At 56.0% G+C, this 54,991-nt stretch carries 56 protein-coding genes, 2 tRNA genes and 1 pseudogene (2 of these 59 cut by a window edge); 27 read left to right on the top strand and 32 right to left on the bottom strand.

Annotation, left to right across the window (positions count from 1 at the left end; translation table 11 throughout):
• The 5 genes from ABOA88_RS05115 to ABOA88_RS05095 form a co-directional block, all read right to left on the bottom strand.
• Positions 1-681, bottom strand: the 5' portion of a protein-coding gene (locus tag ABOA88_RS05115; RefSeq protein WP_367851058.1) for a PAS domain S-box protein. It extends 393 nt beyond the left edge of the window; the window shows 681 of its 1,074 coding nt (coding positions 1-681); it begins with the start codon at positions 679-681; the stop codon falls past the left edge of the window.
• 135 nt (positions 682-816) lie between these two features.
• Positions 817-1,584, bottom strand: a complete 768-nt coding sequence (locus ABOA88_RS05110; protein ID WP_196168761.1) for an SDR family oxidoreductase — start codon at positions 1,582-1,584, stop codon at positions 817-819.
• Positions 1,585-1,602: 18 nt separating this feature from the next.
• On the bottom strand, positions 1,603-2,670 hold the full coding sequence (locus ABOA88_RS05105; RefSeq protein WP_367851057.1) for a phosphotransferase family protein: 1,068 nt from the start codon (positions 2,668-2,670) through the stop codon (positions 1,603-1,605).
• A 198-nt stretch (positions 2,671-2,868) separates the two neighbouring features.
• Positions 2,869-3,186, bottom strand: a complete 318-nt coding sequence (locus ABOA88_RS05100) for an SCP2 sterol-binding domain-containing protein (protein WP_196168759.1) — start codon at positions 3,184-3,186, stop codon at positions 2,869-2,871.
• Between the two features lie 55 nt (positions 3,187-3,241).
• Complete coding sequence (locus ABOA88_RS05095) at positions 3,242-3,952, bottom strand: histidine phosphatase family protein (RefSeq protein ID WP_196168758.1); 711 nt, start codon at positions 3,950-3,952, stop codon at positions 3,242-3,244.
• A gap of 196 nt (positions 3,953-4,148) precedes the next feature.
• On the opposite strand from ABOA88_RS05095, the gene sohB reads away from it, so the two are divergent.
• The 3 genes from sohB to ABOA88_RS05080 all read left to right on the top strand — a co-directional run bounded on the left by sohB (position 4,149) and on the right by ABOA88_RS05080 (position 6,340).
• On the top strand, positions 4,149-5,168 hold the full coding sequence (gene sohB / locus ABOA88_RS05090; protein WP_367851056.1) for a protease SohB: 1,020 nt from the start codon (positions 4,149-4,151) through the stop codon (positions 5,166-5,168).
• Positions 5,169-5,320: 152 nt separating this feature from the next.
• Positions 5,321-5,394 (top strand) — tRNA-Cys (locus ABOA88_RS05085).
• A gap of 616 nt (positions 5,395-6,010) precedes the next feature.
• Positions 6,011-6,340, top strand: coding sequence for a hypothetical protein (locus ABOA88_RS05080; RefSeq protein WP_196168714.1), 330 nt, complete (start codon positions 6,011-6,013; stop codon positions 6,338-6,340).
• A gap of 408 nt (positions 6,341-6,748) precedes the next feature.
• Here the strand turns inward: ABOA88_RS05080 and ABOA88_RS05075 are convergent, their stop codons facing one another.
• On the bottom strand, positions 6,749-7,423 hold the full coding sequence (locus ABOA88_RS05075; RefSeq protein ID WP_367851055.1) for a polysaccharide lyase family 7 protein: 675 nt from the start codon (positions 7,421-7,423) through the stop codon (positions 6,749-6,751).
• Positions 7,424-7,673: 250 nt separating this feature from the next.
• Here ABOA88_RS05075 and ABOA88_RS05070 point away from each other — a divergent pair, with 250 nt between their 5' ends.
• Positions 7,674-7,862 carry a hypothetical protein gene (locus ABOA88_RS05070; protein WP_196168712.1) on the top strand — a complete coding sequence of 63 codons (189 nt, stop codon included), beginning with the start codon at positions 7,674-7,676 and terminating at the stop codon, positions 7,860-7,862.
• A gap of 24 nt (positions 7,863-7,886) precedes the next feature.
• Here the strand turns inward: ABOA88_RS05070 and ABOA88_RS05065 are convergent, their stop codons facing one another.
• Both ABOA88_RS05065 and ABOA88_RS05060 read right to left on the bottom strand, forming a co-directional pair.
• A complete protein-coding gene (locus ABOA88_RS05065; RefSeq protein WP_196168711.1) occupies positions 7,887-8,300 on the bottom strand; it encodes a DoxX family protein in 414 nt (137 codons plus the stop codon).
• A 479-nt stretch (positions 8,301-8,779) separates the two neighbouring features.
• A tRNA-Leu gene (locus ABOA88_RS05060) sits at positions 8,780-8,865 on the bottom strand.
• Positions 8,866-8,937: 72 nt separating this feature from the next.
• Between ABOA88_RS05060 and ABOA88_RS05055 the strand changes: the two genes are divergently transcribed.
• A complete protein-coding gene (locus tag ABOA88_RS05055) occupies positions 8,938-9,606 on the top strand; it encodes a hypothetical protein (RefSeq protein WP_367851054.1) in 669 nt (222 codons plus the stop codon).
• Here the strand turns inward: ABOA88_RS05055 and ABOA88_RS05050 are convergent.
• The 4 genes from ABOA88_RS05050 to ABOA88_RS05035 all read right to left on the bottom strand — a co-directional run bounded on the left by ABOA88_RS05050 (position 9,545) and on the right by ABOA88_RS05035 (position 13,525).
• Positions 9,545-10,695, bottom strand: a protein-coding gene (locus tag ABOA88_RS05050) for an IS3 family transposase (protein WP_367851053.1) whose coding sequence is annotated in 2 segments (ribosomal slippage) — positions 9,545-10,461 and positions 10,461-10,695 — 1,152 coding nt in all. Because the reading frame shifts where the segments join, the coding sequence is not laid out codon by codon here. The two genes, ABOA88_RS05055 and ABOA88_RS05050, sit on opposite strands and share 62 nt — an antisense overlap.
• Positions 10,696-11,426: 731 nt before the next feature.
• Complete coding sequence (locus tag ABOA88_RS05045) at positions 11,427-12,200, bottom strand: hypothetical protein (RefSeq protein WP_367851052.1); 774 nt, start codon at positions 12,198-12,200, stop codon at positions 11,427-11,429.
• Positions 12,201-12,270: 70 nt separating this feature from the next.
• Positions 12,271-12,573: a hypothetical protein gene (locus tag ABOA88_RS05040; protein WP_367851051.1), complete on the bottom strand. Its 303-nt coding sequence runs from the start codon at positions 12,571-12,573 to the stop codon at positions 12,271-12,273.
• On the bottom strand, positions 12,542-13,525 hold the full coding sequence (locus tag ABOA88_RS05035; protein WP_367851050.1) for an NAD(P)H-dependent flavin oxidoreductase: 984 nt from the start codon (positions 13,523-13,525) through the stop codon (positions 12,542-12,544). Before ABOA88_RS05035 ends, ABOA88_RS05040 begins: the two co-directional genes overlap by 32 nt.
• Before the next feature lie 322 nt (positions 13,526-13,847).
• Here ABOA88_RS05035 and ABOA88_RS05030 point away from each other — a divergent pair, with 322 nt between their 5' ends.
• A complete protein-coding gene (locus ABOA88_RS05030) occupies positions 13,848-14,657 on the top strand; it encodes a hypothetical protein (RefSeq protein WP_367851049.1) in 810 nt (269 codons plus the stop codon).
• Positions 14,658-14,766: 109 nt separating this feature from the next.
• On the opposite strand, the gene ABOA88_RS05025 is transcribed toward ABOA88_RS05030, so the two are convergent.
• From ABOA88_RS05025 to ABOA88_RS05015, 3 genes are all read right to left on the bottom strand, one after another.
• Entirely contained in the window at positions 14,767-16,266 is a 1,500-nt protein-coding gene (locus ABOA88_RS05025) for a hypothetical protein (RefSeq protein WP_367851048.1), read from the bottom strand.
• 58 nt (positions 16,267-16,324) lie between these two features.
• Positions 16,325-16,708, bottom strand: a complete 384-nt coding sequence (locus ABOA88_RS05020; protein WP_367851047.1) for a hypothetical protein — start codon at positions 16,706-16,708, stop codon at positions 16,325-16,327.
• Positions 16,709-17,476: 768 nt separating this feature from the next.
• Positions 17,477-17,917 (bottom strand): hypothetical protein, encoded by a 441-nt coding sequence (locus tag ABOA88_RS05015; RefSeq protein WP_367851046.1) that lies wholly within the window; start codon positions 17,915-17,917, stop codon positions 17,477-17,479.
• An 809-nt stretch (positions 17,918-18,726) separates the two neighbouring features.
• Here ABOA88_RS05015 and ABOA88_RS05010 point away from each other — a divergent pair.
• A complete protein-coding gene (locus ABOA88_RS05010) occupies positions 18,727-20,160 on the top strand; it encodes an AAA family ATPase (protein WP_367851045.1) in 1,434 nt (477 codons plus the stop codon).
• Positions 20,161-20,162: 2 nt separating this feature from the next.
• A complete protein-coding gene (locus ABOA88_RS05005) occupies positions 20,163-21,092 on the top strand; it encodes a hypothetical protein (protein ID WP_367851044.1) in 930 nt (309 codons plus the stop codon).
• A 136-nt stretch (positions 21,093-21,228) separates the two neighbouring features.
• Here ABOA88_RS05005 and ABOA88_RS05000 read toward each other — a convergent pair whose 3' ends face one another.
• Positions 21,229-22,242: a Kiwa anti-phage protein KwaB-like domain-containing protein gene (locus ABOA88_RS05000; RefSeq protein ID WP_367851043.1), complete on the bottom strand. Its 1,014-nt coding sequence runs from the start codon at positions 22,240-22,242 to the stop codon at positions 21,229-21,231.
• Complete coding sequence (locus tag ABOA88_RS04995) at positions 22,235-22,864, bottom strand: hypothetical protein (RefSeq protein WP_367851042.1); 630 nt, start codon at positions 22,862-22,864, stop codon at positions 22,235-22,237. The genes ABOA88_RS05000 and ABOA88_RS04995 overlap by 8 nt, the downstream gene beginning before the upstream one ends.
• A gap of 199 nt (positions 22,865-23,063) precedes the next feature.
• On the opposite strand from ABOA88_RS04995, the pseudogene ABOA88_RS04990 reads away from it, so the two are divergent.
• From ABOA88_RS04990 to ABOA88_RS04980, 3 genes and pseudogenes are all read left to right on the top strand, one after another.
• Positions 23,064-23,412 (top strand): annotated as a pseudogene (locus tag ABOA88_RS04990) (LexA family protein); the annotation flags it as partial.
• On the top strand, positions 23,369-23,713 hold the full coding sequence (locus ABOA88_RS04985; RefSeq protein ID WP_367851041.1) for a DUF4326 domain-containing protein: 345 nt from the start codon (positions 23,369-23,371) through the stop codon (positions 23,711-23,713). The pseudogene ABOA88_RS04990 and the gene ABOA88_RS04985, both read left to right, overlap by 44 nt.
• A gap of 199 nt (positions 23,714-23,912) precedes the next feature.
• Positions 23,913-25,049: a hypothetical protein gene (locus tag ABOA88_RS04980; RefSeq protein ID WP_367851040.1), complete on the top strand. Its 1,137-nt coding sequence runs from the start codon at positions 23,913-23,915 to the stop codon at positions 25,047-25,049.
• Positions 25,050-25,290: 241 nt separating this feature from the next.
• On the opposite strand, the gene ABOA88_RS04975 is transcribed toward ABOA88_RS04980, so the two are convergent.
• The 3 genes from ABOA88_RS04975 to ABOA88_RS04965 form a co-directional block, all read right to left on the bottom strand.
• Complete coding sequence (locus tag ABOA88_RS04975) at positions 25,291-27,144, bottom strand: hypothetical protein (RefSeq protein ID WP_367851039.1); 1,854 nt, start codon at positions 27,142-27,144, stop codon at positions 25,291-25,293.
• Positions 27,145-27,522: 378 nt separating this feature from the next.
• The gene (locus ABOA88_RS04970; RefSeq protein WP_367851038.1) at positions 27,523-28,323 is read right to left on the bottom strand and encodes a hypothetical protein; all 801 of its coding nucleotides are present in this window, start codon (positions 28,321-28,323) and stop codon (positions 27,523-27,525) included.
• Positions 28,324-28,439: 116 nt separating this feature from the next.
• Positions 28,440-29,447, bottom strand: a complete 1,008-nt coding sequence (locus ABOA88_RS04965) for a metallophosphoesterase (protein ID WP_367851037.1) — start codon at positions 29,445-29,447, stop codon at positions 28,440-28,442.
• A gap of 441 nt (positions 29,448-29,888) precedes the next feature.
• Here ABOA88_RS04965 and ABOA88_RS04960 point away from each other — a divergent pair, with 441 nt between their 5' ends.
• On the top strand, positions 29,889-30,953 hold the full coding sequence (locus ABOA88_RS04960) for a hypothetical protein (protein WP_367851036.1): 1,065 nt from the start codon (positions 29,889-29,891) through the stop codon (positions 30,951-30,953).
• A gap of 16 nt (positions 30,954-30,969) precedes the next feature.
• Here the strand turns inward: ABOA88_RS04960 and ABOA88_RS04955 are convergent, their stop codons facing one another.
• The 3 genes from ABOA88_RS04955 to ABOA88_RS04945 form a co-directional block, all read right to left on the bottom strand.
• A complete protein-coding gene (locus ABOA88_RS04955; RefSeq protein ID WP_367851035.1) occupies positions 30,970-31,383 on the bottom strand; it encodes a helix-turn-helix domain-containing protein in 414 nt (137 codons plus the stop codon).
• A 51-nt stretch (positions 31,384-31,434) separates the two neighbouring features.
• The gene (locus ABOA88_RS04950; RefSeq protein WP_367851034.1) at positions 31,435-32,133 is read right to left on the bottom strand and encodes a hypothetical protein; all 699 of its coding nucleotides are present in this window, start codon (positions 32,131-32,133) and stop codon (positions 31,435-31,437) included.
• 381 nt (positions 32,134-32,514) lie between these two features.
• Positions 32,515-32,727 carry a hypothetical protein gene (locus ABOA88_RS04945; RefSeq protein WP_196168710.1) on the bottom strand — a complete coding sequence of 71 codons (213 nt, stop codon included), beginning with the start codon at positions 32,725-32,727 and terminating at the stop codon, positions 32,515-32,517.
• A gap of 217 nt (positions 32,728-32,944) precedes the next feature.
• On the opposite strand from ABOA88_RS04945, the gene ABOA88_RS04940 reads away from it, so the two are divergent.
• From ABOA88_RS04940 to ABOA88_RS04930, 3 genes are read left to right on the top strand one after another with little or no spacing between them, the layout of a single operon-like run.
• Positions 32,945-34,102 carry a two-component system sensor histidine kinase NtrB gene (locus ABOA88_RS04940; RefSeq protein WP_196168709.1) on the top strand — a complete coding sequence of 386 codons (1,158 nt, stop codon included), beginning with the start codon at positions 32,945-32,947 and terminating at the stop codon, positions 34,100-34,102.
• Between the two features lie 9 nt (positions 34,103-34,111).
• A complete protein-coding gene (locus tag ABOA88_RS04935) occupies positions 34,112-35,557 on the top strand; it encodes an ATPase domain-containing protein (RefSeq protein WP_196168708.1) in 1,446 nt (481 codons plus the stop codon).
• A gap of 12 nt (positions 35,558-35,569) precedes the next feature.
• On the top strand, positions 35,570-35,929 hold the full coding sequence (locus ABOA88_RS04930; RefSeq protein WP_196168707.1) for a response regulator: 360 nt from the start codon (positions 35,570-35,572) through the stop codon (positions 35,927-35,929).
• Between the two features lie 66 nt (positions 35,930-35,995).
• On the opposite strand, the gene csrA is transcribed toward ABOA88_RS04930, so the two are convergent.
• From csrA to ABOA88_RS04890, 8 genes are all read right to left on the bottom strand, one after another.
• Positions 35,996-36,193 carry a carbon storage regulator CsrA gene (gene csrA / locus ABOA88_RS04925; protein ID WP_043211735.1) on the bottom strand — a complete coding sequence of 66 codons (198 nt, stop codon included), beginning with the start codon at positions 36,191-36,193 and terminating at the stop codon, positions 35,996-35,998.
• 262 nt (positions 36,194-36,455) lie between these two features.
• Positions 36,456-37,466, bottom strand: coding sequence for a DNA topoisomerase IB (locus ABOA88_RS04920; RefSeq protein ID WP_367851033.1), 1,011 nt, complete (start codon positions 37,464-37,466; stop codon positions 36,456-36,458).
• A gap of 57 nt (positions 37,467-37,523) precedes the next feature.
• On the bottom strand, positions 37,524-38,615 hold the full coding sequence (gene modC, locus ABOA88_RS04915) for a molybdenum ABC transporter ATP-binding protein (RefSeq protein WP_367851032.1): 1,092 nt from the start codon (positions 38,613-38,615) through the stop codon (positions 37,524-37,526).
• 1 nt (position 38,616) lies between these two features.
• Positions 38,617-39,297 carry a molybdate ABC transporter permease subunit gene (gene modB, locus ABOA88_RS04910; RefSeq protein WP_196168704.1) on the bottom strand — a complete coding sequence of 227 codons (681 nt, stop codon included), beginning with the start codon at positions 39,295-39,297 and terminating at the stop codon, positions 38,617-38,619.
• Positions 39,297-40,055 carry a molybdate ABC transporter substrate-binding protein gene (modA, locus tag ABOA88_RS04905; protein WP_367851031.1) on the bottom strand — a complete coding sequence of 253 codons (759 nt, stop codon included), beginning with the start codon at positions 40,053-40,055 and terminating at the stop codon, positions 39,297-39,299. Before modA ends, modB begins: the two co-directional genes overlap by 1 nt.
• Before the next feature lie 119 nt (positions 40,056-40,174).
• Positions 40,175-41,248: an NAD(P)H-dependent flavin oxidoreductase gene (locus ABOA88_RS04900; protein ID WP_196168702.1), complete on the bottom strand. Its 1,074-nt coding sequence runs from the start codon at positions 41,246-41,248 to the stop codon at positions 40,175-40,177.
• 28 nt (positions 41,249-41,276) lie between these two features.
• Positions 41,277-41,447 carry a hypothetical protein gene (locus ABOA88_RS04895; protein ID WP_090344575.1) on the bottom strand — a complete coding sequence of 57 codons (171 nt, stop codon included), beginning with the start codon at positions 41,445-41,447 and terminating at the stop codon, positions 41,277-41,279.
• 8 nt (positions 41,448-41,455) lie between these two features.
• On the bottom strand, positions 41,456-41,758 hold the full coding sequence (locus ABOA88_RS04890; protein WP_043211751.1) for a DUF1883 domain-containing protein: 303 nt from the start codon (positions 41,756-41,758) through the stop codon (positions 41,456-41,458).
• Positions 41,759-41,921: 163 nt separating this feature from the next.
• Between ABOA88_RS04890 and ABOA88_RS04885 the strand changes: the two genes are divergently transcribed.
• The 12 genes from ABOA88_RS04885 (at position 41,922) to ABOA88_RS04830 (ending at position 54,512) form a co-directional block, all read left to right on the top strand.
• On the top strand, positions 41,922-42,281 hold the full coding sequence (locus ABOA88_RS04885; protein ID WP_196168701.1) for a hypothetical protein: 360 nt from the start codon (positions 41,922-41,924) through the stop codon (positions 42,279-42,281).
• Positions 42,282-42,422: 141 nt separating this feature from the next.
• On the top strand, positions 42,423-43,076 hold the full coding sequence (locus ABOA88_RS04880; protein WP_328326485.1) for a c-type cytochrome: 654 nt from the start codon (positions 42,423-42,425) through the stop codon (positions 43,074-43,076).
• Positions 43,073-43,987, top strand: a complete 915-nt coding sequence (locus ABOA88_RS04875) for a c-type cytochrome (RefSeq protein WP_196168699.1) — start codon at positions 43,073-43,075, stop codon at positions 43,985-43,987. Before ABOA88_RS04880 ends, ABOA88_RS04875 begins: the two co-directional genes overlap by 4 nt.
• A 95-nt stretch (positions 43,988-44,082) precedes the next feature.
• Positions 44,083-45,444, top strand: coding sequence for a UDP-glucose dehydrogenase family protein (locus ABOA88_RS04870; protein ID WP_367851030.1), 1,362 nt, complete (start codon positions 44,083-44,085; stop codon positions 45,442-45,444).
• A gap of 48 nt (positions 45,445-45,492) precedes the next feature.
• On the top strand, positions 45,493-46,332 hold the full coding sequence (gene galU / locus ABOA88_RS04865; protein ID WP_043211760.1) for a UTP--glucose-1-phosphate uridylyltransferase GalU: 840 nt from the start codon (positions 45,493-45,495) through the stop codon (positions 46,330-46,332).
• Between the two features lie 98 nt (positions 46,333-46,430).
• On the top strand, positions 46,431-47,786 hold the full coding sequence (gorA, locus tag ABOA88_RS04860; protein WP_367851029.1) for a glutathione-disulfide reductase: 1,356 nt from the start codon (positions 46,431-46,433) through the stop codon (positions 47,784-47,786).
• Positions 47,787-47,984: 198 nt separating this feature from the next.
• Positions 47,985-48,515 (top strand): fimbrial protein, encoded by a 531-nt coding sequence (locus tag ABOA88_RS04855; RefSeq protein ID WP_196168696.1) that lies wholly within the window; start codon positions 47,985-47,987, stop codon positions 48,513-48,515.
• Between the two features lie 56 nt (positions 48,516-48,571).
• Positions 48,572-49,306, top strand: coding sequence for a fimbrial biogenesis chaperone (locus ABOA88_RS04850; protein WP_367851028.1), 735 nt, complete (start codon positions 48,572-48,574; stop codon positions 49,304-49,306).
• A gap of 8 nt (positions 49,307-49,314) precedes the next feature.
• Positions 49,315-51,759, top strand: coding sequence for a fimbria/pilus outer membrane usher protein (locus ABOA88_RS04845; RefSeq protein WP_367851027.1), 2,445 nt, complete (start codon positions 49,315-49,317; stop codon positions 51,757-51,759).
• Between the two features lie 138 nt (positions 51,760-51,897).
• Complete coding sequence (gene ahpC / locus ABOA88_RS04840) at positions 51,898-52,461, top strand: alkyl hydroperoxide reductase subunit C (protein WP_070091596.1); 564 nt, start codon at positions 51,898-51,900, stop codon at positions 52,459-52,461.
• A gap of 125 nt (positions 52,462-52,586) precedes the next feature.
• Complete coding sequence (gene ahpF / locus ABOA88_RS04835) at positions 52,587-54,149, top strand: alkyl hydroperoxide reductase subunit F (protein ID WP_367851026.1); 1,563 nt, start codon at positions 52,587-52,589, stop codon at positions 54,147-54,149.
• Positions 54,150-54,320: 171 nt separating this feature from the next.
• Positions 54,321-54,512, top strand: coding sequence for a hypothetical protein (locus ABOA88_RS04830; RefSeq protein WP_043211771.1), 192 nt, complete (start codon positions 54,321-54,323; stop codon positions 54,510-54,512).
• 2 nt (positions 54,513-54,514) lie between these two features.
• Here ABOA88_RS04830 and ABOA88_RS04825 read toward each other — a convergent pair whose 3' ends face one another.
• On the bottom strand, positions 54,515-54,991 hold the 3' portion of the coding sequence (locus tag ABOA88_RS04825; protein ID WP_196168692.1) for a YceH family protein. It continues 168 nt past the right edge of the window; only the last 477 of its 645 coding nucleotides appear in the window; its start codon lies beyond the right edge, outside the window; it ends in the stop codon at positions 54,515-54,517.

Here is a 54,991-nt window from a genome sequence, read left to right as displayed (position 1 = left end):
GGTGCGAAAGCGCTCCTCGCTCTGGCGCAGCTCCGCCTCGGCGACTTTGCGCTCGGTGTCGTCCATGCTGATGCCGACCATCTTCACCGAGCGACCGGCGCTGTCCTGCAGCACGGTGGCGCGCGACGCGATCCAGCGTTGGCTGCCATCCGGGCGGGTAATGCGAAAATCGCACTCGCATGGAGCGCCGGTGGCGACCGCGCGGGTGTACATGGCGTGCATCTGTTGGGCGTCTTCGGGAGCCACATGGGCCCAGAAGTCCTCGTTGCGTCGCACCGGCCAGCCATACACGGCCTCGACGTTGGGTGAATAGGTCACCTCGTCGCTGACCAGGTTCCACTCCCAGGTGACAATTCGCGCGCCTTCCTGGGCCAGCTTCATGCGTGTCTCGCTCTCCATGATCTCGGCAGTGTAGCGCCGCCGCAGATCGGTCATCGGCAGCTCCACCACCTCGGCGTGCTGAACGCTTTGCATGGCCTCTTCGCCATAGCGCAGCCAGATCCAATTGACGTTCAGGAAGTCCGCCAGTTTGCGCAGGTTGTCATAGTCGATCTCGCCGCCCCGGGTCCACTTGTGCACGGCGGTGCGAGAGATGCCCAACGCAGTGCCTACCGCCTGCAGCGTCAATTTGTGGTGTTCGAGCAGTTCCTTGAGGCGAAAGGCGAAGCTGTTTTCCGTCATGTTCAGGGTCCTGGCAGAGGCGCGAGCTGCGAGTATACCTGAGCTGTCAACTTGAGGTTGACGAGGTGCAAGGGTGCGATCGAGCGTAAAGGGCGCCTGCCGCAGAGCTGCACGTGGCAGGCGCCCAATCTCTAGTCAGGAGAGAAAACCGCCGTCCACGTTGAGCGCGGTGCCGGTGGTGTAACTAGAAGCGTCGCTGGCCAGATACAGCACCGCACCGGCCATTTCGCCGGGATCGGCCACGCGTTTGAGGGGGATTTGCTGCAAGGCGGCATTGCGGATGGCGTCGTTCTTGACCAGTGCCGAGGCGAACTTGGTATCGGTCAGACCTGGCAGCAATGCGTTGCAACGAATACCGAACTGCGCGCACTCCTTGGCGAACACCTTGGTCATGTTGATTACCGCGGCCTTGGTCACCGAATAGATGCCTTGGAACAATCCGGGCGACACGCCATTGATCGAGGCGACGTTGATGATGCTGCCGCCGCCGTGTTCACGCATCAGCTTGCCGGCCTCCACCGACATGAAGAAGTAGCCGCGAATGTTGACATCCACGGTTTTCTGGAAGGCGCCGAGGTCGGTGTCCAGCACATTGCAAAACTGCGGATTGGTGGCCGCATTGTTGACCAGGATGTCCAGGCGTCCGAACTGTTCACGGATGCTGGCGAACACCTGCTGGATCTGCTCCATTTCACCGATGTGGCAGGCCATGGCAGTGGCTCTGCCGCCAGCGGCAGTGATGGCGTCGGCGACCGCTTGGCAGCCTTCGTGCTTGCGGCTCGAGACGATCACATGGGCGCCTTGCTGGGCCAGCAGATGGGCGATGGCCTCACCGATGCCGCGGCTGGCGCCGGAAACGAAGGCGATCTTGCCGTCGAGGTCGAACAGCGTGGTCTTGGACATGCCGGATTTTCCTTGTTATCAGAGTGAGGACTTATCGATCACTTGCAGGGCCATGTGCTCCAGCAGCCGGTTCATGTGGATGAACTGGGCAAAGCGCTTGTCCTGGGTCTGGCCATGGTGGAAGCGGTAGTAGATCTGCTGGACGATGCCGGCCAGACGGAACAGGCCGTAGCAATAGTAGTAATCGAAATTGTCTAGGTGGATGCCAGCGCGTTCGGCGTAGTAGTCGACGAACTGGCGGCGGGTCAGCATCCCAGGGGCATTGCTCGGCTGACGCCGCATCAGTTGAACCGGCGGCGGGTCGTTGGCCTCGATCCAGTAGGCCAGGCTGTTGCCCAGGTCCATCAACGGATCGCCCAGGGTGGTCATCTCCCAGTCCAGTACACCAATGATGCGCATGGGGTTCTCGGCATCGAGGATGACGTTGTCGAAGCGGTAGTCGTTGTGCACGATGCCTGGGCGCGGGTGGTCGGCGGGCATCTTGTCGTGCAGCCAGGCGATCACCTGTTTCCACAGCGGTGCATCCGGGGTCAGGGCTTTTTCGTAGCGGCTGGTCCAGCCTTCGATCTGACGCTGCACATACCCTTCTGGCTTGCCCAGGTCGGCCAGGCCGCAGGCGGAGTAGTCGACTTGGTGCAGTTCGACCAGGCGATCGATGAAACTCTTGCACAGCGCCTCTGTGCGGCCGGCATCCAGGCCCAGCGAAGGCGGAATGTCCGAGCGCAGGATGACGCCCTTGACCCGCTCCATGACGTAGAACTCAGCGCCTATCAGCGACTCGTCTGTGCAGTGCACATAAGCCTTGGGGCAGTACGGGAAGCCACTGTTGAGCTGGTTGAGGATACGGAATTCCCGCCCCATGTCATGGGCGGACTTGGCTTTTTGGCCGAAGGGTGGACGACGCAGGACAAACTCTCGATCCGGGTAGGCGAGCAGATAGGTGAGATTCGACGCGCCGCCAGGGAACTGGCTGATCGAGGGCGTACCCTGCAGGCCTGGGATATGAGCCTTCAGATAGGGATCGATGACGGCCGTGTCGAGCTCTTCGCCGGGGCGTACCTGGGTGGATTGATCGTTGAGCGTCATGCGTTTTCCTTATTTTCTAGCGCAATAACTATTGGCTAATCTAATTTCGCTAGGTCGCTGGCACAAGCGTACCAAGGTGCTTATAGGCGAGGGTGTTGCCGATCGATCACTCATCTTGATGGGCCTTGCGCGGCTGCTGGCAAAAAAAAACCGAAGCCGGTTGGCCTCGGTTTTTTCATCGGCAAGCGCTCGAGCCACTCAGGCGGGGAACAGCTCGCTGAGTTTCATCGACAGCATCATGTCGCCTTCGACACGCAGCTTGCCGCTCATGAAGGCCTGCATGCCATCAGTGTCACCGCTGACGATACCTTGGAGGGTTTCGCTGTCCATGACCAGGGTGCAGTTGGCGTCTGGGTTCTCGCCTTCCTGCAGGTTGCAGGTACCGTCCTTGACGATCAGTGCGTAGTGCTTGTTTTCGTCGGTGATGTTGAAACCGAACACCAGGTCCAGGCCGGCGGCAGCGGATGGGTTGAACTTCTCTTGCATCTTCTTGACGGCATCAGCTACGGAGGTCATGGCGCATTCCTTATAGAGTGATATTCACGTCCCCGGTGGGGACAACAGGCCGGGCTCATCGATAGGTGACAAGCTCCGGCGTCCTCAACAGCTGCACATGGGCTTGGCTGTTGAAGGAAGCCAGTGTCACGTCGTTGCCCCGAAATTTCAGGTGGCTGAGCGACGTGTTGATGATCTGCCAGTTCAGCGCGAAGGCTTGGCTGGGGGTGATCCGAGTAACCAGGTGGAGCAGGGCGGCGATGGTGCCACCGGAAGTAAAGATGGCAATGTTGTCCCCTCGGCTTGCGCTTTGGAGCACTCGAGCGAGGCCGCCCTGGACTCGGGCGATGAATGCCTGCCACGTCTCCAGGCCATCGCTTTGGTGTTCGCCGTCGTGCCAGCGTTGCACCATCAGCGCGAACAGGCGCTGGAACTCGCTGCGATGAGTCGTGCCGTTGCGCAGGATATGCAGCGCGTCGGGCTCTTGCGGTAGCAGGTCGGGAAGCACTGCACGGATAACGCCATCGGCATCGAACTCGTTGAATGCCGCGTCGGTCTCAATAGCCGGCGTCGAGCAGCCTTGGGCCTGCATGGCTTGCAGCGTCAGGCGCGCGGTGTCTTGCTGGCGGCGCAGGTCGCCGGCCAGGCACCGATCCAGACGCAGACCGAGCTGGGCCAGATGCTCTCCCAGCGCGTGGCTCTGGCGTGCGCCGACGGGTGAGAGGACGTCGTAGTCATCGGCACCGAAGGAGGCTTGGCCATGTCGGATCAGGTAGATATTGCCCACGGAGAGGTCCGGCCCAAGGGAGTTGCTGCGAGGTTAGGATGCGGCAGACAGGCTGTCAACGAAAAAACATACAAGCGTTTGAAAAGGTTGTTTGAACTATGTTGCCAGCGTTTTCCCTGGCTGGCAGCGCTTGTGACGCAACGGTATGCTTGATGCAGTTTCGCGCCTTCAGGCGCTGGTCTATCAAGGAGTCAATGTGGAGTTTCTTGCCGAATACGCAAGCTTTCTCGCCAAAACCGCCACCCTGGTGATCGCCATTCTAGTGGTCCTGTCGGCCATTGCCGGCTTGCGGGGCAAGGGGCGGCGCAAATCGGGCGGGCATTTGCAGGTCACCCGTCTCAATGAGTTCTACAAGGAGCTGCGCGAACGCCTCGAAGCAGGCATATTCGACAAGGCCCAGCTCAAGGCGCTACGCAAGCAGCAGGCCAAGACGGAAAAACAGCAGAAGAAGGGTAAGGCTGAAGAGAAAAGCCGTGTTTACGTCCTCGATTTCGACGGCGACATCAAAGCGTCCGCCACCGAAAGCCTGCGCAACGAGATCACCGCGCTGCTGAGCCTCGCCACGCCCCGTGACGAAGTCGTGTTGCGTCTCGAGAGCGGTGGTGGCCTGGTGCACAGCTATGGTCTGGCCGCCTCGCAGCTGGCGCGCATCCGTCAGGCTGGCATTCCGCTCACCGTGTGCATCGACAAGGTTGCCGCCAGCGGCGGTTACATGATGGCCTGCATCGGCGAAAAAATCGTCAGCGCCCCCTTTGCCGTGCTCGGTTCGATCGGCGTGGTGGCTCAGTTGCCCAACGTCAATCGCCTGTTGAAGAAGCACGATATCGATTTTGAAGTGCTCACCGCCGGTGAGTACAAACGTACGTTGACGGTGTTCGGCGAGAACACTGAAAAGGGCAGGGAGAAGTTCCAGGAAGACCTGGATATCACGCATCAGCTGTTCAAGGATTTCGTCTCCCGGTACCGCCCTCAGTTGCACATCGATGAAGTCGCCACAGGCGAAGTCTGGCTGGGTGTTGCCGCGCTGAATCGAAAACTGGTCGATGAGTTGCGGACCAGCGATGAATACCTGAGCGAGCGCGCCCGTGAAGCGAATCTGTTCCACTTGCGCTTTGCCGAGCGCAAGAGCTTGCAGGAGCGAATCGGCGTGGCGGCCAGCAGCACTGTGGAGAACACGTTGGTCGGTCTCTGGAGTAAGCTGGGTCGCCTGCGCTAACACCTTGAGCCCCTTGAATATTTTTTCTAATCAGGGGGTTGCAAGGATCAACGAATGTAGACATAATGGCGTCCATCGAAACGCAGCAAGCTTAAAAAGCGCTGAAGTTTCAAGGAGATAGCGGCATGAAAGCAGCTAGATCCGAACTTTGAGGCCGAGTAGCAAAGTGGTTATGCTCCGGATTGCAAATCCGTCTACGCCGGTTCGATTCCGACCTCGGCCTCCACCATTCAAAACCCCGCAGATCTAGGTTTGCGGGGTTTTTCGTTATGGCGCGGAAAAGGAAGGAGTTCCGAAACTTCAGCCTTGCGAGGGCTTGGCGATCGCTCCGACGCTACGGTAAACGCGTTCTGTGATGCCTCTTTCGAGGCGATGAGCTTCGAAGTAGGCGAAGCTCTATCCAGGAGCAGGCGGGTCCTTCTCTATTACGAGATAGTGCCCGGCCGTTATCGCATCAGCGATGAGGGAGCATGCGATCACAAAGGCTGGTCGGGATCGCCTTGAGGTAATCCGAGAATAACTCGACCTGTCGGCTGATCATTAGGCAACAAAAAGCCCGCTCCATGGCGGGCTCTCTGTGACGGGTGCTGATCCTTCAGCTTGGTAGGATTGTAGGGCGAGTTGATGACGGAATGCTAGATAAAAAAAGGCCCGCCGGAGCGGGCTGAATGTCCCAACATGAACGAAGTTGACTTTACAGTCAGCTTTGTCAAGAAATCGTGAAAGCACGCGTTTCATCCTTCTCCTCAATTAGCCGTCAATCGGGTTGTTCTACCTTCGTGGATTGGTGTCCCGTCGGCGTTGATTGCTAGAATCCATTAGCCACTTTGGATCTATCGTAAATGCATCGACTTCCTATTCTTATTTGTTCAGCAGTGCTCGCTACCCTGGCAGGATGCGCATCGCCAGGTGAGCCAACCGGCAGCAAGCTAACCAGCAAGACCCCCGAGGCATACGCGGCGTGCGTACTGCCAAAATGGCAGGCCATGGCGCCGCTTACCACGCAGAAATCCATCTCCAATGGATACCGCATCACAGCGCCCAGCGCGGTGACTTCCGATGATGTGCTTGAGGTCGTCAAGTATCACGAGGGTAGCCGCGCAACGTTCTACAAAGGCAGCTTTTTGTCGACCGATAAGCTGCGCACAGCGGCACGAGAATGTCTGGATTGATGCCTGAAGTCACAGCTTGACTTTGCGCATCAAGGCGAAAACCCGGCACGGAGCCGGGTTCTCGGTAGATGGGGTCAAGTCCTTTTGGCTCGATCAATAATGATCGCGTTGCGTGACAGGTGTGTGACAGACCTTTCCCGTGGGTTTGATACTTTATTCGCCTGGTAGGCCTCGGACTTCGAAGCGGCTCGGGTCGGCGCCAGATCCCATGCAGGGGTAGCAAATGGAACAGGACATTCTGACAAGTTCCACCTGAGGTGAGAGGGGGTAACACGGGGCACGTTTTAGGTAGCGAAAAAAGAAAACCCGCCAAGAAGGCGGGTTGAAAGAACGTATGAAGCAGTCTCAGTGTGCCCAGTCGTTTGTCAGAAATTCGTGAAGTGCCTGTTCACAGACTGTCGATGGATCTCAAAAGTGGTCCAGCTCAAGGTGACTGATCACGCAAACCGAGCCGTCTTCAGCGGGCGTGGAGTCGGTAAAGTCGATCTGGTTGTACAGGCCGCCGTGGAAGTTGAAGATCCGAGTGTTCCATGAGTTCGCCAACTGAAGTGTTGGAGAGTGGCCCGTGCGTCCGTTACAGGTTGCGCTGAGGATAACGGCGCCGCTGGATGAGACTTTGATAACGATCTCGAACGGTGTCCCCAGTGGCACCTCGGTCAGAAGGGTGGTCGTGGGTGCGGTTGCTTGGTTGAATTCCGGACGAAAACCATAGGTGAGCTTGCCTTTGTTCCAGAACACTTTGATGGGTGGGCTGTCGTCGTCCTTTACGTGCAGTTGTGAAATCACCACTTTTTGTAACGAGTTCACCTTCTGCAGCGTAAACGTTTGGTGGTTACGGTGGGTGGCGGCGCTACCCAAGGCCCAATAGAGAGGTTCCTTCCACTCGCAACGGGTTCGGTGGGTACTTTTGCTGGCTGCGCCCTTGGTTGGGGCGTTCAGGCGAATGGAACCATCGGGCAGACGGGCGACAAACTCACTCAGCGTTACTAGGGCAACGGCACCGGTGACCTCCAGGGCCACGGGGTCGGTGTTTGATTTAGGGGCGGGCGTGGTGATGATCAGGTTGTCGATATTCACAGTCATGCGGGTTCTCCTTGATAAAACACAGGTCCACATGTGTGCGAGCATCGAAGCCGGGCATATGGTTCCCACAAAGATTGCGCAGGCAGACCAAATGAGTAAAAAAAAGCCCGCCAGGGTGGCGGGCAAGAACGTTTGAAGGGAGAGATTCGAGACTAGCGGTTGAGCGGTTAAGCCAGCGTTAAGCTGCCAGCAATTGACCGCGACTGATGATCGGCCTATACAGGCCTGCTTTGACTCTTGGAGCCCAGCCATGCACGACGAAGACGACCTGCACGAACCCGAGCACGATCATCTGCTCGACCACGAGTTTCTGGAGGAGGATGTCGATCCGGAAGCTGACGCCCATGGATTTCTGGACGAAGCCGAGGAAGATGAAGCGCTTCTGGATGATTTCGAGGATGAGGAGCATCCCGCCTGGCACGACGACATCGACGATTGAGTCGCCGTACCAGCGTAATGGCTGTCAGCGACGGTCCAGGGAGAAGCGTCCGGCGCCGCTCACCGCCAACAACAACAGCCCGCCGACGATGCTCATGTTTTTCAGAAACTGGGTCATGTTGGCGCTACGCTCCGGGTCGACCATGTTCCAGTACGGATGCCCGAGCAATGCAGTACCCAGCACGAACAGGGCGAACAGGAAGGCCAGCGGGCGCGTATAGAAGCCCAGGATCAGCAGGATGCCCACGGCGAACTCCATGATCACCGCAATCGCCGCCGCGAGCATGGGCGCAGGGGCACCGAGTGAGCTCATGTAGTTGACCGTGCCTTCAAAGCCGGTCAGTTTGCTCCAGCCGGACAGGATGAACAGGATCATCAGCAGTACACGGGCGAGCAGGATGATGATGTCGCGTTGGCCATCGAACAGGGAGTAGCGCATGGTGGCGTTCCAGTGAGCGGGGACATGTTCCACTGTAGCAGTCGGTACACGTTTTGCCGGGCATGAAAAAGGCGCCGTAAGGGCGCCTTTTCAGAAGGAGATGGTGCGAGTGGCGGGACTCGAACCCGCAAGGCTCACGCCGACAGATTTTAAGTCATTCTGCCCCACATCAGATGTCGAGAGCTACAGGGAGCTACGCACCGTGATTTTGAGCTTAAAAGCTTTGTAAATCAGGCGTTTGAGGGCAGCATTAGCTCGCTGGAATGCGTAGGCGTAGCGCAAGGAGAGATATGGCGAGATACCGTGAGATACCGGCAGCGCTACCAAGCTAGCTACCAAGGGCTCCCAAGTGAATTTCAAAGCGTCGTCGCTTCGATTTGATCGTTTCTTGAGCAGGTAGAAGGGCTGGCAATGCCTGAAAGGCCTAGCCGCGAGAGACGAATCTAGGTGTCTGGCCGAGCTGGCCTGTGCTTCAAGAATGGTGCCCCGGGCCGGACTCGAACCGGCACGCCCAGAAGGCGGCGCATTTTAAGTGCGATGTGTCTACCAATTTCACCACCAGGGCAGGTGAGGCAGGCGATTAGACACTAAAAACACGCAAAAATCAACGGTTTAGATGCTGAGTAGGAGTGTGGACGTGGCTCTGCGGATCAATTTCACTAAAGACTTTATTCGTGATCTTGTATGTCCTGACGGCAAGTCTGAGATGTATGTTTACGATAGTCACACCAAAGGCCTTGCTGTCCGAGTAACAAAGGCCGGTGGGAAGACTTTTTATGCAATTAGAAAGGTTGACGGTAAAGACCAGCGTAGAAAGATTGAGGTGTTCGATTATAAGAGCGCAAAGTTGCCTGTGGTCAGGGAGGCGGCGGAAAAGATTTATGCGAATCTTGATGTGATTCTTGTTGCAGAGCGCAAGAAAAATTTGAGGGAAAGCATCACCGTCGATCAAGCGTTTGAGTCAATGATTTCTAAAAAGACGAAGCTTGCAAAAAGCACCATCGGTGATTATAGGAAGACGTATGACAATTACATCAGGCCAATATGTGGCGGCATGTCGCTCATTTCAGTGACAAACGATGTAGTGCTTGATCTGCATGCGAAAGTAACATCCCCTGTTATGAGAGCCAACGGCAAGATGAGCCAGCCACGAAATCGCTCTGCGAATAAGGCGGTATCTCTGCTTGGTTCTATTTGTTCTTACGCAATTGTATTTTACAAAGATGTGAATCGCCCCTGGTTTCCTAGACACTCTCCAAGCTCAGAAAATGGCGTCTCTCATACTCTACTGGCGACAGCTGCATAGCACTGCCGTGTCGGCGTTTAGGGTTATAGAACATCTCGATGTAATCGAAAATATCACTTCGGGCTTCGTCACGTGTTGCGTAGATTTTTCGTCGGATTCGCTCCCGCTTCAACAGCTGGAAAAAGCTCTCGGCTACGGCGTTGTCATGGCAGTTTCCTCGCCGACTCATACTGCTGACCACGTTGTTGGCCTTCAGGAAGCTTTGCCAATCTGAGCTACTGAATTGACTGCCTTGGTCTGAATGAATCATCACTTGCTGCTGTGGCTTGCGGCGCCACACGGCCATCAGCAATGCGTCGATCGCCAAGTCGCTGCACATCCTGGGCTTCATTGACCAACCAATTACTTGGCGTGAGAAGAGATCCAGCACTACCGCCAGGTAGAGCCATCCTTCATAGGTGCGAATGTAGGTGATGTCTGTCACCCAGACCTTGTTCGGCTCACTGACCTTGAACTGCTGCGCAAGGTGGTTCGGCGAGGCTACGGTCGGCTTTCCGCCGTAAAAACCTGGACGCCGCCGATAGCCCGTTTGCGAACGCAGCCCCTCTGCCTGCATCAAGCGCCCTACTCGATTTCTCCCGCATGCCTCTCCCAGCTCACGCAGGTCATCGTGAATCTTGCGGTAGCCGTACACACCTCCGCTTTCCAGCCAAGCATGTTTGATCAAGCCAAGCAGACGTTGATCTTCTTTTGCTCGGGCAGATTGAGGCTCGGCCAGCCAGGCGTAATAGCCGCTGGGATGCACCTTGAGGGTTTGGCAAAGGCGACGCACCGGGTAATCCGTCGAGTGCTTCTTGATGAAGGCGTACTTCAGCCACACTCCTTGGCAAAGTACGCGGCGGCCTTCTTTAAGATGTCTCGCTCTTCCGTCACGCGCTTGAGTTCAGCGCGTAGCTTACGCAGCTCGGCCTGCTGATCTTCGTCTTGCTGACGCTGTTCTTGGGGCTTGCTGTAGAGCTTGATCCAGGCGTAAAGGCTGTGAACGGACACCCCCAGACGCTGGGCAACATCAGCGACAGGCCTGCCTTTCTCGGTCACTTGCTTGACCGCTTCGATCTTGAATTCTTCGGGGTAACGCTGACGACTCATGGCACCTCCTATTTGGGCCTCATTATGAGGCTTGGAGGTGTCTACGAAACCAGGGGCGATTCACTCATAGCAATCTCATAGCACTCAACATAGGCCTCGGAGCTTATCACCAGCGTGGACACCCATCCAGTGTGTCTAGGTAGGGGATTTGAGGGCCTGGGGCAGGGCAGTCTGACCATTATCCATCGATGCTACAGGTGCTAACACGGCGTGTGCGGAGGTCGCCTGCCGATTCATGGTTGCAACTGGGGGGGCCGGGTTTTCGGAAGCTGACGAGTTGAGCGGGGGAGTAGGGCAGCTGCTTGCTACGCTTCAGAAGGGGGATTTAGCCTTGGCTAGTGTCAAGGCACCTATCTCTGCGAGGTCGTTATGAAAAAAACACCTGACTATGAGGCTGGCTGGACTACCCCAACCATCAACCCAAAAACCTTGCGGCGATGCGCCGGCGGCGCCGCCCGGAGCTTGAGACTAAAAGCCGCAGGAGGGGCGAGCGGTGTCTACAGTGCGGGTTTTAACGCAGGCCTAGCTCACCTCGCACCGTTGATAGAAAAGTTTCAGCGGGAGCTTAGGAAGGCTCAAATCATGAACGTTGCGATGATGAAGCAGTTGGAGGCTTTGAGCAGTTCTTCCCTTGCTCGCGGGCGACGACGCACTTAGCAGTCGCGGTGTGTGGATCGGGCGGTATGGAAAGCCGCCCAGATCTTCCCTGAAGTCGTCAACGACGTCTCCGACTACAGGTGCGTGGCGTGCTCCAAATTTGAATGAGCTTGGCTGCTCGAAACAAGGTCGCCGACTGAACCTACAGGATTCATCTTCTCAAGTATCTCTTGATGTTTGATCGCTAGTTCAATCAGTGAAATCATTCGTTGATAGCGGATGACGTATACGTTAGCTAGGACACCAAAAGCAGTAAAAATGACATTGCCCCAAGCTAGTGAGGTGGCAAGAGCTGCAGAGGAACTCCCGGTCGAAGTAGCGTAGATGATGGCAATACAGCCAGGTAGTAAGCCAATTTTTTCTACTGAGCCTACTACCCAACCAGTGCATTTCTCCAGGAAAAGTGCTTCATTCTTCAAGCTTGTCAAGCCTAAATCCAGATCCAGGCGAGACAGTGCCATCAGTCTCGGGAAATGGAGTTTATCGACCTCCATTGGAGTCTGGATATTAATTCGCATTGTGGCTGTGAATGGTAGGCGCAACGTTTCTCGTAAGGCGCTACGGTGAGTCCATGCCATTAAAAAGGGTTGGGCAATTATTAAGACGTAGCAGGAGGCGACTGATGCCAAGGCTGCGCCCGCAGCCCACTGAGCTCCTCCAAGCTTCGCCCAGCCCCCAAAGAAAACTGTAAGGAACATAAGTGCAATGCCCGTCCACCACGACAAATGGCGTTGCAGTCGGACAGGTGCTTTATCACGAACGAGCGTCCTCTGAGCTTTGACCATTTGTTTTTGGTCACGCTCGATGTTCGACAGTATCTTAAGCAATGTGTCTTTTTCTGAAGTCATGTGGCCTCGTTGCCAACAAGCATTGAATCGCAGCTTGTTAAATTGGGGGGTTCTTGTAGCGGCAGCATTATTAAGAGCGGTTAAGTGCTCGCCTTGCCTTCCACCGGTCAGTAACGATAGTAGCTAGGATCGATCCAAACACGCCGATGATAAAGCCGTAGAAGTAGTTCAGGAACGTCTCCATGGCGTTCGTGATGCTAGCAGCCTTCTTGAAGCGGTAGATCTCTTCGTCCGTAAACGACCTGAGCTTGAGGGCATCCTCATACTCCAGCTGGATGCGCGCGGTTTCGGCAGACTTCTCCTGAAGCTCGAACTGGTGGGGGTGATTGCGAAACCGTAGATTAGCGATCACCTGCCACCGAATGTCTGTCATAAGAGAGGCCATTCAAGCGCTGCATGGCACGCTGGGCGTCGTCCAGAATGTCATCGAAAATCTGTTCCACTGGCTGCACTGCATTCGCAAACACTGCCGATGGCCCGTAGTCGAGCATACCGATGCTGCTATCACCCGTAAGGTAGGCCTGGGTGGTTAATTTGCCCATGACGTGTGGGCGGTAGTGTTCAAAATCGCTGGTACCCGTCGCATCGATGGCAGCTACGGCTTTCGCGCTTTCGTTGTTCAAAACCCGGTGATGTTGGCGTAGGCCGGTCTTGACGATGACGCTGTCCGTGCCATCGCTGTTCACCAGTAGATCCTTGTACTGGCGGTGAATCCACAGCTCTTCCGATACCAGCATCCTGGTGCCCATCAAGATCGCGTCAGCTCCCATCACTAGGGTGGCGGCGAGTTGGCTCCCTGTTCCCATCCCTCCGCCAATCACCAAGGGTATGGAGAGCTCCCGTGAGGCCTGAGGGGCCTGCACCATGCTGCTGATACCGTAGGTTCCTGGATGGCCTCCGGAATCATTGCCAACAACAATCACGGCATCAACGCCCAAGCGTTCGGCTGACCGGGCGTGTCGGACGGCTGAAACCTTGTGCAGCACTTTGATGCCGGACTCCCGGAGAGCAGGAAGGATTGCCTCGGGGCTACCACCGGAGGTCTCGACGCAAATGACATCCTCTTCAGCCAGGATTTTCACCTGCTCCTGAATGCGGTTGGCTGCATTGGGCTGACCAGATATGTAGAGATTCACACCGAACCTTTTTCCAGGTGCCAGCTGCCGGCACTTACGAAGTTCCTCGCGAAACTGCTCCGGATCAGGGTAGGCAGAAGCAACGATGAAGCCCATTCCCCCAGCATTGACCACAGCCGCTACGTAGGTCGCGTCTGAAACGCCAGGCCCCATCCCGCCGCAAAGGATTGGATGGCGGATGCCGAGCATTTCGGTGACCAATGCCTGAGCCGTGGGAGAAACAGAGCTCTAGTCTGGCGCACAGGGTGTCACCAGATGACCTTGGTAACCAGGCTCAGATCTTGAAAGGTCGGCTTGCGCGTGTGCCTGCAACCATCAAATTGATATCATAGCGTAAGGTACGGCGCCTGGATGAAAGCCTAGCCTCAGGGTTTGAGACATTTCCATGAGCGTACAGCAGGCCGGTCGCCACAGGAGCGAGCGCTCCAGGCTATCAGGGCAAAGGCCGTTCTGTTCCAGATTGTGCACCAGTTACCCATTGAGCTCTTAAGCGATGCAGGAAAGGAATTCCATGATTGAACGTGTGCTCGATTGGCGAAATCGTCGAGCTTGGCTAACGGCCATTCCAAGATATGCGAGCCAGATTCTCAGCCCAGCTGTACGCAAGCACGTAGAGACTGAACGTCCCAATTGCTGGGCAGATGACCTTCGGTGGCTGCCGAATCATGGGGAATTGGTGTCTGCTTTCAGTGAGAGGCTCTGGAGCCATTACAGCCATGTCAAAACCTTCCATGGCTGCCGGCCAAAGAGCTTAGCGTCATACTTTGATAAGGGTGTCCAAGGCCAAGATCCAGGCCGCATCGTGCAAGCATTTCGAGAGATCTACGCTGATGTTCCAGTAGCTGCTGTCAATAGGGCTATTGAGGTGATGCGAGGACGTCGCGCTGACGAGCGTGGTTCAATCTGGCTTGCGGCTGATGATCGAAAGATGATTGACGGCTTTGGGCACTACATCATAAGCGGAAGCGAATATCTCTTGGCGCTAGCAGCGCATATTGAGGTTGATGACCCGTGGGCAGAAGACTATAGACTGCGGCTTCGAGATATAGGTATCCCCACCATCCTGGAAATCGACGTACCTGTAGAGCTGATTTCAAAGCAAGACAAGCTGGCCGGGGCGAAGGTGATCCTCTCGAACTGGGGGCAGCTGCGAGCAAGAAAGCCTGTGGGGGGAGCATCGCCGCCGAGCTACAGGTTAATGCACGATATCTCCCCATCATGCATTAAGGCTCATTACCACCCGAGTCGAATTAAAGACATGCATACAGAGTATGGTCTCTTTGTAAATAAAGAACTGGATTGTGATATTTGTCGTGGATAGCTTGTGTTGCGAGCGCAAACAGATTTATACGATAGGGTGTTTGGAGTTAAGGTGATCCCATGCTTCGGTACGACGCCCTTGAACGATGTCGTACCGAAGCCCGGGTTATTTACTCTTCCATCATGCTTTTAATGTCTAATTTAAGGTTTATCGACTTGCTGTAGTCGAAAGCCCATCGAATAAATTCAGCTCGCTCTTTAAGATCCGTTAGCGCTATGAAGTCAAGGGCGTCGATCTCTTCGAGTCCTTTAATCCTTTCTAGAGCTTCGGCCCTAAGTGGGTCTGCTACCGGATTTCCTTCGGCATTGAGTGATATTTTCATTGAAAATTGAAGCGGCTGCTCACCCGCACGGTCGACGCTGAAACATTGGATTTGCAGCGTATCTTCAGTTTGTTCGCAGAGACTTGATTCAATAATCGCATAGTAAGGACGGCCCAGCTTTGTTCCGGCTGTCACTACGTAGCTGCTTTTTTTGGCCTCAGCCGGTGATGGGCATAATTTTTCAAGAAGTGCATTGTTTTTTAGTTCGCATTTTAGTTTCTCAAATGCGTCAACTACGGTCAGGGCGTAGTCCCCAACATTCTCGAAAAAGGCATCGATAGCTTTAAGGTCTAATTCACCTTCGCCTGATTCTGCTTGAATATCTGCGTAAGCCTTTTCTGATTCTAAGCAAAATGCATATACCAGTTTCTTTGCGTCTTCTGCAGAAACCTCGCAATTTTCTTCAAGAAGAAAAGCGAACGATTTCATTAGGGTTCCCATTCTAAAGGGAGGTTGAGGTTGGCCACTTTTTTCTTGTGATTCGGGGTTCCAGTGGTTGTCGCAAAGGATTCTGAGTGGCAGGTAGCTAGCGAAAAATACAAACCGAACATTATGAATCGTGTCTTTGTAAAAATTGAGCCATGACTCTTTGATGGCAGGGTCAGATTCAAGATTTAATTTCTCTTCAATGGCCCGGGCGAACTCCATGTAGTGAAGTGTGAGCTCGATAGCCCCGCAATCTGCGTCAAGCTCAATGGCCTGATTTTCTAATGCGGTAAACTCATCTCGGGAGCCAGCTTTGATTGAGTTTTTTATTCGAGAGTGGCCTCTGATTACGTGAGAGATCTCGTGAGAGTAAATTACAGTCAATGCGGTTAATGCCATGTGCCTTGCAAATGCTGATCTAACTGGGCAATTGGGGCGGCGTGCTTCAAATGTATTCGAGTCAGCTATGCGAGGGATGTAAAATGAATAACCTACTCTGGTCTCGGCGCCTGAATTTCCTACATCTGGGAATACTAATTCGTTACTTAGGAGTCGGGTAAATAAGGAGGAGAGCAAGTGGATGGCTCCATAGTTCACGCCTATGAAGTCAACGTCGCCTTCTCCTGTGGATGCAAATGCACCCACTAGATCTGACTTAATAATCCCGAATTTAAGTTCGCGGCCCGCATTGTAAAAATAACGATTGTTGGCCTGGCCTGTTAGTTGCTCGAATATTTTTATAGAGTTATTGAGCAGGTGTTGGTCAAAATTTTGGTTGTGGGGCTTGCATTCGTAAATGCCACCCCTGGCACCAACAGCTTGAGCAAGAAACTTTGGAAGTTCATTGAGATTGGTGATCATCGTAAAAGTCCACAATGTAAATCGATCAATGGGAAGACAGGTTCAAGCCATTGACGAATCAGCGGAAGCGGTGACGATAACCTGCGAGCTCTGGCCCGTATTCGAAGAGAGGAACCCGGATGCAGGCCAGCCGAGAGAAATATAAGCGGATGCGAGTTACTAGGGCGTGGAAGTCAATGCCCGATAGCTTAGAGATGATAAACTGAGCGCGTCTAATAAGATGAAATTGCTTGAAGAAATCGACGGCTCTGGTTTTATAGTAACGGGCTCTTTTTTGAGCTCTATCAATAAGCGCATGAATGCGATCAAAATAACTTACGCGGACAACCCTTCCGTCGCCCAGAAAATTCAACATCTGTTCATCTACTGGCCCACAGCTTTCCAAGAGACGATCAGCGATCTCTTGAAGTTCTGTTAAGGCTTTTTCAGTAGATACGTTCACGTTCTCACCTGGCACGCCGGGATCAAGGTCAACATCATCAGACTGATTTTCAGGAACGAGGTCAAGTAGGATTTGGTTGAAATGACCGTTCGTCGGTAGTGGTCGCTCAGCGGTCAGTCGCGAAATTCCCCAATATTCGAAATTTTTTACAGATTTTCAAGGAAGATCGACGCTTCATCTTTTGTCCTCTCAAATCTCACTTGCTGAGGATACCCGTCCAGCCCTACGACCATGATGGGCGCAGGATCCCGGCTATGCATGCATACGAGGGTGATTGTGGCTTGCTGCTCTGGCACTACCGCCTCGTGGTACGTATGACGTTCGAGCCGGTAGTGATCACCTATTCCGAGCTGCCTGTGCCCGGTCGGGGTAAGAGTGATCCTTTCCCCCGTGTTTTGGAGCACATTGGATGTGTTACCTAAGTACCTGTCGCCCGCGTATGTGACCGAGTACAGGGGATGCCCATGCTCATTCGTCGTTGTAGGGAGGTAATCCAGATTCAGCAGGCTCCCCTTCAGGATGCGACTCTCTACATGGCGGTCATGTGTGTGGATTCGAGCCGGCATTCCTGTGCTTTGCCGCACCGTCGAAGGCCAAAGGTGCAGTCGCCACTCTTCACCCTCACTACGCTTCAGCAGCAGCACGTGAAAGCCGTGAGGGTGTAGCAGGCATGAAGGTTTCGTTGTCGAAATCCATCTCCGTATAGCAGCGAGTAATGTTGGTACCGGAGCTTCCCAAGCCAAAGGCCTCTGCAGTAGGGAATCGAGTTCAGCTGGCATACGGAGCTTTCCTGACAAGAGCATCATTCACAGCTTGCTCCACCTCTGGAGTCACTTCTTCCTGGCCGAACATGGCTGCGAGCAGGCTTCCTGATGGAGCAGTCCTGGGCAGGTCGATGCGAGATGCCGTGTCGCGAATCCACGTAAATTCGGTTAGGTACGCCGCGTGGTCGGGGTGGCTGTGGTGAAATTTGTACGCAAAGTCTTTGGGGCCTTCCCTGGTGACCAACAACTCATCGGCGCTGCCCTCGATCCTGAAGACAGACAGACGACCACTGAGATACAAGGACGCGGTGACCAGAGACGAGTTGTCCAGGGCCGCTTTAGCCAGCGCTCCTGCAGTCGCGAGGATCTCAGCCCTAGCGTTTTCTATGCTCCACAGGTGGCCATCGAAGGTGTCTTTACGGAATCGTGCATACAGATCGCACATTTGATGATCGCGGAAATCGAGCAGGACGACTTCAATGTTGATCGGGCGCCTTGTCGACCTGGCTCGCTCGATGAGCCTTCGTAGGGTATGTGAACGGAAGTAGCGGCCTGTACGACGTAGATCTTGTAGTCCTTGGCCTCGGTCGCAATCCTGTCCATCTCTCCCTTGAGGTCTTGGGGTAAAACCACGATCTTGTCTCGCTCCGCCCCAGGATCTAAAAAATACGCCACGTACCCAATCGAGAACAGGGCGAAGACTCCACTGGCAACAAGTGACAGCAGTAGGCCGTTCAGCGTGTCCCGCAACCACTTGGGCCCGGGTTCACCCCACGCTACGGCAAGAGCGGCACCAAGGCACGTGATCACAAACAGTAGGCTGAAACTCACGAATAGCCTGCGCTGCGATTTGGATTTCATAAAACCAGGTAGGGTCACTGCGCCGCCTTCTGCTCAGTCCGATAGGGGAAATAGCCAGGCCTCTTCAGCTGAAGGCCGCAGTGTCAATATATGCGTATTCAAGTGCTCTTGCACCTAGCCACATTTTCACGGGGATTGACATTTCTTGGGATTGCAGGTGCGTGTAAATGGCTACACGAAAGGTAGATTTCTGCTGGATTGGGCCACAGTCGTTTGAATGCCATCACATTTTCATTGGCTCTAAAAAGACGTTGTATCTGGTTTTTCTAGGTGTTCGCAGGCCGTAATTTTTTAGATATCATATGGCCACTTCCGGGGGGTTTTTTAGAAAGTAAACCACTTGGCTGGAAATGAGATGCTTGGTGCTTATAGGTAATCGGACAGGGAGTTGATATGCCCGTTGTAGTAAGTTTACGCATTGATGATAGATTGCTCGATCTTGCGACCCCGGAAATTCTTGATATGGGCCGAATTTTTGAAGTTGACTCAATGAGTTTGCTTCTTGGGAAAAATGGATCTGGTAAAACCCGTCTTCTTAATTTGATAGCAGAAGCAATATCTACTCCGGGTCATAGCGGCTCAATGGTTTATGTGAAGAGCAGAGGGGGAGACATTTCACTTCTGACTGAAGACGAAACAGACCTGTGTGCTATTTATTATTCAGGACTCCCTTACAGAAGAAAGCTGAGTCGGCGGGGTAGGCTGATAGATGCTTCTCCGAATAATAATACGGAAAAATTAAATGAAGAGCATGGGCGAATGCGGCAGCTTGGAGAGGTTGCGGCTGCTTTAGGAATTTATGCTCAGCTTAAAGCGAAGTTGGCTTATTCTAAAAATATTCATAGGTCAATCATCGTGCCTGCCCTGAAACAGGCAAGACATATAGATAGTCCTATTCTTTTAACACTGATTAGTAATCTTAAGAGTTTAGAGTCTGGATCAATTAAAGATCCAGATCGATTGAAAGAGTTGGATAGGCAGATTGAGGTTGCATTAAAAAGTGTTGTGCGTTTCGTGGAGGATCATATCGAGGAACATCTTCCTGGTAGGGATTACATCTATTATCTATCAGTGCTTGAAAGCCTTTATGCTCATGAGGATTATGATGGGGAAGATTATGCCTTGTCTTTCCTGAGTTACTTAGGCCTTGTGAAAGCGGGCTACTTCAAAGAGCTTGAGGTCGTTCAAGATCTCGTAGACAGTTCACGAGAGGCGATCAGAAATTACGGTGGTATGCCCACCTATACAGAACGCTCAATATCTTTTGTTATTGAAGGTGTGGATCAATTCAATGCTATTAGGCAATATGATGCACCAATAAAAATTGAGTGGGGCGCCCTCAGTTCAGGCCTTCAGGCTCTGATCGATCAGTTTGCGCACCTTGGCGATGCCATAGATAAAGCCGCGCGTCGGGGACACGAGTCAATAGTTTTGATGATAGATGAGGGAGATGCTTATCTACATTTAGACTGGCAGCGGAAATATGTGACGCTTTTGAATAGGTATTTGGGTAAGCTGAAGAGATTTTTTGAGTTGCGCAGCTTGCAGGTTATATTGGCCTCGCACTCGCCTATTGTTGCTGCAGACATGCCAGGTCTATTTGTAACTAATCTTGACTCTGATTCTCGTATAAAAACTTTCGGCGCTCCAATTGAAGATGTGATTTCCGGGTCGTTTGAGTCAAGCTCGCTCGGAGAATTTGCAGCAAGTAAAATTAACGAAATTTATGATCGGGTACGCAAAAACAAATTATCAAGCGCTGATAGAAAGTTGATTGATGAGATTGGTGACGAAGCCATACGATCTGTCCTTATGAGAGGTAGGTAGTAATGGTCATCAATATTCAAGATGTATGGGCGGATGCAGCAGCTGATCATGCGAGATTTTTGAAAGATACTATTGACAAGGGATTGGTCAAGCTGGGTGGGACTTCTGTTGAGTTGGCAGTTGTAAAGTTTGTAATTGATAATAAGGACTCCATTGTTAATGGTGTGCCGAGTGATCTAGCGCTGTGTATTAAGAAATACATACATGCCTTTCCTGATTTGGCGATTAGGAAAGTGGCAGTCGGCATTATGGGGAAAATATTTGATTATGGGGCTTTTTCTGCTAAGTCAGATAAGCCGTGGACTGCCTACCATCTTTGTTCACTAGCTCGTTATAAAGTATGTTGTTACTGCCATATGGTCGAGACAGGTACGTGTTTGCCTGATGAAGATACCAAAGGCTACCGTCCCCCGATTGATCATTACTACGGCAAAGCTGAGTATCCCTTCCTCGCCCTCTCGTTGTGTAATTTCATACCTTGCTGCGAGAAATGCAATGGCCCTCAAATGAAAGGAAAAATCGATTTTTCTGAATCAATTCATCTCAACCCGCTAGTTGACGAAGAATCAATTGAGTTCGCACTGGTGCCTGTCCAAGCTGCCGATACGAAGATTGCTGAATTTGCCGCATTTAGCTTGCCAAAAGATCAATATAGGCTAAGTGTTATTGCCATCGGCAACCATAAGGTATCGGCTTCATCAATAAAAACTTTTCAGCTTACAAGTCGTTATGCTAACTATTCGGAGCGTGCTTACTACTTGGCTAAAAGGCTCCGAGGATTACCAGCCAGGCAGCGCTTCTACGATGAAGGGCTAGATTTCAAGGTTGGATTAGAAGAGCATTTGGAATTCGAGCCTGAAGAGTATAAGAACGTACCTTATGGGAAGGCTAGAATATGTATAGCTAAACAATTCGGGGTTGATATTCCTTAGTCACCGGTCTATCGCTAATGAAGTTGTGCTCTGGCACGGCGTAGTCTATGTAGCTTAAGTTTTTCTGCCTGGTTCCATACGCTTCGCTGTGACCGGTGATAAAGATATCCGGTTCACAGCGATATGTAAGCGCTACCTATGAAGCCTTTCGCTGAAGAATACTGCCTGAATTAGAGCCGTAAGTTTTTCCTGTAACCAAGCCTTGCTTATAGTAATCATTCAGCAGCTTGAGCAGTGTAGCGGCGTCGTCTTTATTCTCAATAAGAATTTTGCCGTCTGAAGTGGTTTTCAGTTCCTGGCCATCATAGTCCAAAAGCATTTGCTTCATTTTCGCTATTTCTATGGCGCCGATAGTGCTGTGGTTCTCGTTTTTTGTAATGTTAACCAGCGTTCTCATAAGCGAAGGCTTGGAAATGATTTCGGCTTGGAGTATATCCATGCCTTGAATGACATCCTGTGCTTCTATGACAGAGAGGGTTTCTTTAGTTTGTTCAGTGAACTCATCCTCGAGTTCAACGATTTTTTCAAAGCCAGGCTTCGAGAAAATAAGGAATGAGCCTTCAACTAAGGCGCAGTCAAATTTGTCTTCAAAGGTAATGTGCTGCGGTTGCACTGGTACAAGCTTAGGGTCGCTAGAATCAAAGCTGGCTTTGAGCTTATGCAGGAGTTTTTGAGGCTCGTCAGTGGCAACGTTAGATTGAGTTATTTTCTTGAAGAGTATGATGGATTTTACGTCGCCATCGACAGACGCAGTCGCCTTTACGCAGTAAAACCAAATGTTCTTTTTGATCTGACCTAAAGAAGTTGCGGAGCTGATCGCAGTGCCGTCCAGCATTTTTTTCCAAGTTTGATCGGAAAGCTTAAGCTTGTTGGCATCTTTGTAAATGTAAAGCGAGCGGGGTATGTCATCGCCAATGACAGCATAGTTCTGCGGGGTTGTACCTGCGTCCAGATAGCGGCTTACCTGAGTTTTAACCGACTTTTTGAAAAAGTCGTTAATTTCTTTGCTGGCGTCTAGCTTGCTGATCGTATAGCTGAACGATTTCTTCTTTTGAGCTGTTTTTGATTTCCTCTGGACAAAGAAAAGCTCAAGAGAGATATCGTCAAGCTCTAAGAATTCATGGAGATCTGTTAGTTCTTTGCTACTCATTGTTACTTACCAGTCCTTTTCCGAAATAAAGTTTGTGAGCAATGCGTTTTATTTTTACGATGTCTCCTTCCTCCATGAATCTTTCACTGGTCAGAATTATGACTTTTTTCTTGTTTGCCCCAGCTTCAATCTCGACGTGATACAAGGAATACCAGAAACTGAGGGTGGGGTTAATTAGGATCATCGATGAGTTGACGTAGATGGTATAGGTGACAACCATTAGCGTGATGATCGGTACCAATTGTGATGGGTCGGATGAGTCTTGGAATACGAAGGGAATGATGTATGTGAATAGGTAAGCGATGCATTCCGAGTTCTTGTTTTCCACCTCTGTGATTTTTGTGGTCTCGCCGCTCTCACTTGCTCTTTCGGTTAAATTTCGCAACAGCAATAGGAGCGCTATGAGCGACGCAACAGAAATAGAAACTAAAACGGTGGTTACGCCGAAGTTTTTCACAAAACTCAAAAGCGCAGCTTTGTTTAAGCCGCCGAAATGTAGATTTTCGCTGTTCTTATACAGCTGCTGAAATATCATTATGAGAAACAATGGTATGTAAGAAACCAAAAATAGGGTGAGCCTCGCAAGGCGAGTCAATCCGTGTTTTCTGTCCTTGTTCTGCACAGGCGTATCCCCTCACACATCAGCAGACTGTAGCGCACATGGCGAATTGCCTCCACTACCGAAATTGAGGTGGTGGGGCTCGTTTATAGGAAGGCTGAGCTTCCTGGCTGCCTTGGCCCTGCCGGCCAGCGCGTACTGATTGACCGGGCACCGCGAAGCAGCTTTACTGTATGAATATACAGCATAGGTATTTCTCGTCATGTTCACCATCCTCGGCCCACTCAACCCAAGCACCACCGACCTCCCTCTGTACTCGTTTCAGGTTCCTGCAGGCTTCCCTTCTCCAGCAGCCGACCACCTTGAGAAGCGCATTTCGCTCGATGAGTTGCTCGATGTGCGGGCCCCTCACATCTACTTGGTGCGCGTGGAAGGGGACAGCATGATTGGCGCCGGCATCTACCCAGGCGACCTCGTGAATAGTCGACCGCTCCATTGAGGCTGAGCCCGGCCACATTGTGATCGCCGCTGTGAACTGCGAGCCGCTGTGCAAGCGTCTTGCTCGGGATGGCAGCCAGGTGGTGCTCAAATCCGAGAACCCGCGCTACCCGTGTTGTCCCCCTCCAGCTCACGCTGGTGGTGAACAAGGATCGAGGAGACCTCTACGACGTCTACATCGGTCGAGGCACTATCTGGGGTAACCCGTACCAGATGGGCCAGGACGGTGATCGCGACGAGGTTATCCGCAAGTTCGCCTACGATTTCGGTCGTGGCTTCCTGAAGGCATCCGAAAACCTCGAGCATAATCTGGGCATCATCAGGGGCAAGGTGATCGCGTGCCACTGTAAGCCTGCTGCGTGCCATGGGGACGTCTTGGCTGCGCATTTGAACGCTCAAGATGATGAGCTCTAGCAAGCGGTGAGTTGGTTGGTAGGGAGTGGCACATACGCTGATTGCTCTGGCCCCGCTTTCAACAGTCGAGCTAGAGAGCTTGATTTACTGATCTACTTTGCGATGGAAAGTTGGTTTAAATTTATTATTATGGCGTATTCTTTTGGTTTCGCCGAGCCTGATCGCTGAGAGGTTGTTTTTGAAGTATTTTAGGAAGTGTATGGCATTCGTGGCTAGTCACCCGTGGACAATGTTCGGTGTGATGGTTTTGGCCGGGGCGTTAGGTGGAGTCTATGTGCTATTTAAAACATATTATGAGTATGTAGGCCCTAATATTTCACACAAGCACGAGGCATGGTCTAGCTTTGGGTCACTGCTAAGTGGTGTGTTCACCTTGTTTGGTGCTGCAGCTACTATTGCAACCTTGATATTTCTTGGGCGTCAGTTTAAAGAACAGCAAGAAATATCGAGAAAGCAAATAGAATCCTTGACGTTTGAACAGTATCTCAGTCATCGAGGTTTATTTTTTACAAGGCTTGCAGAGCTTGAAAAGTTATTTTTGGGGCATATAAGGTTCGCTAATCCAGATAAGCTGTATGGTATTTTCTTTCCGAGGAATAATCCAACTTTTTGTGAATTTCAGGTGGACGTGGATTGCTGTGGTTTTGAGTTTAAGTCTATACGTGAGTCGTTTGAGCGGCTGCCTGAGCTCTTTGCGGGGAGTCTGAAGGAATATGAAGTGCTCGATATTGTTGGGTATGTAGGGGGTATCTCAGATAGTCTTCAAATTGACTATATTTATGAGCCTGGAAATGGCGATGTGATGTTCTCGGGGAAACATACGGGTTTGAATATCTATTCTCTTGATGTAGGGGTGCTTAGGCTATATGAGGTTTATAATAATCTCCTCTTCTTCTCGGGCTGCTCTTCAGTCCAGCCGATTGAATGGTTGGATTGCGACGAGGAAATCAGGTTTTGGTTCTTGAAATTTTACTCGCGCGCGTCGGCTCGTATGGAGCCATATGTAACCTTCAATGATCCAGACTTGTACTCTATCCATATGGCTTATGTTCTTGTTCTAGAAATACAACGATTGGGTGATGGGTTAAGTGTGCCAAGCCATCTGCGATGGCAGTTGGATTCCTTGTTCTCTACGGCTATATTGGTTAATCGCATAGAAGACAAGGTTATGCTCAATGGCCTTGTGGATGAGGCTATAAAGGAGGTTGAGTTGCTTTTGGAAGAGTCGCTCAAGTGCTTGATGGTCACTGAGGTTTTGGAGGAGTTGTATAATCGGCTTAAGTTTGTTGATTTGGATCTTTTTGAAAGGAAATTGAAAGATATAAGGTATGACTAGGGGGTAAAGTTATTGACCTCTCTTGGGGGTGGTGCTGGTTCTCGATTTTCCTGTCGAGAGAGTTTGCAAAAAGTTTGGCACTTTTCTCTCATTAGAGTAGAGGGTGTGGGGGCGAGGGGAATAAACTTTTTCGGCGCGATAGTTATGCTTTTAGGCGTGTCGGCTTGCTCTGCACAATGTCTGAATAAGTGCAGAGCTTCCCAGGGAGCAGGTTTTGTTAACCTGAATCAGATTTTTAAATCTAGGAATAAATGGCCACGCTACCAATGTTTTTGAACTGTGACATTTCAAAGTCAGTTCTTTCTAGGTAAGTCGCGAGCCCTGCGAAGGAGTGAGAGAGCTTTCTGATTTCATTTAGCATATCTTGCTTCGGCAGCTTTAGGATATCGAAAGTCAATCTTGCTGCATCAATTGCGGGCGCTGATTTTAAGTGAAAAATATTTATCAATCCAAATGAGCACGCATACACGGGATTGACGGGCCAAAGATGCGATATCACGGTTTGTGCTCCGTTAGCCAATGCTGGTGCAATCCCTCTGCTATAGGGGATGCAATTGATCGCAGACGTCGCGCCGTCGCAAATGTTAAGTATGATGTTGCTTTTTGTTCTTCTTCTAAGAGAACACTTTTTTATCGTGCTCATAGTGATTGTGGAATCATCGCTAAAAATTATTTCATCATTGGAACCATATTGCCAGTGGTTGTATTCACCATGTGCTGAAATGTAGAATGCGTTGAGGTCTGCATCGTTGAGGGTTTCTTCAAAAACTTCTGGAGAGGGATTTGTGAGTATTTTGGCGTTCTCTCCGAACTCACGTTCAATGAATTCTTTTTCGATGTTGTAAGAGCTGGTATGGGTTGAAAGCATAAATGCAAAATTCTTCTGCTCCGGCTCTTCGGTTTGATCCTCTAAGCTTGTGGATATTAGTGGTGAATGTTTTCCAAGGCTGAAAAGCGCTGATTGAATTGGAAAGCTGTGCGATGGTGCTAGAGTTAATAAGCTGATTTCCCCATATACCTTATCGTTTAGCTTGAAATGTTCGATTGTCGCAGCGGCGTATGATTCCAGATCTAAGTTCTCGGGCGGGGCCCCAGCTCGACTAGGGTCTAAATTTCGAACTCCATCCTCAGTATCACCTAATAGCGAAGTAAAAGTATTGGTGGCTCTGTTTTTTTGGTTGATTAGCTCTTCATAATTTTCATAGTTATCTTGGTTTTCAAATATGTCGAGCCAGTGAGGGGAGAGTAGTGATAGTTGTGCGGAGTTCGATATCAGGAATGCGTGTGGTTTTGATAAGCCTTGAGGGCTATGCTGAGAATTTTTAAGGCTGCCTAAAAAATTAAGCATTAGATTGTATTCTTTTTGCTCGTATAGATGCATTATCAATGGTTGTAGAAAGTTTGTTATGCCATTTGCGATGTCGGCTCTCAGGTTAGGCCCTTTCAATACTCTGATAAGCTCTTCGAGGTGTTCAGGCTTTTTGGATACCTTGCAATAATAATTTAGGATTACAATTGCAAGTTGTTGGTGGGTAAATGCACTTCGTTGTTTGTATGTGTGTTCAATATTTTTGATTATGTCTGCGGGGTCTGGATTCAGCTCGGTTGTAAGGAAGAGTGATCGATGATTTTTTGCTGTCTTCGTTTTGAACTTTTGAGTTTTTATATGTTTTAGCAACTGGTGGTGATATTTTTTGCCGTATTGGAAGTCCCAGAATGCCATTTGTGTTAGCGCGTCAAGGTTTTCAAGTTCGTCAGTTTTGAATTTCTCTAATAACTGCAGGCAGAATGGAAAGATCGTCTTTGCTATAGTCGGCATAGCGGCTTTTTCTTTGAAGTAGCAGTAGGTTGCCGCAACCCATCTTGGTAGCAGAGCTTTATTGGTGTGGCAGGCGTAAGACAGATCAGTGAGGTTGTAGAATGCAAGGATATGCTGAGAGCTGACGATGGCCTCTTTTCCTATGACATGTTCCTTTCCTTCAAAAAAACTGAATACTGCTTGGCCAGCTCCTTGTATGTCTCCAGAGGCTAAGTGGTTAATGGCTGCAATCATTTGCTCTTCGTAAAATTCTTTGGTTGAGAAGCTGAAATCCATTTTATTTCGAATCCTTTAATGATTTTGAATGTGGTGCGGATTGAGAGTTGGAGCTTGTAATTTTGGTGTTCATCAGAGGCTCCTTTAGACAATCTCGATGAGGCACTTTTACATTTTTCGAGGCTACCATTGGATAACATGTTTCACGAATGGATTTTGTTCGTTTGTTCTTGACTCCGTAGAGACGGACAAGTAACTCGCAGGTGTGTGTGCCGGCGTACCGCCCCTGCAGCTTGGAGGCAAGTCGATTCCCGAGACAACCGTGAATCTCATTTATGAACTGCCGCATGCCTGCGATATCGTAACCGAGGTTAACAAAGAGATAAGCTCGAATTCTTTGACTTGCTCACTGAGGCGCAGTCAGTTAATCGCGCGCGTTCAGACGTCAGTGACGTCGTTCACACCTATCGACACTGGTTGAACTATTTCAAATGATTCAGGGGAGATCCATTTATTTGCTTCCTCTAGGAGCTCGTAGAAGCAGCCTTGAAGAGCATCCCTATAATCAGTCATATTGCTGAAGTAGCGTATGAAATCCTTGTGGCCTTGGTCTAAATCTACTGTGTCGTCATAAAAAACCTGAGAAGGTCTGTAAACTTCACTTTCTGGATGTTTTTCGTACTCGTCCACAAACAACCTGACCTTGTCGGTGATGACTAGCCACTGAAGTGATTTATGGGGCCCTAGAGGAGATGCGATAGCTAGGGTCTGCTGGAAATCCGCAAATCGGGAGTGCGCGGTGAATAATGCACATTTCAATTTGGCGTAATCAGGTTGTTCCTTTACCTCCTCTAAGAGTGCGTCGATCTTTTCCTTCGTCAGTAATGTCACGTCTGCCTGTGTAATCGCCATTGTATGAGCGAAGAAATGTCTTTTCTCGTAAGCCTGAATAATAGATACGATCAATAAATTGAGTATTTCCGTAGCCTTTTGTTCATTCTTATAACGCGGCCAAAGGTCAATTAATACGTAGAAAAAGTAGGCTGCTATGAGGCCTGTTAGTAAGTCCCCAACAATATCCTCAAAAGCGTCTGATCTCAGCGCGGCGATGAGGCGGGGCCAGTCTTTCATAGTTTCCGGTACGTCAAACTTGATTTTGACCACGAGCAACAGGGCAAAGGCAATCCAAGCACAGCAAAACAACCAGAACTCCCTGCGATCCTTCAAGAAGCCAAACATTCCCATCTCCACCAAGAAGGGCGCCGCCGGGCCCATGTGCATTCAGAGCTGATATCATACTGCTGGCACAGCCTGATCAGCTAGCACGCACGATCTCACCCACCAAGCCCCGTTCATTACGAAGCGGAGTCGAAGAGACGAATGAGCAGCTCGCCTGTAGGTGTGCTAGCGTACCGCTCCTGCAGCTCTTGTAGCTTGGCAGAGCGCCGCTCCCCGGACAGCAGACTCAAACCGTGCAGGGCATTAAGCAGCTGCTGCATGCTAGCGATATCGTCAGCCAGATTCAGCCAGGTGGAGTTGACCTGCTGAGCACGGGCCTCAGACTCACGGCTCGCGATCTGAGTTTCGATGAGCTTGTTGGCATGCGCCAGAGTTTTCAGCGAGGTGAGCGATTGCTCAAGCTCTTTCAGTTGCTCACCGAGGCGTTCTGCCTGATCGAGCCCCGAAGCCTCACCATTCACGTAAACGACGTCGTCCTGTAGTGAGTAGATCGCCAGGGGCCCATCCCCGCCACCAGTAATGTCTAGGGCAAGGACATTTCCGAAGCGCAGGGCATGCGGAATCCATGTGTGACCGACACAGACACGCCATGCGCCTGGCACACCACCTCGATGATGCTTCTTGATCCGCTCGCGACCCCACAATGCAACATCCTGGATCTGCGGGTTTTCGAGACTCTGGGTGAAATCATTCCAGGCCAATCCCACGGGCACATCTGCGTGTACTACACCGACTGCCCCCCGATCTGTCTCCACTTCGATAGCCATGGGCAAACTATCGAGCTTGTCGATGATCACTGGCTTTGAGTCGTCATCAATGGTCATCCACCACCTAGCACCGTGAGCCGAGTAGGGGAGGTGGGGATTGGCACGGTAAGCATCGATGAGCATCTGCTCGTGATTGCCCTTCACGGTGAAAAACCACGGTTCGCCCAAAAGCTTCAGTCCATCGAGCATGCCAGACCCCCGATCAATCAGGTCACCCACTGCGATCAGCCGGTCTACAGATTTATCGAAGCCGAGCGCCAGAAGCCCCTTGTGGAGCTCTCTGGTTTTGAAATGGATATCACCCACCACAAAGTCACGGCCAGCTTGGTTTCGGGGAAGTTTTAGCAGATGAGGCATACGCTACGCACGCTCCGGAGTCGGCCTGAAGGACTCGGGTATTTTACCTTGCTGAGTCAGGCTTACGGCCTCGAATGAGAGGCTCTATGCAGTGAAATTTCGCACATTGCTATCCATCGGTGCCCCGCGTTGTGGCCAGCCAGTTTCGCGGATTTTTCGAGGAATTAGAGGCCTTGTTTTGCCTGGGGTGCAGGCCAATCAGTGCCGAGATTATTCGGATTTAAATTCTGATTTGAAGCTGGTGAAAATCTGCCTTATCAGGGGGAGGGCTGGCCGCACGATGCCGGTATCAGCGTGTATTCAAAATGCTTATCAAGCTACGAGTGTCCTCCAAGCTTATCCAGAGAATTGGCGCATGTCGAAGTGCTACCATTGCGTGCTTTGCCGTCGCTGAATTTCGCAAGATCTTGATGGCCTATTAGGGAAATATGGAGGTACAAGGTGGTGCAGGTCATTACAGCGAATGCCCGGCTGCGTAGAGGTATCCGCTCTCTTCAAAAGTCTCTGATCGATCAGGCTGAGCCACGTGGGATAGAAGAATGGGCATTCCCGAGTGGAGATAAAGCACCATGCCGCACATATGCCTTGGAGACCGATCTGGGGGAGATGCTATTTGCTGTGCCTCCGCCTTGGCATGGTCGACAAGCACACCTGTTCAAGCTGGGTTACGACGGTGGCACGCTGTCACCAGATGCTGAGATCAACATTCCTGACGGCCTCAACCGTGGTGTTTCGGGGGTGTTGGTAGCTGCTCCTCAGGGTGAAACCCTCATCTGTCATCGGGGCTCCTTCACAGCGTTTCGTGGTCGGGTACCTCGTCAGTACGCTTTTGAGCACTTTCACGACTGGCTTATAGAGGTAGACGACGACGGTAAGACGGCAGATGTGATTGCTGTGTCTTCAACGAACTCACCCAGCATCGCGAATGACATCGCAGAGTTCCTATTCAAGGTCAAACGACTCAAGGAACAGAGAAAAGCGGAGCTCGGTGGGGATGCCGAGGCTGCAGATGAAGCCATCGACGACGAAGATGGATCGGGTGCTAAATGGTGGGAGCAGGAAGAGTTCGAGGGCAGCAAGTCCTATACCCCAAGCAGCGATACCTGCGAGTACCAGTATCTCCATGGCCCACTCTGCAATGCCCTCCATCGCAAGTTGGATGAGCTTGTTGAGGGGCATCCGGAGCTCAAGGTTGGTAAGCATCAGGTCGATTTAGCGTTAGTGGACAAAGCTACTGAGAAAGCCAAGGTGATTTTTGAGGTCAAGACCAGCGCCTCAATGTCGGCCCAGCTTTACACCGCATTTGGTCAGCTTGCGTACTACAAGCACCGCTACGGTGAGGCCAACACCAAGCTCATCTTGGTGCTTCCAACAAGCACTGCATCTGACTTCGCTGCTGCCGAGTTTTTCGCCCAGGCCAACATCCAGGTGGTGTTCGGTGAGGCCGGTGTGTTTGAGAGCAGCAAGGGCGAGAGCCTGGAGGAAATGCTTAGCAGCATCTTGTAGAGGTAAGCCAGGATGTTCAGTCCATGAAGGCCAACTCGGTCTGCAGTGCATTCGAAACCCCGGTGCTCTTCCCTTGAGGCCTTCGTTGGCCTTCGGAGGGAAAGGATTCTCGAGCGTCGCTCACCGAAATTTTCAGGCCGCTCAGACCTCCATTTCGATGTAGCTCGGCAAGCTCCGACCTCAGTATTGAAATCAAGTCGGTCGCCGGCTGTGCGGTATCTTCACTCAATGTGAGCGTGAGTAGCGTCAGAGGACTGAGCCCTAGGCGCTCACTCACTTGCTTGAGCTTGTCCAGGGTGATGCTCGACTTACCGAGCTCAAGCTTAGAAAGATAGGTACGACTCGTGGTGTCAGCGAAGTCTCTCTGGGTGATATTTCGCTTGCAACGCAGTGCGCGAAGCACGCTGGCGAAAGAGGCTTTGAGCGTCATGCTTCAGTCTCGGCGGATTTGCTATCTCGATAGGAGGCTACGTATTCAGCTTTAAGCCTCAGGGGTGGCCTCGATGGCTACCTCCTGGCGCTTCACGTCTACGGTGCGGGTGACTTTCTGAATCAGGCCAGTGGTCTCGGTCATGATCTCGATGAGCTTCGAGCCGACCAGCAGGGACTCGCGGGCAGTCCACTCCTGCCATGCGATGTTGCGCGCCTCCATGTTGTGCAGCATGGTCAGGCGCTGGCGGCGGTAGCTGCTGCCGTTGACCCGCTTCTCGCGCTTGACCAGCCAGTCGTAGGTCTTCTTGTCCGCCTTGGCGAACTCACGGAAGGCCAGCTCGTCCTCGATCAGGGACGCAACGCGGCGAGCCAGGGGAACCAGCAGGTCGCCCTTGGCCACGCCATCCAGTACCACCCGTGCGGTGATCAGGGCTGCGGACTCGGGTTCGATCTGCTTGAGCAGGGGATATGCGCTGTGCTTGCGGCCAGCCTTGCCGGACTCGCAGCTCTCGATGAACTGGCGGATGCCTTCTGCGATCTTGGCGACTGACGAGTTCATCAGTCGGCGGACGGAACGGGTGCTGGTTTCCTGACCACGCTCCCTGGCCTTGGCCACCTCTGACCAGTGCCGGTCGACACCCATCCCCCTCATCTTCTCTTCAAGTTCTACCTGTCGGTCGAACTTCTCTTGCCACTCTTGGTTGTTCTCAATTTCCTGAATCAGTTGGTTGGTGATGATGGAAGTCATCTATTGGATCTCTCTGAGTTGGCTTTTAGGAACCGGTCTCGGAGGTCACCTCTCGGTGCTCCAAGACTGTGTGGTAATTGCCAAGCAGGGCGTCAGAGAGCCGTGACGACACAGATCGCTCGTGTCCTGTGTCGAGCAACCTGAATTAATTACGATAGTGGATAGTTGCGGGCAAAAGAAAACCCGGAGGGTTCCGGGTTTATTGATTCGCTAGTGCATAGTGGGATGCAAGACCTTTTAAGTCTGCTGTGTATACCAATTCCACCACACTCGCACGCTTGAAAGGGTCGTCACGACCGGCGCGCTTCAAGGCAGAAGGGCCTGACAATCAAGCGCGCTTTATAACCCACCGTTATAGACAAGTCAACCGCACCTGCCGTTTCAGAGGGTTATCGCTTGGGCGATCTGGCGCAGCGTGCAGGCCGAGGATTGCAGACCTTGGGCATGGCTATCCATCGCCTTGGCATCGTGTCCATGCACACGGTGGCGAAGGTAACGGGTGTGTCCGGCAAGCCCGCGGCAGACATCTTCCAGCTCGGTGGCGGTGCGTTTGAGATCATCCTGCAGGCGCTGCATGCGCAGATTGGCGAGCATCTTCGTTCCTGGCTGTGCAAATGCCGGAGCACTATAGGTCAAGCGCCACCTTGCTGTCATCGAGCCCTTGCAGGGCCGGGCTGAGGATCCAGCGCGTTTCGGTCCTTCGCTGACCGAGCGGGAACCATGGACTGTCCAGGCTTGTCTGTGGCTTACATGGGTGCCGGTCTTTTGACTACGCTCAGTGGATGGCCCTGTTAGTGCCTGCGGAGTCTGCATGGTTTCCAATGAGCGTTCCGATCAACCGCAAATGCCGCCCAACCGCTATGAGCAACTGGTTCAATCGGTGGTGGACTATGCCATCTACATGCTCGACCTGTCGGGCACGGTGGTGTCCTGGAACCCAGGTGCAGAACGGATCAAGGGCTACCGTGCCGATGAAGTGATCGGGCAGCATTTTTCGCTGTTCTTCACCGACCAGGACCGGGCCGAAGGCCGTCCGGAGTATTTGTTGCGCCAGGCTTTGGAACAGGGTGTGGCACAGGATGAAGGCTGGCGCGTACGCAAGGATGGCACTCAATTCTGGGCCCTGGCAGCGCTGGATGTGGTCCGGGACGAAACGGGACAGGTCATCGGATTGGCCAAGGTTACCCGGGACATCACCGACCGACGCGAGTCGGCCCTGCAACTGGACGCCATCCGCGCCCAGCTGTTCCAGGCCCAGAAACTCGAGGCCTTGGGGCAACTCACCGGCGGCCTGGCCCACGACTTCAACAACCTGTTGACCATCATTCTGGGGGCCGCCCGGCTCGCCATGAGTAGCGATGATTTGCAGCGTATCCGCCGGCTGCTCGAACACATTGTCGATGCTGGCGAACGAGGCACGCAGTTGACCCGGCAATTGCTGACGTTCGCCCGTCATCGCCAATTGAGCACGGCGCGTATCGCACCCGCTGAACTGATCGAGTCCACCCGTGGTCTTCTGCAGCATGGACTGACCCAAGGCATCGAGCTTGAGGAATACCTGCAGCCGGACCTGCCATCGATCGAAGCGGACGCGGGGCAACTGCAGATGGTCCTGCTCAACCTGCTGTTCAATGCCCGTGATGCCATCGACGGCGAGGGGCGTATTCGCCTTGCCGTCACCTGTGTCGAGCTGTCTGGCGAGGTGGAAGGGCTGCGAGGACGCTTCGTGCGGTTCGAGGTGCGGGACACAGGCCAAGGCATCGATCCGAAGGTGCTGCCGCGAATCTTCGAGCCTTTTTTCACCACCAAGCCCTTTGGCCGGGGCACAGGCCTGGGGCTGAGCCAGGTCTATGGCTTTACCAGGCAGTGCAACGGCGCTATTTGCGTGGACAGCCGGTTAGGCGAGGGCACCTGCATGAGCCTGTACCTGCCCGCATGCCCGGACGTCACCGATCCCGGGCCACAATGAGTAACCACCATGGCAGAACCACTCAAGCGGTTGGCGACAGGCATCGACGGACTGGACGTGTTACTCAAGGGCGGCCTGGTCGCGGGGGCCTCCTATATCGTCCAGGGGCCGCCGGGGGCGGGCAAGACTATTCTGGCCAACCAGCTGGCGTGCAATCACGTGCGCAGCGGTGGTCGCGTGCTGGTGGCAACCTTGCTCAGCGAATCCCACGAGCGGCTGTTTCAATACTTGTCGACGCTGGAGTTCTTCGATCCTGCGCTGGTCGGCGACCCGATCCAGTTCGTCAGTGCCTTCGATACCTTGGAACAGGAAGGGCTCGATGCGGTGGTCAGGTTGTTGCGCCAGGAGATCGCTCGTCAGCAGGCCAGCCTGCTCATTGTCGATGGGTTGCTCAACGCCCGGGTCCGTGCGGAAACCAGCCTCGACACCAAAAAGTTCGTCTCCGAGCTGCAAGGGCATGCCGCCTTTGCCGGATGCACTGTACTGTTGTTGACCAGCGCCCGGCTGCAAGAGGGCAGCCCGGAGCACACCATGGTCGATGGGGTGATCGAGTTGGGCGAGCAACTGCTAGGCAGTCGGGCGGTGCGCCAGATCCAGTTGCGCAAGACCCGTGGTAGTGGCGCGCTTTCAGGGCTGCACGAGTGCCTGATCGACCAGGCCGGTTTGCGAGTGTTTCCTCGTCTGGAGGCGCTGTACAGCCACCCCAGCCAGATGGGAAGCGACACGCTGACGCGGGTCGGCACCGGTATTGCCACGTTGGATGAAATGCTCGGCGGTGGTGTGGCCAAGGGCTCGGTCAGCCTGGTCATGGGGCCTTCGGGGATCGGCAAGACATCGTTGGGCCTGGCGTTCCTCGGGCCTTGCACTCCCGAGGCGCCGGGCTTGCACTTTGGTTTCTACGAAACACCGGCCCGGCTGCGCCTGAAGGCCGCGGCGCTGGGGCATGACCTTGCCGAGCGTGAACGCGAAGGCAGCCTGGCGTTCTGTTGGCAAACCACCACCGAAGGCCTGCTGGACCAGCTGGGTGGATACCTGCTCGAGCGTGTCGAGACCCTGGGTGCCCAGCGGGTGGTTATCGACAGCCTGGGCGCGTTCAGTCGCCTGGCGTTCGATCCTGCACGGCTCAATGCCTTCTTCCGTGCCTTGACCGGCGAGTTGCGTGCTCGTGATGTCAGCGTGCTGCTGACCTGGGAGATGCGCGATATCTTCGGCTCGGAGATCACCGCGCCAGCGCCAGATCTCTCAAGCATCGTCGACAACCTGCTTTTGATGCGTTTTGTCGAACTGGAGTCGCAGCTGCGACGCATGGTCTCGGTGCTCAAGGTGCGCGATAGCCATCACGACCCGGCGCTGCACGAGCTGTGCATCGGTCCTCAGGGGATTGTCTTGCGCAAGGCCTTCGAAGGTGCCTGCGGCGTGTTGAGCGGCACGCCCGTGCCCCAGGGGAGCGACTGATGGAATAGGGCGATGAACACGATCCTGATCGTCGACGATGAATACCTGATAGCCGATATCCTCGGATTTGCGTTGGAGGACGAGGGCTTTCTGGTGGAGAAGGCGAGCAATGGCCGCAAGGCGTTGGAGGCGCTCAAGGAAAAACGGGTGGAGTTGGTGATTACCGACTACATGATGCCGCTGCTCAACGGTGAGGAACTGGTCAAGGCGATCCGCGATGAGCTGCAGCTACCGGACCTGCCGGTGATTCTCATGAGCGGCGCGCAGGCCAACCAGGGGCGCATTTGCCCCGAATTGTTCGTTGCGGTTTTCGACAAACCTTTCGACATGGACAGGATGATCGCCACGGTGCGGGAACTGCTAGACACCTGAGGCGTGGCCGCCCGCGTGAGCGGGCTGAACGGTCAAGCGCGTCCGTGCGACTTGAAGCAAGGTTGTTCAGTGCTGGTCGTCGTTCTTCTCCGGAGCAGGGTTGCCGGCCTGGATACGCTTGAAGATCTCTTCACGATGAACCTGTACATCCTTTGGCGCATCGATGCCGATCCTCACTTGCATCCCTTTGACTCCCAGAATGGTGACTTTGATGTCATCGTCGATGACGATGCTTTCGCCAACCTTGCGGGTGAGTATCAGCATGTAGTTCTCCTTGGTGATGATGAAATCCGCGCGGCCATTTACCGCGGCGGTGGGAGCTTGTCCCTCTTCCTTCTCATTAAAGACGCTTTCCGCGAAGAGTAATTCCCGCGCAGATAAATTCTGTTATCTGTCTTTAGTCGCAGGTGCCGAAACGACCAAGTCGGTCAATCAGCGAAGGTGCTCGTTGGCAAGGATAGGGGGCTTACGCTCAGATGGGAAATTTCTCTGTTTGATAGCGCAAATAGAAGCGGGCAATCATCGATTAATCCCCTAGTAATTGCAGAAAGCGAAGTAAGGCAGCTTCCTGCGCCTCCAGGCCCTGGCGTGCCCTGGCCTTGGGCAATGTGGCGAGCCGGCCGAGCTGATAATGCTCCAGCACCGCCGGGTGGATGTAGCAGCGCCGACACACCGCAGGCGTATTGCCCAGGCGCGTGGCCACCTGCCGGACAATGGCGGCAACCTGGCGTCGGGCTTCGCTTTCCGGTTGCCAGGCCAGGGGACGCAACAGGTCCAGGGCAAGTGCGCTGCCAGCCCAGGTGCGGTAGTCCTTGGCGGTGAAGTCTGCACCGGTGAGCTGCTGCAGGAACTGATTGACCTCGCTCGAACCCACGGCATGTCGCTGGCCCTGTTCGTCCAGGTACTGGAACAGGGTTTGTCCCGGAAGCTCCAGGCAGCGCTTGATCAGTCGTGCCAGGCGTCGGTCGCGCAGGCTGACGTCATGTTCGACGCCCCGCTTACCGCGAAACTGAAAACGCACGGTACTGCCTTCGACGTGTACATGCCGGTTGCGCAAGGTGGTCAGGCCATAGGATTTGTTTTCCCGCAGGTACTGGCGGTTGCCGATACGGATCAGCGTGGTGTCGAGCAGGCTGACCACCAGGGCCATGACTTTTTCCCGGTCAAGGCCGGGCCGCGCCAGATGGCTATCCAGTTGCCGACGCAGCTTGGGTAACGCTTGGGCAAAGGCCAGCATGCGATCGTACTTGTGCTGGTCGCGCAGTTCACGCCATTGGGTGTGGTAGCGATACTGCTTGCGCCCTCGAGCATCGCGTCCGGTGGCTTGCAGATGGCCCTGGGGATCGGGACAGATCCAGACCGCGGTGTAGGCGGGAGGGATCGCCAGGGCGGCGATGCGGGCCAGCGTCTGGGCGTCGCGTATGCGTTTGCCATCGGTGTCGAAGTAATGAAAGCGCTCGCGCCAGCGACGCCGGGTCAGCCCCGGTTGGCTGTCGTCGACATAGTGCAGGGCTTGGGGCAGTGGGCAATCGAGCATGGGGCAATGTCCATCGACCAGTCACAGGACAATGGACAACGGTTGTCCGGCCAATGCTCAGCCCAGCAGCGCCACCGACTTGATCTGGGCCCACAGTGTCTGGCCCGGGTGCAGGCCAAGCTGGTCCGCCGAATAGCGGGTGATGCGCGCCAGCAGGGCATTGCCCGTCGCATCCAGGCTCACCAGCAGATGGGCCGGATTGTCGGCAGGGCGGCATTGGAGGACCTGCACAGGCAGGCGGTTGAGGATGCTCGAGGTGCTGTCGGCGGTCAGCGCCAGGCTGACATCGCGCGCCTGTACCTTGAGCCTCAAGGTGCTGCCGATCACCAAGGCGGGATGGGCGATGCGCAGCGTGGGGGCGCAGTTGCCCATCAGGCGCAGATCGAACAGTCCGTAGTGCGGGTCATGACTGACGACACTTCCCTCGAGCACCACACCGGCATCCTCGCCTTGGGCCAAGGGCAGGTCGAGTCTTGCCAGGGTTTCGCTGATCGGGCCGCTGGCCAGTGCCCGGCCCTGTTCCAGCAGCACAAGATGGTCGGCCAGGCGCGCCACTTCGTCCTGGGCATGGCTGACGTACACCACGGGGATCTCCAGTTCATCGTGCAAACGCTCCAGGTACGGCAGGATCTCGCGTTTGCGGGGGGCGTCCAGGGCGGCCAGCGGTTCGTCCATCAGCAGCAGGCGTGGGCTGCTGAGCAAGGCGCGGGCAATGCCGACCCGTTGTGCCTCGCCACCTGAGAGGGTCGCGGGGCGACGCTCGAGCAGAGGAGCGATGCCCAGCAGCTCGCAGGCATGAGCCAGGCTGACCTTGCGGTCGGCGCTGGGGATGCGTCGCCAGCCGAATTCCAGATTGCCGCGCACCGACAGATGCGGGAATAAACTGGCCTCTTGGAAGACGTAACCCACTGGCCGTTTGTGCGGTGCCAGGAAATAGCCTTTGGCGCTGTCCTCCCAGACTTCGCCGTTGACTTCGATGTAGGCGTGCCTGGCGCGCTCGAGCCCGGCCAGGCAGCGCAGACAGGATGTCTTGCCCGAGCCTGAGTGACCGAACAGGGCACTGACGCCGCGTCCAGGCAGATGCAGGTCGACGTCCAGGTTGAACTCGCCGCGCGCCAGATTCAGGCGTGCCAGGATCGATGAAGGCATTTCAGCTCCAGCCTGTTTTTCCACGGCGGCCAGCATAGAGCATCAGTAGCACCAGGAAGGAAAACACCAGCATGACGCCTGCAAGCCAATGCGCCTGCGGATAGGCCATGGCCTCGACATGATCGAAGATCTGCACCGAGACCACGCGGGTCTTGTCGGGAATGTTGCCGCCGATCATCAATACCACGCCGAACTCACCAACGGTGTGGGCGAAACCCAGGACACTGGCAGTGACAAAGCCGGGGCGGGCAAGTGGCAATACCACATGGACGAAGGTGTCCCAGGGGCTGGCGCGCAGGGTCGCAGCAACTTCCAACGGACGCTGGCCGATGGCGCTGAAGGCATTTTGCAGCGGCTGGACCACGAAGGGCATGGAATACACCACTGAGCCGATCACCAACCCGCTGAAACTGAATACCACGCTGCCCAGCCCCAATGCCTGCGTGGCCTGGCCTAGCCAGCCGTGCGGGCCGAGGGCGATCAGCAGGTAGAAGCCGATCACTGTGGGCGGCAGCACCAGCGGCAGGGCCACCACCGCGCCGATGGGGCCGCGCAGCCACGAGCGTGTCTGCGCCAGCCACCAGGCGATGGGCGTGCCCAGCACCAACAGGATCAAGGTGGTCAGGCTGGCCAGTTTGATGGTCAGCCAGATCGCACCCAGGTCACTGGCGTCCAGTGGCATCAGATTTCATACCCGTAGGACTTGATCACCGCAGCCGCTTTCGGGCCCTTGAGGTAATCGACCAGGGCCTTGGCGGCCGGGTTGTCCTTGCCCTTGACGAGGATCACCGCGTCCTGGCGGATCGGCTCGTGCAACTGCGCCGGCACGATCCAGGCCGAACCGCTCTGCACCTTGCCATCCTTGTAGACCTGCGACAGGGCGACGAAGCCGAGCTCGGCATTGCCCGTGGAGACGAACTGGAAGGCTTGGGTGATGTTCTGGCCCTCGACCAGCTTGGCCTGGGTGGCTTCGGTCAGCTTGAGCTTGTCCAGCACCTGGGTGGCGGCCAGGCCATAGGGGGCGGTCTTGGGGTTGGCGATGGCCAGGTGCTGGAAGGTGTTCTGCTTGAGGATCTCGCCCTTGTCATCCACATATCCAGGCTTGGCCGACCACAGGGCCAAGGTGCCGATCGCATAGGTGAAGCGTGAGCCGGGGACGATGGCCTTTTCCTGCTCGAGCTTGGCTGGCGTGCTGTCGTCGGCGGCGAGGAAGACGTCAAAGGGTGCCCCGTTCTTGATCTGCGCGTAGAACTGGCCGGTGGCGCCGGAGGCGACCACCAGCTTGTGGCCGGTGTCCTTCTCGAAATCCTTGGCGATGGCCTGGATGGGCGCGGTGAAGTTGGCTGCGACGGCCACTTGGACTTCATCGGCCCAGGCGCTATTGAGCGTAATCAGGCCGGCCAGGGCGCCAGCGGCCAAGGTGGACAGGCGAATGAGCATGCAGAAGGGCTCCTTGAGGGATCGTTATGGTGCTGACTATATAGCGATAGGCCGCCGGACAGGAAGAGGCACGAAGCAGGAGCGGGCTGGCCTCGCGATGGTGTCAATCAGGGCTCAGCTCAGCGCCCGAGCTGCTCCAGCGCCTGGTTGGCGATTTCTTGGGTCAGCTCGCTGGCCGAGCGGTGCCGACCCAGGCGCAGTGCCTGGCCGGCCCACAGGTTGCTGAAATCGCTGTTGCCTTGTGGGTCGCGGATCGCCCTGAGCGGCATCAAGGCGCCGCCGGCGAGTGGGAAGCGCGGTGCCAGCGGGCTCATCGGCCCCAGCTCGCGCATGATGCGGTTGTTGATGCCTCGTGCCGGACGTCCGGTGAACAGATTGGTCAGGGCGGTATCGCTGGCCGGCGCGTTGTCCAGCGCATGGCGATGAGCCGTTGATACCTTGGCCTCGGGGCAGAACAGGTAAGCGGTGCCGATTTGCACCGCCGAGGCGCCCAGTGCCAGGGCGGCTACCAGTCCGCGGTGATCACCGATGCCGCCTGCCGCGATCACCGGGATGCGCACGGCATCCACCACCTGGGGCACCAGTGCGAACGTGCCGATCTGGCTGGTGATGTCGTCGCTCAGGAACATGCCTCGATGCCCGCCGGCCTCGTAGCCCATGGCGATGATCGCATCGCAGCCGTTGGCTTCAAGCCAGAGGGCTTCTTCCACCGTCGTGGCGCTAGACAACACCTTGGCACCGCTGGCCTTCACCCGTTGCAGCAGCTCGGCCTGGGGCAGGCCGAAATGAAAGCTCACCACCTCGGGGCGCAATTGTTCCACCCACTGGCAACCCTGCTCGTCGAATGGCGCCCGGTTGGATACCGGTGTCGGCGCCTCGAAATTCGCCCCGACCTCGTCGTAATAAGGCTTGAGCGCCTGTTTCCAGCGCGCGTCGCGCTCCGGGTCAGGCATTGGCGGTTGATGGCAGAAGAAATTGAGATTCAGTGGGCCCTGGCAACTGGCACGAAAGGCTTGGACTTCGCTGTGGACCTGCTCGGCGGTGAGCATGGCGCAGGGCAGGGCGCCCAGCCCGCCGGCATTGCCGACGGCGATGGCCATGGCCGAGCCGCTGGCACCGGCCATGGGCGCCTGGAGGATGGGCAACCGGATGCCCAGCAGGTCGAGGATACGACGGTCGGGCCAGGTGCTCATGCGCTACTCCTTGGTGACGGGGGCGGGGTTACAGGGCCTTGCTGACCTGGATGTCGCTGATCTTCTCGGCATCGTCGCCGTGGATCTTGCGCAGTGCTTCGAGCGCCTGCTCATGGGAAGCGTCAGGCATCAGGGCGAAGTCCCAACGGCGCTCGCCGTCGAGCTTGTACTTGATCACGTATTTGATGGTTTGAGTCATGACGGGCCTTAGACGAGTTTGGACGACGAGCGGCGGATGATCTTGATCTTGTGGGTGAAGGTTGGCTTGCGTGTCACCGAGATCGGGCGCGGGCTCACGGTGTCGATGGTGATGTTCCAGAAGCCGGTGCTGGGCACGGTGATCTTGGCTGGGAACTTGATGAAATGGCCACCGTGGTAGGTGTGCCGGCCGCCGTTCTTGAAGCTGCGGAAGTTGGCGTCATTCATCAGGCGGATGTTGCAGCGCTGGGAGCACTCGATGACGACCACGTCGTCCTCGTTCAGATGCTCGCGCTGGTGTACGAATTTCATGGGGTGCTCCGCAAGGATTGGTTCTGCAAACGTGAACGATACCATGATGTCAGGGTAGACTTGCGCGCGAGATGGTCGGGCCCAAGATAAATCTGCCAAAGCAGGGAGCAAATCAGCCTGACAGTGGTCGAAGCGTTTCTCGATGAAAGAAGGGGTAATGCGAATGAAGTGGTTGGTGCCCGCGATGCTGGTGGCATTGGGCGGCTGTGCCAGTGTTTCGGAGCTGGAGCAGTCGCGCGAAACCTTGGATGTGATCTCCGGCAAGACGCCGCGCCAATACGCCGATTGCGTCAAGAGCAAGCTGGCAGATAGCCGTGACCCGCTGGTCGAAGAGGCACGTGGCGATGGTTTGCGTCTGATCGTTCCACAGAAAGTGCCGACAAGCGGTGGTCCCGCCGCCCTGGTGGACATCGACGAACGTGGCAGCGGCAGCAGCATCAAGCTTCACGAGCGGCTGAACAACTTCCCGCTGCGCCTGGGCGATGTACGCACCGCTGCGACCCAGTGCATCTCTGGAACTTGATCCAGCTCAGCAAATGAGCACTTAGCAGGTGCAATGCCATTTTCTTGCCCGGTGATCGTTGTCGGTACCCGGGGATAGGCCTACTCTTCATGGGCTTATATCGTTTAAGCCTAAGCTTATAACAAGGAAATGGAGCGTCCCGTGAACACACCGTTGAGTCGCGTCGTGATCGGCAGTCTGCTGATCCTGGCCTGGCCTTCGGCGCATGCCGTCGATGGCCAGAAGATCTTCACCCAAGGTGGGCAGAACCCCGCCGCTATGGCTTGCCTGGGCTGCCATGGTCCGGATGGCAAAGGCATCGCCGCCGCAGGCTTTCCGCGTCTGGCCGGCCTGCCAGCGAGTTATCTGAGCAAGCAACTGGCGGATTTTCGCAGTGGCAGCCGCAAGCAGGCGGTCATGGAGCCGCTCGCCAAGGCGTTGGGCGAAGACGAAATCAGCGCCGTCAGTTCCTACCTGGCCAGCTTGCCGGCCGACCCCGCGCCCGCCTTTCGCCGCCAGCAGATCGCCAATGACCCGGTGTCCCGCCTGGCCCTCTACGGCGATTGGAGCCGGCAGATACCCGGTTGCGTGCAATGCCACGGGCCCGGTGGCGTTGGGGTCGGCGAGCACTTCCCCCCGCTGGCCGGACAACCGGCAGGCTACCTGACCGCACAGCTCAATGCCTGGCGCGACGGCAGTCGTAGCAACGACCCCAACCAATTGATGGTTGGCGTGGCCAAGGCCATGACCGAGGAGGAGGTCAAGGCCATCGCTGCGTTCTTCGCCCAGCCCGTGCGTCAGGAGGCCAAGCCATGAAGCTAATGATCCCGAGCCTGTTGCTGTTGGCCTTGGGCAGCGCCCAGGCAGCTCCCATCGCCATGGAAGACCAGTCCCAGCTCAAGGTCCCTGGCAGCCAGGCGCCTGCGATGTTCACCCCGCCGTCTGAACGTGACCTGCCGGACAACGCCTTCGGCAAGATGGTCCGCGAAGGCCATGCGCTGTTCGTCGACACGCGCCGGCTGATGCCTGAAGCGGTCGGCAACGGCATGAACTGCAGCAACTGCCACCTCGACCAAGGGCGCCTGGCATATTCCGCGCCGCTGTGGGGTGCGTATCCGATGTATCCGGCGTATCGCAAGAAGAACGACAAGGTCAACACTTTTGCCGAACGTATCCAAGGCTGCTTCCAGTTCAGCATGAACGGCACGCCGCCGGCGGCTGACAGTCCGCAGATGACAGCCCTTAGCGTCTACGCCTACTGGCTCTCGACCCAGGCGCCGACGGGTGTCGAAACACCCGGGCGCGGTTACCCGGAAGTAGCCCCACCGGCTGGCGGCTATGACTTCAAGCGTGGCGAGCAGGTCTACGGTGAGCAATGTGCGATCTGTCATGGCGATCAGGGCCAGGGCCAGAAAGTGGCAGGCGAGTATGTGATGCCACCGTTGTGGGGCAAGGATTCCTATAACTGGGGGGCCGGCATGCACCGGATCAACACGGCTGCTTCGTTCATCAAGCACAACATGCCCCTGGGCCGCGCTGGCAGCCTGAGCGATCAGCAGGCCTGGGACGTGGCAGCCTGGATCAACCGCCATGAACGGCCCCAGGATCCGCGGCTGGTGGAAGGCTCCATCGAGAAGACCCGGGTGAAGTTTCATGCCAACGATGGTGTGAACCTGTATGGGCAGAAGGTCGAGGGCGTGTTGATCGGGCAGGGCACCGGAGGCTGACGGTAGCTCCTGTCACACGCGTGACCCTGCGCTGTCACTGCTCTGCAACGGTGCCTGGGGTGCAATGGCCGTCATCTTCGACAAGGAGCGCGGCCATGGAACTCTGTGTGATTGGGGCGGGGTATGTGGGGCTGGTCACGGCGGCTTGTTTCGCCGAAATGGGCAACCGCGTCGTGTGTCTGGAGCGTGACCAGGCGCGCCTGGCGCAACTGCGCCAGGGCCAATGCCCGATCTACGAGCCTGGCCTGCAAGCGCTGCTGCAGGCCGGCCTGGAGAGTGGGGCGTTGAGTTTCAGCGACCACTGGGGCCACGCCCTGGCACGCGCCGAGGTGGTGTTCATCGCGGTCGGCACGCCCAGTCAGGAGGACGGCTCTGCTGACCTTGGGCACGTATTGGCGGTTGCCGACAGCCTCGCACGTCATCTTTCTCGCGCGTGTCTGGTGGTGAACAAGTCGACTGTCCCGGTGGGCACGGCCGAGCGGGTCGCTCGACACATCACCCACGGCTTGCGCGAGCGAGGTGTTCGGTTCGGCGTGCACGTGGCGAGCAATCCTGAATTTCTCAAGGAGGGCAGCGCCGTCGAGGACTTCATGCGTCCGGACCGCGTCATCATCGGCAGCGACAGCGAACAGGCCAGCCAGTGCCTGCAACGCCTCTACAGGCCGTTCGTGCGCAACCGCGAGCGCGTGTTGCTGATGTCGCCGCGTGCGGCCGAGTTCAGTAAGTATGCGGCCAATGCCTTCCTTGCCACGCGCATCTCTTTCATCAACGAGCTGGCCGGGCTTTGCGCGCTCCTGGACGTGGACATCGAGCAGGTACGCCGCGGAATCGGCAGCGATACGCGTATCGGCAGTCACTTCATCTATGCCGGCTGCGGCTATGGCGGCTCGTGCTTTCCCAAGGATGTGCGTGCGCTGATCCACAGCGCCGAGCAGGCCGGATACCAGCCTGCAATCCTGCAGGCGGTGCAGGCGCGCAACGAGGTGCAGAAGACCGTGTTGTTCGAGGCACTGCATCAGCACTTCGGTGGTTTTGTACGTGGGCGCACTGTGGCGATCTGGGGGTTGGCCTTCAAGCCCGGTACCGATGATGTGCGCGAGGCGCCCAGCCTGGTGTTGCTCGAGGCCCTGTTGGCCGCAGGGGCGCGCGTCCAGGCCTGCGATCCGGCGGCGACGGCGGGGGTCGCCGAGCGCTACCGGCACGCGACGATCAGCGGTCAACTGCGCCTCACGCAGGATCCCTATGCCTGTGTCGAAGGCGCGGACGCGTTGGTGCTGGTGACTGAATGGAAGCAGTTCCGCCAGCCGGATTTTCGCCGTGTACGGGGGCTGATGCGCATGCCGGTGCTGTTCGATGGCCGCAATATTTACGATCCATCGGAACTATCTACACTGGGTTATCTCTATCATGGCATCGGTCGGCCAGGGGCGGGGCATTGTAAGGTGACCGCCGCCTGATTAGACTGCGCCGAACTCCACAGGCCCAGCCTTTGTTTAAGGATGTATATGATCAAAAAATGCTTGTTCCCGGCAGCCGGCTACGGCACCCGCTTCCTGCCTGCTACCAAAGCCATGCCCAAGGAAATGCTGCCGGTGGTCAACAAGCCACTGATCCAGTATGGCGTCGAAGAGGCGCTGGATGCAGGTCTGAGCGAGATCTCCATCGTCACCGGTCGCGGCAAGCGCGCCCTGGAAGACCACTTCGACATCAGCTACGAGCTGGAAAACCAGATCAAAGGCACCGACAAGGAAAAATACCTGGTCGGCATCCGTCGTCTGCTGGATGAGTGTTCCTTCTCCTACACCCGTCAGACCGAGATGAAAGGCCTGGGCCACGCCATTCTCACGGGTCGCCCATTGATCGGCGACGAGCCGTTCGCCGTGGTTCTGGCGGACGACCTGTGCGTCAACCCGGAAGGCGACGGCATCCTCACTCAGATGGTCAAGCTGTACAACCAGTTCCGTTGCTCGATCGTCGCCATCCAGGAAGTCGATCCGCAGGAAACCAACAAGTACGGCGTGATCGCCGGCGACATGATCCGCGATGACATCTATCGGGTGACCAACATGGTCGAGAAGCCCAAGCCGGAAGATGCCCCGTCGAACCTGGCGATCATCGGTCGCTATATCCTGACTCCGGATATCTTCGACATCATCCAGAACACCGAGCCAGGCAAAGGCGGCGAGATCCAGATCACCGACGCGCTGATGAAGCAGGCCCAGGATGGCTGTGTGCTGGCCTACAAGTTCAAGGGCAAGCGTTTCGACTGCGGTGGCGCCGAAGGCTACATCGAGGCGACCAACTTCTGCTTCGAGAACTACTACAAGACCGGCAAGGCGTACTGATTCGCCACTGTTGGTACGAAAGCCACCCCTCGGGGTGGCTTTTTTGTTCCCGGCGGGCAACGGCGTTATGCTGGTCGCCAGCCAAGGAGACTGAATACATGGCCTACGATTTTGATCTGTTCGTGATTGGTGCCGGTTCCGGCGGTGTACGCGCGGCGCGTTTCGCCGCAGGCTTCGGCGCCAAGGTGGCGGTGGCCGAGAGCCGTTACCTGGGTGGCACCTGTGTCAACGTTGGTTGCGTGCCAAAAAAACTGCTGGTGTACGGCGCCCACGTGGCCGATGAGTTGGAGCAGGCTGCCGGTTTTGGCTGGACGCTGGAGGAAGGGCATTTCGACTGGGGCACCCTGATCGCCAACAAGAACCGTGAGATCGAGCGCCTCAACGGTATCTACCGCAACCTGCTGGTCAACAGCGGCGTGACCCTGCTGCAAGGGCATGCCCGTATCACCGGTGCCCATGAAGTCGAAGTCGAAGGCCAGCGCTACAGCGCCGAACACATCCTCATCGCCACCGGCGGCTGGCCACAGGTGCCGGATATCCCGGGCAAGGAGCTGGTGATCACCTCCAACGAGGCGTTCTACCTCAAAGAACTGCCGCGTCGTGTGCTGGTGGTCGGTGGCGGCTACATCGCCGTCGAGTTCGCTGGCATCTTCCAGGGCCTGGGCGCCGATACCACGCTGTTATACCGCGGTGACCTGTTCCTGCGCGGCTTCGATGGCTCGGTGCGTACCCACCTCAAGGAAGAACTGCAAAAGCGCGGTCTGGATCTTCAATTCAACGCCGATATCCAGCGTATCGACCAGCAGGCCGATGGCAGCCTCAAGGCGACCCTCAAAGATGGCCGCGAGCTGGTCGCCGATTGTGTGTTCTATGCAACCGGGCGGCGTCCGATGCTGGACAATCTGGGGCTGGAAAACACCGGTGTCGAGCTCGATGACCGCGGCTTTATCCGGGTGGACGACCAGTACCAGACCACCGAACCCTCGATCATCGCCATTGGTGATGTGATCGGTCGCGTCCAGCTCACGCCGGTGGCCTTGGCCGAAGGCATGGCGGTGGCTCGTCGTCTGTTCAAGCCCGAGCAGTACCGCCCGGTGGATTATCAGAACATCCCCACTGCCGTGTTCAGCCAGCCGCCGATCGGCACCGTGGGCCTGACCGAGGAGCAGGCGCTGGAGGCCGGGCACAAGGTTCAGATCTTCGAAAGCCGCTTCCGCGCCATGAAACTGACCCTGACGGACATCCAGGAAAAGACCTTGATGAAGCTGGTCGTCGATGCCGAGACCGACAAGGTCTTGGGCTGCCACATGGTCGGGCCGGATGCCGGGGAAATCATCCAGGGCCTGGGTGTGGCCTTGAAGGCTGGCGCGACCAAGCAGCAGTTCGACGAAACCATCGGCGTGCACCCGACGGCTGCCGAAGAGTTCGTGACCATGCGCACGGCGACACGCTGATCGCGCCTTTTCCGCTCCTGCATGGCCTCGCCATAACGAGGCCATGATTCTTACATATCAGTTGAAACTTTCACCTACATGACTGGTAAGTCATCCGACATCTTGTTCTTGGAACCTTGCTGATACTGCAGCTGCGTCCGGCAACCGGACAGCAGCCTGACACTTGCATGGCTGTCAATCAGCAATCAGAAGGTGATCATGAACACACTCTATAAAGCCTTGTGCGCAGCCTGCGGCAGCGCGCTTCTCTATGCTGGTACCGCGCAGGCGGATCACGGCGAAATCAGCATCAGTGGTCAAGTGCGTGCGCCGACCTGCATCGTCAATGGCGGTAATGGTAACTTGCCGGTCAGTCTGCCTGACGTCAATGCGACCTTGTTGTCTCGGCCTGGGCAGGTGGCCGGGCAAACTTCCTTCCAGCTGCGCTTGACCAACTGCGCCCCAACCGTAAGCCGGGTCTCGACCTACTTCGAGCCTGGCCCAACCATTAGCCCCGAGGGCCGGCTTATCGTGGATGCCGGCGGTAGCCGCAATGTCCAGATAGAACTGCTCAATAGCAGCTTCGCACCGATGGACTTGTCGGCCGCCAAAGGCAGCCAGCGCTCCCAGACCGTGCAGATCGTCGGTGGTAACGCCACGCTCGACTATCACGCGCGTTACTACGCGACCGGGGCAGCTACGCCAGGACTGGTCTCCACCCGCGTCCAGTATTCGCTCGATTACCTCTGAGCTTCCTCGGACAGGCCTGAGCGCCTGTCCTCGCCATTTACAGAACAAGGCATTCGATGTTCTTTCAACTCAACGCCCTCAGGCGCTGGGCGCTGCTGGCTGTATGGCTGTCTTGCGCCGAAGCAGGCGCCAGCGTGGTCATCTCCAGTACGCGTGTCGTTTATCCGGCCGATCAGGCCGAGATCACCCTCAAGCTCAGCAACGAAGGGCTCAATCCATCGTTGGTCCAGGCCTGGGTCGATGACGGCTCTGCCCAGGTGGATGAGCAGGCGCTACAGGCCCCGTTCAGCCTCGTGCCCTCATTGTTTCGCCTGGATCCAGGCAAGGGGCAGAGCCTGAGACTGTTCCATACGGGTGAAACGATGCCCCAGGACCGTGAAAGCCTGTACTGGCTCAATGTGCTCGACGTCCCCCCCAAAGGCACAGGCAACACGCTTCAGGTTTCCCTACGTACCCGTATCAAGCTGTTCTATCGCCCCATGAGGTTATCGGGCAATGTCGCAGAGGCGCATCAGATGCTGCGCTGGCGTGTTTTGCGCGATGGGGCTGGCGGGGTGCTGCAGGTCGACAACCCCAGCCCGTGCTTCGTCAATCTCGCCAAATTGGAGGTGCACCAAGGGAGTCAGGTGCTCGACATCGAGCCCGGCCACATAGCGCCTTTTTCGAACACTCGATTCGCCACGCCAGGCCTGAAGATTGGCGGTATCGTCCAAGTGCGCTACGCATTCATCGACGATTACGGCGCGGTGCATGAACGGCCAGAAGCCGTACGTGCGAGCGGGGCGGGCTGAGGCTTGTCATGAGCCGCAGGTCATTCGTCGACTGTGTGCCAGGGTATCTGGTCGCCAGTCTTGGGGTGGAGCCGGTCCTGGCGATCGAGTTTGACGCAGGGCTGCTCAAGCAAGGCTCGTCACTGGACGTGCGCCGTTTCGAGAGGGAAGCGGTCGTCCCGGAGGGGCGCTTCACCCTGGACATTGTGCTCAACCAGCAGTGGAAAGGTCGGTTGCCTGTCTTGCTAAAGAAGCAAACGCTGACTAATCAGGCAGCGCCTTGCTACAGCAAGGGCTTGTTGCAGCGTCTGGGCCTGGATCTGCAATCCTTGGCCAGCGAGACCCAGAGCGTCCTCAAGGAAGATGACGCGTGTCTGCCCTTGTCCCAGTTACAGGTGCCCTCTAGTGAGACGCTGGATTTTGGCGCATTGCGGTTGGATCTGGTGGTGGCGCAACAAGCCCTGGACCGCCAATCCAGCGGTCACTTTCCCTCAGACCAGTGGGACGGCGGGGTGAATGTGGGCTTTATCGACTACCGGCTCAACCTCCATCAGCAGCAATTCAAACAGCAGGGCAGTGGTACTCGTCAAGGGTACCTGGGCCTGCGCATGGGGCTGAACACAGGGGACTGGTACTGGCGTCACGAGGGGCGCTGGCAAGGGCGTGACGCGGGGGGCTCGCACTATCAGGCGGGTGGATTGTCGGTCAGGCGGGACATTCCTGCGTGGTCATCGCAAATGACACTCGGTGATAGCTACAGCCGTGGCGACGTTTTCGATACCGGCGCGTTGCGTGGTGTGTTGTTGAACAATGACGAGCGCATGCTCCCGCAGACACAGCGCGGTTTTTCCCCCGTGATCAGCGGTGTGGCCAACAGCACGGCGTTACTGAGCATCCGCCAGCGCGGTGTGCTGGTGCACGAATCGACAGTAGCCCCTGGCCCCTTCGAAATCGACGACCTCTATGCCAGCGGCTTGCACGATGACCTTGAGGTCACTCTGCGCGAGGCCGATGGCGAGGTGCGAACCTTCTTCGTGCCGAGCCAGGCCGCACCGCTTGCCTTGCGCCCAGGAAGCAAACGGTTCGAATTCGCAGCGGGTGTCTGGCGCGATGAGCTGGGGCAGATGGGGCCTGGCCAGGTGCAGGGGAGTTGGCAACAAGGGCTGAACAACCATCTGGGTGTGCATGGAGGTGCGTGGTTGGCCAGCGATTATCTGGCCAGTGCCATGGGGGTGGCGATAAACAGTGGCGTTGGTGCTGTCGGCCTGACGCGCTACCACAGCCGCGTTTCGCTGGATCGGGAACGACAAGGGCACGCCTGGCGGATGAGCTGGCGACACAGGCTCACTGCCTGGGAAACCGACCTTGGTGCGACCTTGACGCAATACGCGGGCTATTACCGTTTCGACGATTTTGCCCAGGCGAGCCAAGGCCATGTGGTGGCCCCTGCGCGGCGGCGGGTCGGACTTACCGTCAACCAGCCGTTGGGCTCGCAAGGTGGTCGTCTGACGCTGATGGCGGGGTGGGGGCAGGGAGCAGACCGCCAAAGCAGTTACAGCCTGGGCTACAACAACCATCTGGGAAAACTCAACTACGGGATGCGGTTCGATCGTGAACGGCGACCGTCTGGCCAGGCGCTCGATACATTCACGCTCACGGCCAGCCTGCCGCTTGGGGAGCGGCGTCGTGCTTCGTTGAGCAGTGGGATGACATGGGGGGCTCAGGGGCAGGGCCGTTCGAATGTGCGCTTGCGTGCAACGGCTGGGGAGCGTGGGCAATGGGGGTATGGGCTGGCTGCCGTGCGTCAGGAAGGGACGCGGGGCGGGGCAGGGCTGGATGCCCATCTGCTGTACCGTGGTTCGTTTGGCGAGCTGAACGCCTCGTTCGCCAATCGGCACACTCATCGCCAAACCTCATTGGGCGCCCAAGGGGCTCTGGTTGCCCATCCGGGGGGCTTGTCCATGGCCCCGCCGCTTGGGGAAAGCTTTGCGATTGTCCATGCACCGGGTGCGAGCACGGCGCGGCTTCGCCAGCATCCTCAGATACGCCTCGATGAGCGTGGGTTCGCGGTGGTGCCTGCATTGCTGCCGTATGGCCTGAACATGGTGGAGCTTGACCCCAAAGGCATGTCCAAGGATGTCGAGCTGCAACTCACTGGCCAGTCGGTAGTGCCGCGGTCAGGCGCGGCAAGTTGGTTGCACTATCCAACCCGTAGTGGTCATCCACTGATGCTGCACGCGCTCAAGGTGAGCGGACAGGCATTGCCCTTCGGTGCATTGGTACTGGATGAAGCGGGTAGTGAGCGAGGGATGGTCGGCCAGGGCAGCCGCCTGCATGTACGTGGCGATGCGCAGCGAGGCCGGCTCAAGGTCATTTGGGGGGAGGCGGGTGATCAGCAGTGCTGGCTGGACTATAGCGCCGGTCCCAGCGGGAGGCTCGAGGCGTCGGCGTGTGCGCCCGCCGACTCGCCTTAGGAAGCAAAGAATCTATCGGGCCTGACGACTTATAGCCAAAACCAATCATAAGCATGAGGTTTGCCAATGAGCCTTTATCGGAGCCTGCGGTTAGGATTCTCTCCGTCAACTGATTTCAACCCATGAAGGAGCGTCTCCATGCCTATCATCAACAGCCAGGTCAAACCGTTCAACGCGACTGCCTACCACAAGGGCGAATTCGTCCAGGTCAGCGAAGCCGACCTTAAAGGCAAGTGGTCCGTCGTGTTCTTCTACCCAGCTGACTTCACCTTCGTTTGCCCGACCGAGCTGGGCGACCTCGCTGACAACTACGCCGAGTTCCAGAAGCTGGGCGTGGAAATCTACGGTGTGTCCACCGACACCCACTTCACTCACAAAGCCTGGCACGACACCTCGGACACCATCGGCAAGATCCAGTACCCGCTGATCGGTGACCCGACCCACGTCATCGCCCGCAACTTCGACGTACTGATCGAAGAAGCCGGTCTGGCTGATCGCGGTACCTTCGTGATCAACCCGGAAGGTCAGATCAAGATCGTCGAAATCAACGACGGTGGTGTAGGCCGCGACGCCAGCGAGCTGCTGCGCAAGGTCAAGGCTGCCCAATACGTTGCCGCCCACCCAGGTGAAGTCTGCCCGGCCAAGTGGAAAGAAGGCGAAGCCACCCTGGCGCCATCGCTGGATCTGGTCGGCAAGATCTAAGCCGATGTGCAAGTCGCGGGCGGTAGCCAGCCGCCAAAGCTGAAGTAGCCACCGCCCCGTAAAAACGCCCGGGCGACCTCGCCTGGGCGTTTTTGTATCCAAGTTTTGAAAAAGGAATCGCCCGTATGTTGGACGCCACGCTTAAATCGCAACTGAAAACCTACCTGGAGCGGGTCACCCAGCCGATCGAGATCGTTGCTTCCCTCGACGACGGCGCGAAATCCCGCGAACTGCATGACCTGCTGGTGGAAATCGCCGGCCTGTCGAACCTCATTACCCTGCGCGAGGACGGCTCTGACGCCCGTCGTCCCTCGTTCTCGCTCAATCGCCCGGGGGCTGACATCAGCCTGCGTTTCGCCGGCATCCCCATGGGCCACGAGTTCACTTCCCTGGTGCTCGCGCTGCTACAGGTAGGCGGTCACCCGTCCAAGGCCAGTGCCGAGGTGATCGAGCAGATTCAGGCCCTGGAAGGTGAATTCACCTTTGAAACCTACTTCTCGTTGTCGTGCCAGAACTGCCCGGATGTGGTCCAGGCCCTGAACTTGATGGCTGTGCTCAACCCCAATGTGCGCCATGTGGCTATCGACGGTGCGCTGTTCCAGGAGGAGGTCGAATCGCGCAAGATCATGGCGGTGCCGAGCATCTACCTCAACGGCGAAGTCTTCGGCCAGGGCCGCATGGGCCTGGAGGAAATCCTCGGCAAGATCGACACCAATGCCGGTGCCCGTGAGGCCGAGAAGATCAACGCCAAGGACGCCTTCGATGTACTGGTGGTCGGTGGTGGTCCCGCTGGCGCTTCGGCAGCCATCTATGCCGCGCGCAAAGGCATTCGTACAGGCGTTGCCGCCGAGCGTTTCGGTGGCCAGGTACTCGACACCCTGGCGATCGAGAACTTCATTTCGGTACAGGAAACCGAAGGGCCGAAACTGGCCCGGGCGCTGGAAGAACACGTCAAGCAGTACGATGTGGACATCATGAACCTGCAACGTGGCGAAGCGTTGATCCCAGGCGTCAATGGCGCGCTGCACGAAGTACGCCTGGCCGGCGGCGCTTCGCTCAAGGCCAAGACCGTGATTCTCGCCACCGGCGCCCGCTGGCGCGAAATGAACGTGCCAGGCGAGCAGGAATATCGCGCCCGTGGCGTGGCCTACTGCCCGCACTGTGATGGCCCGCTGTTCAAGGGCAAGCGGGTGGCGGTGATTGGCGGAGGCAACTCCGGCGTGGAAGCGGCCATCGACCTAGCGGGTATCGTCGCCCAGGTGACCCTGATCGAGTTCGATAGCCAACTGCGTGCCGACGCCGTGCTGCAACGCAAGCTGCACAGCCTGCCGAACGTCAAGGTCATCACCAGCGCCCTGACCACCGAAGTGCTGGGCAATGGCGAGAAGGTCACGGGCCTGCGCTACAAGGACCGCAACAGCGATGAGCTGCACGACCTGGCGCTTGAGGGCATTTTTGTGCAGATCGGCCTGCTGCCGAACACCGACTGGCTCAAGGGCACGGTCGAGCTGTCGCCGCGTGGCGAGATCATCGTCGATTCCAAGGGCCAGACCAGCATCCCTGGCGTGTTCGCTGCCGGTGACGTGACCACGGTGCCGTACAAGCAGATCGTCATCGCCGTGGGTGAAGGGGCCAAGGCTTCGCTGGCAGCCTTCGACCACCTGATCCGCACCTCGGCGCCGGCGTAAGCCTGCACCAGCCTCTTCGCGGGTAAACCCGCCCTCACAGGTATACCGCTGTTCTCCGGTTCAGTGCCGTACTTGTGGGAGCGGGTTTACCCGCGAATGCTTATGCGCGCTGTCAAAGCCAAATCTGAAGGTGTCTATGATTTATTGCAGACACCCTCAGGAATCACACTCATGACCCTGATCAGCCGCGAACCCTGGTGGCTAGAACCACCCAAGCCCGGGCAGAAGGAGCAGGATCTGCACTGGGGCTACCTGGAGATCTACGCCGACGGGCGTACGGTGTTTGTCGACCAGCGTCCCACCGATCAGGAGCTGGCGGAGCGTAAGAGTTGCCGCAACTTTCCTGACGCCGATCAACCCTGACCTCACCCCTCCAGTGCGGCCAGGCGCGCTTCCAGCGCGGCGACCCGGGCTTCCAGGGCCTCGATCCGCTCATCCGACACACTGGTGCCGTTGCTGCGTTCGCCGCCTTGCTGGCGTGCGGCGAGGATTTCCTCGATCTGCGCTGGGTCGCCAAGGGCGTGGGTGTAGCGGTCTTCGCGTTGGCCGGGCTGGCGTGGCAGGTGCAGCGCCAGGCCGCGTGAGATCAGACGCTCGAGCTGGTGCTGGATCTGGTCGACGTCTTCAAAGTCATGGAGGCGATTACTGCGGGTCAGCAGTTCGTTGAGGGTCTGTGGCCCGCGCAGGAACATCAACCCCATCAGCACCAGTTGAGCCGGCACCAGTTCCAATGCCTTGTCTACCCGTTGCTCCCAACGATCGGCGCGGCTGCCCATCTGCAGACGGGTCATTTCTTGCCCTTCGAGGGCGCGCAGGGCCTGGCCGACTTGGCCGGGGGAGAG

It is taken from the genome of Pseudomonas sp. PKS, assembly GCF_051913525.1.
In the GTDB taxonomy this organism is placed as follows: Bacteria; Pseudomonadota; Gammaproteobacteria; order Pseudomonadales; family Pseudomonadaceae; genus Aquipseudomonas; species Aquipseudomonas guariconensis_D.
The sequence above is the reverse complement of the archived record's forward strand: the minus strand, read 5'-3'. Positions and strand labels throughout refer to the sequence as shown.

What these genes read in the sequence shown, in the direction of transcription:
- ABOA88_RS05110 (WP_196168761.1), bottom strand. Translation starts at nt 1,584, where the DNA reads ATGTCCAAGACCACGCTGTTCGACCTCGACGGCAAGATCGCCTTCGTT.
- ABOA88_RS05105 (WP_367851057.1), bottom strand. Translation starts at nt 2,670, where the DNA reads ATGACGCTCAACGATCAATCCACCCAGGTACGCCCCGGCGAAGAGCTC.
- ABOA88_RS05100 (WP_196168759.1), bottom strand. Translation starts at nt 3,186, where the DNA reads ATGACCTCCGTAGCTGATGCCGTCAAGAAGATGCAAGAGAAGTTCAAC.
- ABOA88_RS05080 (WP_196168714.1), top strand. Translation starts at nt 6,011, where the DNA reads ATGCATCGACTTCCTATTCTTATTTGTTCAGCAGTGCTCGCTACCCTG.
- ABOA88_RS05075 (WP_367851055.1), bottom strand. Translation starts at nt 7,423, where the DNA reads ATGACTGTGAATATCGACAACCTGATCATCACCACGCCCGCCCCTAAA.
- ABOA88_RS05070 (WP_196168712.1), top strand. Translation starts at nt 7,674, where the DNA reads ATGCACGACGAAGACGACCTGCACGAACCCGAGCACGATCATCTGCTC.
- ABOA88_RS05065 (WP_196168711.1), bottom strand. Translation starts at nt 8,300, where the DNA reads ATGCGCTACTCCCTGTTCGATGGCCAACGCGACATCATCATCCTGCTC.
- ABOA88_RS05045 (WP_367851052.1), bottom strand. Translation starts at nt 12,200, where the DNA reads ATGACTTCAGAAAAAGACACATTGCTTAAGATACTGTCGAACATCGAG.
- ABOA88_RS05040 (WP_367851051.1), bottom strand. Translation starts at nt 12,573, where the DNA reads ATGACAGACATTCGGTGGCAGGTGATCGCTAATCTACGGTTTCGCAAT.
- ABOA88_RS05035 (WP_367851050.1), bottom strand. Translation starts at nt 13,525, where the DNA reads ATGCTCGGCATCCGCCATCCAATCCTTTGCGGCGGGATGGGGCCTGGC.
- ABOA88_RS05030 (WP_367851049.1), top strand. Translation starts at nt 13,848, where the DNA reads ATGATTGAACGTGTGCTCGATTGGCGAAATCGTCGAGCTTGGCTAACG.
- ABOA88_RS05025 (WP_367851048.1), bottom strand. Translation starts at nt 16,266, where the DNA reads ATGATCACCAATCTCAATGAACTTCCAAAGTTTCTTGCTCAAGCTGTT.
- ABOA88_RS05015 (WP_367851046.1), bottom strand. Translation starts at nt 17,917, where the DNA reads ATGTGCGATCTGTATGCACGATTCCGTAAAGACACCTTCGATGGCCAC.
- ABOA88_RS05010 (WP_367851045.1), top strand. Translation starts at nt 18,727, where the DNA reads ATGCCCGTTGTAGTAAGTTTACGCATTGATGATAGATTGCTCGATCTT.
- ABOA88_RS05005 (WP_367851044.1), top strand. Translation starts at nt 20,163, where the DNA reads ATGGTCATCAATATTCAAGATGTATGGGCGGATGCAGCAGCTGATCAT.
- ABOA88_RS05000 (WP_367851043.1), bottom strand. Translation starts at nt 22,242, where the DNA reads ATGAGTAGCAAAGAACTAACAGATCTCCATGAATTCTTAGAGCTTGAC.
- ABOA88_RS04985 (WP_367851041.1), top strand. Translation starts at nt 23,369, where the DNA reads ATGGCAGCCAGGTGGTGCTCAAATCCGAGAACCCGCGCTACCCGTGTT.
- ABOA88_RS04980 (WP_367851040.1), top strand. Translation starts at nt 23,913, where the DNA reads ATGGCATTCGTGGCTAGTCACCCGTGGACAATGTTCGGTGTGATGGTT.
- ABOA88_RS04975 (WP_367851039.1), bottom strand. Translation starts at nt 27,144, where the DNA reads ATGGATTTCAGCTTCTCAACCAAAGAATTTTACGAAGAGCAAATGATT.
- ABOA88_RS04970 (WP_367851038.1), bottom strand. Translation starts at nt 28,323, where the DNA reads ATGTTTGGCTTCTTGAAGGATCGCAGGGAGTTCTGGTTGTTTTGCTGT.
- ABOA88_RS04965 (WP_367851037.1), bottom strand. Translation starts at nt 29,447, where the DNA reads ATGCCTCATCTGCTAAAACTTCCCCGAAACCAAGCTGGCCGTGACTTT.
- ABOA88_RS04955 (WP_367851035.1), bottom strand. Translation starts at nt 31,383, where the DNA reads ATGACGCTCAAAGCCTCTTTCGCCAGCGTGCTTCGCGCACTGCGTTGC.
- ABOA88_RS04950 (WP_367851034.1), bottom strand. Translation starts at nt 32,133, where the DNA reads ATGACTTCCATCATCACCAACCAACTGATTCAGGAAATTGAGAACAAC.
- ABOA88_RS04945 (WP_196168710.1), bottom strand. Translation starts at nt 32,727, where the DNA reads ATGCTCGCCAATCTGCGCATGCAGCGCCTGCAGGATGATCTCAAACGC.
- ABOA88_RS04940 (WP_196168709.1), top strand. Translation starts at nt 32,945, where the DNA reads ATGGTTTCCAATGAGCGTTCCGATCAACCGCAAATGCCGCCCAACCGC.
- ABOA88_RS04935 (WP_196168708.1), top strand. Translation starts at nt 34,112, where the DNA reads ATGGCAGAACCACTCAAGCGGTTGGCGACAGGCATCGACGGACTGGAC.
- ABOA88_RS04930 (WP_196168707.1), top strand. Translation starts at nt 35,570, where the DNA reads ATGAACACGATCCTGATCGTCGACGATGAATACCTGATAGCCGATATC.
- csrA (WP_043211735.1), bottom strand. Translation starts at nt 36,193, where the DNA reads ATGCTGATACTCACCCGCAAGGTTGGCGAAAGCATCGTCATCGACGAT.
- ABOA88_RS04920 (WP_367851033.1), bottom strand. Translation starts at nt 37,466, where the DNA reads ATGCTCGATTGCCCACTGCCCCAAGCCCTGCACTATGTCGACGACAGC.
- modC (WP_367851032.1), bottom strand. Translation starts at nt 38,615, where the DNA reads ATGCCTTCATCGATCCTGGCACGCCTGAATCTGGCGCGCGGCGAGTTC.
- modB (WP_196168704.1), bottom strand. Translation starts at nt 39,297, where the DNA reads ATGCCACTGGACGCCAGTGACCTGGGTGCGATCTGGCTGACCATCAAA.
- modA (WP_367851031.1), bottom strand. Translation starts at nt 40,055, where the DNA reads ATGCTCATTCGCCTGTCCACCTTGGCCGCTGGCGCCCTGGCCGGCCTG.
- ABOA88_RS04900 (WP_196168702.1), bottom strand. Translation starts at nt 41,248, where the DNA reads ATGAGCACCTGGCCCGACCGTCGTATCCTCGACCTGCTGGGCATCCGG.
- ABOA88_RS04895 (WP_090344575.1), bottom strand. Translation starts at nt 41,447, where the DNA reads ATGACTCAAACCATCAAATACGTGATCAAGTACAAGCTCGACGGCGAG.
- ABOA88_RS04890 (WP_043211751.1), bottom strand. Translation starts at nt 41,758, where the DNA reads ATGAAATTCGTACACCAGCGCGAGCATCTGAACGAGGACGACGTGGTC.
- ABOA88_RS04885 (WP_196168701.1), top strand. Translation starts at nt 41,922, where the DNA reads ATGAAGTGGTTGGTGCCCGCGATGCTGGTGGCATTGGGCGGCTGTGCC.
- ABOA88_RS04875 (WP_196168699.1), top strand. Translation starts at nt 43,073, where the DNA reads ATGAAGCTAATGATCCCGAGCCTGTTGCTGTTGGCCTTGGGCAGCGCC.
- ABOA88_RS04870 (WP_367851030.1), top strand. Translation starts at nt 44,083, where the DNA reads ATGGAACTCTGTGTGATTGGGGCGGGGTATGTGGGGCTGGTCACGGCG.
- galU (WP_043211760.1), top strand. Translation starts at nt 45,493, where the DNA reads ATGATCAAAAAATGCTTGTTCCCGGCAGCCGGCTACGGCACCCGCTTC.
- gorA (WP_367851029.1), top strand. Translation starts at nt 46,431, where the DNA reads ATGGCCTACGATTTTGATCTGTTCGTGATTGGTGCCGGTTCCGGCGGT.
- ABOA88_RS04855 (WP_196168696.1), top strand. Translation starts at nt 47,985, where the DNA reads ATGAACACACTCTATAAAGCCTTGTGCGCAGCCTGCGGCAGCGCGCTT.
- ABOA88_RS04850 (WP_367851028.1), top strand. Translation starts at nt 48,572, where the DNA reads ATGTTCTTTCAACTCAACGCCCTCAGGCGCTGGGCGCTGCTGGCTGTA.
- ABOA88_RS04845 (WP_367851027.1), top strand. Translation starts at nt 49,315, where the DNA reads ATGAGCCGCAGGTCATTCGTCGACTGTGTGCCAGGGTATCTGGTCGCC.
- ahpC (WP_070091596.1), top strand. Translation starts at nt 51,898, where the DNA reads ATGCCTATCATCAACAGCCAGGTCAAACCGTTCAACGCGACTGCCTAC.
- ahpF (WP_367851026.1), top strand. Translation starts at nt 52,587, where the DNA reads ATGTTGGACGCCACGCTTAAATCGCAACTGAAAACCTACCTGGAGCGG.
- ABOA88_RS04830 (WP_043211771.1), top strand. Translation starts at nt 54,321, where the DNA reads ATGACCCTGATCAGCCGCGAACCCTGGTGGCTAGAACCACCCAAGCCC.